This is a genomic window from Vibrio qinghaiensis, assembly GCF_002257545.1.
GTDB lineage: Bacteria > Pseudomonadota > Gammaproteobacteria > Enterobacterales > Vibrionaceae > Vibrio > Vibrio ordalii.
The window spans coordinates 1,671,693-1,729,363 of the sequence record NZ_CP022741.1; the positions used below are offsets into that span (position 1 = coordinate 1,671,693).

General features: G+C 44.4%; 54 protein-coding genes, 1 riboswitch and 2 other annotated features (2 of these 57 cut by a window edge). Of the genes, 35 read left to right on the forward strand and 19 right to left on the reverse strand.

Going from position 1 to position 57,671, the window contains the following annotated elements; genetic code table 11:
* The 7 genes from hisA to CCZ37_RS07680 all read right to left on the reverse strand — a co-directional run.
* Nucleotides 1–343 carry the start of a 1-(5-phosphoribosyl)-5-[(5-phosphoribosylamino)methylideneamino]imidazole-4-carboxamide isomerase gene (gene hisA, locus CCZ37_RS07650; RefSeq protein WP_017043907.1) on the reverse strand. 395 nt of this gene lie to the left of the window's left edge, so the window shows 343 of its 738 coding nt (coding positions 1–343); the start codon lies at nucleotides 341–343; its stop codon lies beyond the left edge, outside the window.
* 13 nt (nucleotides 344–356) lie between these two features.
* On the reverse strand, nucleotides 357–1,007 hold the full coding sequence (hisH, locus tag CCZ37_RS07655) for an imidazole glycerol phosphate synthase subunit HisH (RefSeq protein ID WP_010319250.1): 651 nt from the start codon (nucleotides 1,005–1,007) through the stop codon (nucleotides 357–359).
* Nucleotides 1,007–2,080 carry a bifunctional histidinol-phosphatase/imidazoleglycerol-phosphate dehydratase HisB gene (hisB, locus tag CCZ37_RS07660; RefSeq protein WP_094129376.1) on the reverse strand — a complete coding sequence of 358 codons (1,074 nt, stop codon included), beginning with the start codon at nucleotides 2,078–2,080 and terminating at the stop codon, nucleotides 1,007–1,009. Before hisB ends, hisH begins: the two co-directional genes overlap by 1 nt.
* Before the next feature lie 81 nt (nucleotides 2,081–2,161).
* Complete coding sequence (hisC, locus tag CCZ37_RS07665) at nucleotides 2,162–3,202, reverse strand: histidinol-phosphate transaminase (protein WP_094500217.1); 1,041 nt, start codon at nucleotides 3,200–3,202, stop codon at nucleotides 2,162–2,164.
* Entirely contained in the window at nucleotides 3,202–4,500 is a 1,299-nt protein-coding gene (gene hisD, locus CCZ37_RS07670) for a histidinol dehydrogenase (protein WP_094500218.1), read from the reverse strand. The genes hisC and hisD overlap by 1 nt, the downstream gene beginning before the upstream one ends.
* Nucleotides 4,501–4,505: 5 nt before the next feature.
* Nucleotides 4,506–5,402 (reverse strand): ATP phosphoribosyltransferase, encoded by an 897-nt coding sequence (gene hisG, locus CCZ37_RS07675; RefSeq protein ID WP_094500219.1) that lies wholly within the window; start codon nucleotides 5,400–5,402, stop codon nucleotides 4,506–4,508.
* A 53-nt stretch (nucleotides 5,403–5,455) separates the two neighbouring features.
* Nucleotides 5,456–5,592 (reverse strand) — a sequence feature (His leader region).
* Between the two features lie 190 nt (nucleotides 5,593–5,782).
* Complete coding sequence (locus CCZ37_RS07680) at nucleotides 5,783–7,384, reverse strand: Na+/H+ antiporter NhaC family protein (RefSeq protein WP_094500220.1); 1,602 nt, start codon at nucleotides 7,382–7,384, stop codon at nucleotides 5,783–5,785.
* Nucleotides 7,385–7,500: 116 nt separating this feature from the next.
* A riboswitch (Lysine riboswitch) is annotated at nucleotides 7,501–7,682 on the reverse strand.
* Between the two features lie 418 nt (nucleotides 7,683–8,100).
* Here CCZ37_RS07680 and CCZ37_RS07685 point away from each other — a divergent pair.
* Nucleotides 8,101–8,514 (forward strand): H-NS family histone-like protein, encoded by a 414-nt coding sequence (locus CCZ37_RS07685; RefSeq protein WP_010319256.1) that lies wholly within the window; start codon nucleotides 8,101–8,103, stop codon nucleotides 8,512–8,514.
* A 56-nt stretch (nucleotides 8,515–8,570) separates the two neighbouring features.
* Here the strand turns inward: CCZ37_RS07685 and CCZ37_RS07690 are convergent, their stop codons facing one another.
* The gene (locus CCZ37_RS07690) at nucleotides 8,571–9,875 is read right to left on the reverse strand and encodes an inosine/guanosine kinase (protein ID WP_094500221.1); all 1,305 of its coding nucleotides are present in this window, start codon (nucleotides 9,873–9,875) and stop codon (nucleotides 8,571–8,573) included.
* Nucleotides 9,876–9,977: 102 nt separating this feature from the next.
* On the reverse strand, nucleotides 9,978–10,247 hold the full coding sequence (locus CCZ37_RS07695; RefSeq protein WP_010319700.1) for a hypothetical protein: 270 nt from the start codon (nucleotides 10,245–10,247) through the stop codon (nucleotides 9,978–9,980).
* A 199-nt stretch (nucleotides 10,248–10,446) separates the two neighbouring features.
* On the opposite strand from CCZ37_RS07695, the gene mnmA reads away from it, so the two are divergent.
* The 3 genes from mnmA to purB are packed head-to-tail and all read left to right on the forward strand — an operon-like array spanning nucleotide 10,447 to nucleotide 13,631.
* Nucleotides 10,447–11,568, forward strand: a complete 1,122-nt coding sequence (mnmA, locus tag CCZ37_RS07700; RefSeq protein WP_094500222.1) for a tRNA 2-thiouridine(34) synthase MnmA — start codon at nucleotides 10,447–10,449, stop codon at nucleotides 11,566–11,568.
* Between the two features lie 20 nt (nucleotides 11,569–11,588).
* Nucleotides 11,589–12,206: a high frequency lysogenization protein HflD gene (gene hflD / locus CCZ37_RS07705; RefSeq protein ID WP_094500223.1), complete on the forward strand. Its 618-nt coding sequence runs from the start codon at nucleotides 11,589–11,591 to the stop codon at nucleotides 12,204–12,206.
* 54 nt (nucleotides 12,207–12,260) lie between these two features.
* On the forward strand, nucleotides 12,261–13,631 hold the full coding sequence (gene purB, locus CCZ37_RS07710; RefSeq protein WP_010319697.1) for an adenylosuccinate lyase: 1,371 nt from the start codon (nucleotides 12,261–12,263) through the stop codon (nucleotides 13,629–13,631).
* A gap of 102 nt (nucleotides 13,632–13,733) precedes the next feature.
* On the opposite strand, the gene serC is transcribed toward purB, so the two are convergent.
* Nucleotides 13,734–14,831 carry a 3-phosphoserine/phosphohydroxythreonine transaminase gene (serC, locus tag CCZ37_RS07715; protein ID WP_010319696.1) on the reverse strand — a complete coding sequence of 366 codons (1,098 nt, stop codon included), beginning with the start codon at nucleotides 14,829–14,831 and terminating at the stop codon, nucleotides 13,734–13,736.
* Nucleotides 14,832–14,974: 143 nt separating this feature from the next.
* The gene (locus tag CCZ37_RS07720) at nucleotides 14,975–16,234 is read right to left on the reverse strand and encodes a DUF945 family protein (RefSeq protein ID WP_094500225.1); all 1,260 of its coding nucleotides are present in this window, start codon (nucleotides 16,232–16,234) and stop codon (nucleotides 14,975–14,977) included.
* Between the two features lie 174 nt (nucleotides 16,235–16,408).
* Here CCZ37_RS07720 and CCZ37_RS07725 point away from each other — a divergent pair, with 174 nt between their 5' ends.
* The 3 genes from CCZ37_RS07725 (at nucleotide 16,409) to CCZ37_RS07735 (ending at nucleotide 19,599) form a co-directional block, all read left to right on the forward strand.
* On the forward strand, nucleotides 16,409–18,340 hold the full coding sequence (locus CCZ37_RS07725) for an ATP-binding protein (protein ID WP_010319694.1): 1,932 nt from the start codon (nucleotides 16,409–16,411) through the stop codon (nucleotides 18,338–18,340).
* Nucleotides 18,341–18,370: 30 nt separating this feature from the next.
* Nucleotides 18,371–18,868: a response regulator gene (locus CCZ37_RS07730; protein ID WP_010319693.1), complete on the forward strand. Its 498-nt coding sequence runs from the start codon at nucleotides 18,371–18,373 to the stop codon at nucleotides 18,866–18,868.
* Nucleotides 18,869–19,050: 182 nt separating this feature from the next.
* A complete protein-coding gene (locus tag CCZ37_RS07735; RefSeq protein ID WP_026027603.1) occupies nucleotides 19,051–19,599 on the forward strand; it encodes a hypothetical protein in 549 nt (182 codons plus the stop codon).
* Nucleotides 19,600–19,684: 85 nt separating this feature from the next.
* Here the strand turns inward: CCZ37_RS07735 and CCZ37_RS07740 are convergent, their stop codons facing one another.
* A complete protein-coding gene (locus tag CCZ37_RS07740; RefSeq protein WP_094500226.1) occupies nucleotides 19,685–20,278 on the reverse strand; it encodes a TfoX/Sxy family DNA transformation protein in 594 nt (197 codons plus the stop codon).
* A gap of 369 nt (nucleotides 20,279–20,647) precedes the next feature.
* On the opposite strand from CCZ37_RS07740, the gene CCZ37_RS07745 reads away from it, so the two are divergent.
* From CCZ37_RS07745 to CCZ37_RS07780, 8 genes are all read left to right on the forward strand, one after another.
* Entirely contained in the window at nucleotides 20,648–21,568 is a 921-nt protein-coding gene (locus CCZ37_RS07745) for an HDOD domain-containing protein (protein ID WP_094500227.1), read from the forward strand.
* A gap of 23 nt (nucleotides 21,569–21,591) precedes the next feature.
* Nucleotides 21,592–22,497 (forward strand): LysO family transporter, encoded by a 906-nt coding sequence (locus CCZ37_RS07750; protein WP_094500228.1) that lies wholly within the window; start codon nucleotides 21,592–21,594, stop codon nucleotides 22,495–22,497.
* Between the two features lie 86 nt (nucleotides 22,498–22,583).
* Nucleotides 22,584–23,096 (forward strand): hypothetical protein, encoded by a 513-nt coding sequence (locus CCZ37_RS07755; RefSeq protein ID WP_010320192.1) that lies wholly within the window; start codon nucleotides 22,584–22,586, stop codon nucleotides 23,094–23,096.
* A gap of 100 nt (nucleotides 23,097–23,196) precedes the next feature.
* On the forward strand, nucleotides 23,197–24,840 hold the full coding sequence (gene panP, locus CCZ37_RS07760; protein ID WP_094500229.1) for a pyridoxal-dependent aspartate 1-decarboxylase PanP: 1,644 nt from the start codon (nucleotides 23,197–23,199) through the stop codon (nucleotides 24,838–24,840).
* 312 nt (nucleotides 24,841–25,152) lie between these two features.
* A complete protein-coding gene (locus tag CCZ37_RS07765; RefSeq protein WP_010320194.1) occupies nucleotides 25,153–26,007 on the forward strand; it encodes a MurR/RpiR family transcriptional regulator in 855 nt (284 codons plus the stop codon).
* A gap of 395 nt (nucleotides 26,008–26,402) precedes the next feature.
* Nucleotides 26,403–26,669 (forward strand): GrxA family glutaredoxin, encoded by a 267-nt coding sequence (locus CCZ37_RS07770; protein ID WP_010320195.1) that lies wholly within the window; start codon nucleotides 26,403–26,405, stop codon nucleotides 26,667–26,669.
* Between the two features lie 183 nt (nucleotides 26,670–26,852).
* Nucleotides 26,853–28,535: an aspartate:alanine antiporter gene (locus tag CCZ37_RS07775; RefSeq protein WP_017042033.1), complete on the forward strand. Its 1,683-nt coding sequence runs from the start codon at nucleotides 26,853–26,855 to the stop codon at nucleotides 28,533–28,535.
* Nucleotides 28,536–28,836: 301 nt separating this feature from the next.
* The gene (locus tag CCZ37_RS07780) at nucleotides 28,837–29,940 is read left to right on the forward strand and encodes a phosphoribosylaminoimidazolesuccinocarboxamide synthase (RefSeq protein ID WP_094500230.1); all 1,104 of its coding nucleotides are present in this window, start codon (nucleotides 28,837–28,839) and stop codon (nucleotides 29,938–29,940) included.
* A 50-nt stretch (nucleotides 29,941–29,990) separates the two neighbouring features.
* Here CCZ37_RS07780 and CCZ37_RS07785 read toward each other — a convergent pair whose 3' ends face one another.
* Nucleotides 29,991–30,368 carry a transporter gene (locus CCZ37_RS07785; RefSeq protein ID WP_208613908.1) on the reverse strand — a complete coding sequence of 126 codons (378 nt, stop codon included), beginning with the start codon at nucleotides 30,366–30,368 and terminating at the stop codon, nucleotides 29,991–29,993.
* Between the two features lie 438 nt (nucleotides 30,369–30,806).
* Between CCZ37_RS07785 and CCZ37_RS07790 the strand changes: the two genes are divergently transcribed.
* The 3 genes from CCZ37_RS07790 (at nucleotide 30,807) to CCZ37_RS07800 (ending at nucleotide 33,603) form a co-directional block, all read left to right on the forward strand.
* Nucleotides 30,807–32,495: an NAD-dependent malic enzyme gene (locus CCZ37_RS07790; protein WP_094500232.1), complete on the forward strand. Its 1,689-nt coding sequence runs from the start codon at nucleotides 30,807–30,809 to the stop codon at nucleotides 32,493–32,495.
* A gap of 62 nt (nucleotides 32,496–32,557) precedes the next feature.
* On the forward strand, nucleotides 32,558–32,881 hold the full coding sequence (locus tag CCZ37_RS07795; RefSeq protein WP_029627192.1) for a DUF3392 domain-containing protein: 324 nt from the start codon (nucleotides 32,558–32,560) through the stop codon (nucleotides 32,879–32,881).
* Complete coding sequence (locus CCZ37_RS07800) at nucleotides 32,854–33,603, forward strand: SanA/YdcF family protein (protein WP_029627194.1); 750 nt, start codon at nucleotides 32,854–32,856, stop codon at nucleotides 33,601–33,603. Before CCZ37_RS07795 ends, CCZ37_RS07800 begins: the two co-directional genes overlap by 28 nt.
* A 95-nt stretch (nucleotides 33,604–33,698) precedes the next feature.
* Here the strand turns inward: CCZ37_RS07800 and CCZ37_RS07805 are convergent, their stop codons facing one another.
* Nucleotides 33,699–34,937, reverse strand: coding sequence for a cysteine desulfurase-like protein (locus CCZ37_RS07805; RefSeq protein WP_094500233.1), 1,239 nt, complete (start codon nucleotides 34,935–34,937; stop codon nucleotides 33,699–33,701).
* Nucleotides 34,912–35,568, reverse strand: a complete 657-nt coding sequence (locus tag CCZ37_RS07810; RefSeq protein WP_167372397.1) for a 2OG-Fe dioxygenase family protein — start codon at nucleotides 35,566–35,568, stop codon at nucleotides 34,912–34,914. Before CCZ37_RS07810 ends, CCZ37_RS07805 begins: the two co-directional genes overlap by 26 nt.
* 519 nt (nucleotides 35,569–36,087) lie before the next feature.
* On the opposite strand from CCZ37_RS07810, the gene CCZ37_RS07815 reads away from it, so the two are divergent.
* The 4 genes from CCZ37_RS07815 (at nucleotide 36,088) to cydC (ending at nucleotide 42,850) form a co-directional block, all read left to right on the forward strand.
* On the forward strand, nucleotides 36,088–38,118 hold the full coding sequence (locus CCZ37_RS07815) for a GGDEF domain-containing protein (protein ID WP_094500235.1): 2,031 nt from the start codon (nucleotides 36,088–36,090) through the stop codon (nucleotides 38,116–38,118).
* 133 nt (nucleotides 38,119–38,251) lie between these two features.
* Nucleotides 38,252–39,211 (forward strand): thioredoxin-disulfide reductase, encoded by a 960-nt coding sequence (gene trxB / locus CCZ37_RS07820; protein ID WP_010318239.1) that lies wholly within the window; start codon nucleotides 38,252–38,254, stop codon nucleotides 39,209–39,211.
* 137 nt (nucleotides 39,212–39,348) lie between these two features.
* The gene (gene cydD / locus CCZ37_RS07825; protein WP_094500236.1) at nucleotides 39,349–41,136 is read left to right on the forward strand and encodes a heme ABC transporter permease/ATP-binding protein CydD; all 1,788 of its coding nucleotides are present in this window, start codon (nucleotides 39,349–39,351) and stop codon (nucleotides 41,134–41,136) included.
* The gene (cydC, locus tag CCZ37_RS07830) at nucleotides 41,129–42,850 is read left to right on the forward strand and encodes a heme ABC transporter ATP-binding protein/permease CydC (RefSeq protein ID WP_094500237.1); all 1,722 of its coding nucleotides are present in this window, start codon (nucleotides 41,129–41,131) and stop codon (nucleotides 42,848–42,850) included. The genes cydD and cydC overlap by 8 nt, the downstream gene beginning before the upstream one ends.
* A 98-nt stretch (nucleotides 42,851–42,948) precedes the next feature.
* Here the strand turns inward: cydC and rluB are convergent, their stop codons facing one another.
* The 3 genes from rluB to rnm form a co-directional block, all read right to left on the reverse strand.
* Nucleotides 42,949–44,007, reverse strand: coding sequence for a 23S rRNA pseudouridine(2605) synthase RluB (gene rluB / locus CCZ37_RS07835; protein ID WP_094500238.1), 1,059 nt, complete (start codon nucleotides 44,005–44,007; stop codon nucleotides 42,949–42,951).
* 121 nt (nucleotides 44,008–44,128) lie between these two features.
* Nucleotides 44,129–44,749 carry an L-threonylcarbamoyladenylate synthase gene (locus tag CCZ37_RS07840; protein ID WP_010318235.1) on the reverse strand — a complete coding sequence of 207 codons (621 nt, stop codon included), beginning with the start codon at nucleotides 44,747–44,749 and terminating at the stop codon, nucleotides 44,129–44,131.
* A 2-nt stretch (nucleotides 44,750–44,751) separates the two neighbouring features.
* On the reverse strand, nucleotides 44,752–45,624 hold the full coding sequence (rnm, locus tag CCZ37_RS07845; RefSeq protein WP_094500239.1) for an RNase RNM: 873 nt from the start codon (nucleotides 45,622–45,624) through the stop codon (nucleotides 44,752–44,754).
* Between the two features lie 64 nt (nucleotides 45,625–45,688).
* Here rnm and trpL2 point away from each other — a divergent pair, with 64 nt between their 5' ends.
* The 13 genes from trpL2 to CCZ37_RS07910 all read left to right on the forward strand — a co-directional run bounded on the left by trpL2 (nucleotide 45,689) and on the right by CCZ37_RS07910 (nucleotide 56,760).
* Nucleotides 45,689–45,826 carry a tryptophan operon leader peptide gene (gene trpL2, locus CCZ37_RS07850; protein WP_094500240.1) on the forward strand — a complete coding sequence of 46 codons (138 nt, stop codon included), beginning with the start codon at nucleotides 45,689–45,691 and terminating at the stop codon, nucleotides 45,824–45,826.
* Nucleotides 45,773–45,875, forward strand: a sequence feature (Trp leader region). Its footprint overlaps the gene before it by 54 nt.
* A 124-nt stretch (nucleotides 45,876–45,999) precedes the next feature.
* Nucleotides 46,000–47,565, forward strand: coding sequence for an anthranilate synthase component 1 (locus CCZ37_RS07855; RefSeq protein ID WP_010318232.1), 1,566 nt, complete (start codon nucleotides 46,000–46,002; stop codon nucleotides 47,563–47,565).
* 5 nt (nucleotides 47,566–47,570) lie between these two features.
* Entirely contained in the window at nucleotides 47,571–48,161 is a 591-nt protein-coding gene (locus CCZ37_RS07860) for an aminodeoxychorismate/anthranilate synthase component II (RefSeq protein WP_094500241.1), read from the forward strand.
* 20 nt (nucleotides 48,162–48,181) lie between these two features.
* Nucleotides 48,182–49,180, forward strand: a complete 999-nt coding sequence (gene trpD / locus CCZ37_RS07865; protein WP_013857143.1) for an anthranilate phosphoribosyltransferase — start codon at nucleotides 48,182–48,184, stop codon at nucleotides 49,178–49,180.
* Between the two features lie 5 nt (nucleotides 49,181–49,185).
* On the forward strand, nucleotides 49,186–50,595 hold the full coding sequence (gene trpCF / locus CCZ37_RS07870) for a bifunctional indole-3-glycerol-phosphate synthase TrpC/phosphoribosylanthranilate isomerase TrpF (RefSeq protein ID WP_094500242.1): 1,410 nt from the start codon (nucleotides 49,186–49,188) through the stop codon (nucleotides 50,593–50,595).
* Between the two features lie 129 nt (nucleotides 50,596–50,724).
* Nucleotides 50,725–51,915 carry a tryptophan synthase subunit beta gene (gene trpB, locus CCZ37_RS07875; RefSeq protein ID WP_010318228.1) on the forward strand — a complete coding sequence of 397 codons (1,191 nt, stop codon included), beginning with the start codon at nucleotides 50,725–50,727 and terminating at the stop codon, nucleotides 51,913–51,915.
* Complete coding sequence (trpA, locus tag CCZ37_RS07880) at nucleotides 51,915–52,721, forward strand: tryptophan synthase subunit alpha (RefSeq protein WP_010318227.1); 807 nt, start codon at nucleotides 51,915–51,917, stop codon at nucleotides 52,719–52,721. Before trpB ends, trpA begins: the two co-directional genes overlap by 1 nt.
* Before the next feature lie 326 nt (nucleotides 52,722–53,047).
* Nucleotides 53,048–54,313 (forward strand): dicarboxylate/amino acid:cation symporter, encoded by a 1,266-nt coding sequence (locus CCZ37_RS07885; RefSeq protein WP_010318226.1) that lies wholly within the window; start codon nucleotides 53,048–53,050, stop codon nucleotides 54,311–54,313.
* A gap of 231 nt (nucleotides 54,314–54,544) precedes the next feature.
* On the forward strand, nucleotides 54,545–54,796 hold the full coding sequence (locus CCZ37_RS07890) for a hypothetical protein (protein ID WP_029626835.1): 252 nt from the start codon (nucleotides 54,545–54,547) through the stop codon (nucleotides 54,794–54,796).
* A 102-nt stretch (nucleotides 54,797–54,898) separates the two neighbouring features.
* Nucleotides 54,899–55,462, forward strand: coding sequence for a septation protein A (locus CCZ37_RS07895; RefSeq protein ID WP_010318224.1), 564 nt, complete (start codon nucleotides 54,899–54,901; stop codon nucleotides 55,460–55,462).
* A gap of 119 nt (nucleotides 55,463–55,581) precedes the next feature.
* A complete protein-coding gene (gene yciA, locus CCZ37_RS07900) occupies nucleotides 55,582–55,983 on the forward strand; it encodes an acyl-CoA thioester hydrolase YciA (protein ID WP_094500243.1) in 402 nt (133 codons plus the stop codon).
* A gap of 89 nt (nucleotides 55,984–56,072) precedes the next feature.
* Complete coding sequence (locus tag CCZ37_RS07905) at nucleotides 56,073–56,369, forward strand: YciI family protein (RefSeq protein ID WP_010316930.1); 297 nt, start codon at nucleotides 56,073–56,075, stop codon at nucleotides 56,367–56,369.
* Between the two features lies 1 nt (nucleotide 56,370).
* Nucleotides 56,371–56,760: a GspS/AspS pilotin family protein gene (locus tag CCZ37_RS07910; RefSeq protein WP_010316932.1), complete on the forward strand. Its 390-nt coding sequence runs from the start codon at nucleotides 56,371–56,373 to the stop codon at nucleotides 56,758–56,760.
* Between the two features lie 85 nt (nucleotides 56,761–56,845).
* On the opposite strand, the gene metE is transcribed toward CCZ37_RS07910, so the two are convergent.
* Nucleotides 56,846–57,671, reverse strand: the final stretch of a protein-coding gene (metE, locus tag CCZ37_RS07915) for a 5-methyltetrahydropteroyltriglutamate--homocysteine S-methyltransferase (protein ID WP_094500244.1). It continues 1,469 nt past the right edge of the window; only the last 826 of its 2,295 coding nucleotides appear in the window; the start codon falls outside the window, past its right edge — the gene reads right to left on this strand; its stop codon occupies nucleotides 56,846–56,848.

Here is a 57,671-nt window from a genome sequence, read left to right on the forward strand (position 1 = left end):
ATCCTTTGACTAATTCAGGCTGTTTTACGGCCGTAGAACCGACAACCACACGCTGCGCACCCGCATTTAATAAATCCACCACATCTTGCTCACTACGAACACCGCCACCAATTTGAATCTTGGCAGGGGTACTGGCAAGCAGTTTGGCAATCAGATCAAGCTGTCGGGCTGAGGTATCTTTTGCCCCCGTTAAATCAACAAGGTGCAGCCAGTTGGCTCCAGATTGGTGATAAAGGTTGAACTGCTCTGCAGGGTCAACTTTGTATTCGGTAACTTGACCATAATCGCCTTGAAATAAGCGAACCACTTGGCCATCAATTAAATCTAATGCTGGAATAATCATTGCTAATTCCCTTTTATAATTCCAAGAAGTTCTTGATCAGTGCTGAGCCAGCTTTGGATGAGCGCTCTGGGTGAAATTGGACACCATAGTAATTACCGCTTTGCAGCGCCGCGGTGAAAAGCTTGCCGTATTCACATTCAGCAATCGTGTATTCACCGACGGGCATGGCGTAGCTATGGACAAAATAGAAATATTCACCCTGCTCAATGCCTTTAAACAGAGGATGGCCGCTTTCGGCATTGACCGTGTTCCAACCCATATGTGGCAGTGGTAAATCGCCTGTATCCATCAGGCGAACCTCTCCATCACATAAGCCTAAACATTCAACAATGTCATTAGCTTGCTGTCCTTTTTCTTCTGACAGTTGACCTAACAGTTGCATGCCTAAGCAGATGCCGAGCAGTGGCTTTTCAACCTGTTTCACCAAGGTGATTAAATCGCGCTGTTGCAGATTTTTCATCGCCTCACTTGCCGTACCGACACCGGGTAAAAACAGCTTATCTGCCGTCAACACCACATCAGGATCTTTTGAAATAGTGACTGGGTAACCCAAGCGTTCGATGGCAAATTTCACGGAAGAAACATTAGCGCAGCCTGTATCAATGATGACGACCTTTTGCGGCTGGCGGCTGTTATCACTCATCGCTTCACGGACTGACGACATTACAGTACTCCTTTGCTGCTAGGTAGTTCATTGCCTTCCACTTTAATGGCTTGGCGCAATGTGCGGCCAAAAGCCTTAAACAAACTTTCAATAATATGGTGATCATTCTCGCCACTGGATGAGAGATGCAGCGTACAGGCCAAAGTGTCGGTTAATGAACGGAAGAAGTGATATACCATTTCAGTGGAGAGATCGCCGACTTGCTCACGTGTAAAGGTGGCCTCAAATTTCAGATAAGGGCGACCCGAGAGATCGAGCGCACATTGTGCTAAACACTCATCCATCGGCAACGAAAAACCAAAACGACCAATGCCGCGCTTATCGCCTAATGCCTCTTTTAAGGCTTGCCCAAGTGCTAATGCGGTATCTTCAATGGTGTGGTGATCATCAATGTGCAGATCCCCATTAACGCTCAACTTCAATTGAAAACCGCCATGGGTTGCGATTTGGTCAAGCATGTGGTCAAAAAAACCTAACCCAGTAGCAATTTGATTGCCGCCCGCTTCATCCAAATTGACCGCAACTTTAATGTCGGTCTCTTTAGTGGTTCTCACCACTTCGGCGCTGCGCGCTTTCACGGTCAAGTCTTTAACTATTTCACGCCATCCCATACTTTTCGGATGATACTGAATGCCACGGATCGCCATATTTTCAGCCAGTTGCAGGTCGGTCATTCGATCGCCAATCACCACTGATTGCTGAAAATCGACTTTGCCTCCTTGCAGATACTCTTTAACCATCCCCAGTTTGGGTTTGCGGCAAGAGCAATTATCTTTTTCAAAGTGCGGGCAAATCAACACATCATCAAAGAGCACTCCTTGGGACTGAAAAATATCCATCATCATCGCATGAGGGGCATCGAAATCGGCTTGAGGATAGCTATCCGTCCCCAGTCCATCTTGGTTGGTGACCATTACCAGCCGATAACCCGCAGCCTGCAAAGCCAGTAGGCTTGGGATCACATACGGCTCTAGTTTCAGTTTGTCTAAACGATCAACTTGGAAATCGACCGGAGGCTCAACAATTAAGGTGCCGTCACGATCAATAAAGAGAATTTTTTGCTGTTTGCTCACTGGAATATCCTTTTCTATTGGCCAGTAACGTTACTTAAACGACTGGCTCTTTATTCATTTTGGGCTATTTATGGTGCTCGATTACTGATAATAATTGCGAATAAAAGCGAGTGTTTTTTCACACTCTTCGCGATTACCGATACTGATCCTCACGCAATCTTCAATCGGAGAATTGCGTAAAATGATGCCGTGATCCCAAGCGGCTTTAAACAATGCATCGCCATCGGGAAATTTCACTAATAGGTAGTTTCCCCACCCTTCAAACACAGTTAAATTGGGCACCATATACAACCCTGCTTGTAAGTAAGCACGGTTTGCATTGAGATCCAACACTTGGAATTTGGTACGAGCCAGCCCAGCTTCCGATAACGCTTGCACGGCAATGTCTGCTACCGGAATTGGCACGGGATAAGGTGCAATTACCTTCTGCAGCACATCAATCAGCTCTTTATTGGCCAAGGTAAAACCGCAGCGCAAACCGGCAAGCGCAAACGCTTTAGATAAGGTGCGTAAAATCGCCAAATTCGGGTATTGCGCTAATAAATCAACGGTTGAGGCTTCTGGACAGAAATCAATGTAGGCTTCATCCATCACGACAATAGCGCGGTCTTTAGTCATTTCCAGCAAAGCAATAATATCTTGGCGCTTAACCAAATTACCGGTTGGATTATTAGGACTACAAACGAAGATCAACTTCACGCTGTCCAAATTGGCACGAATGGCTGGCAGGTCGAGCTGCCAATCCGCTGTCAATGGCACCACTTTACGCTCGACACCGAACGTTTCAGCGCTAATCGCGTACATACCATAAGTCGGCGGACAGTATAAAATAGCGTCTTGATTGGGCTCACAAAATGCGCGGATCAAAAGCTCAATCCCTTCATCAGCACCACGTGAGGTCAACACCTGCTCTGGCTGTACCTTGGCATAAGCCGCATACGCATCGATCATGGCTTTGGGTTGGCAATCACTGTAACGGTTCAAACGCACAAAATCGGTTTTGTACTCATTATTGAATGGCGATTCGTTGGCATTGAGCCACACATCACCACTGCCGCCAATACGGCGAGCCGATAAGTAAGGTTTTAGTGCTTGAATTTGCTTACGAGCCAGTTTTTCCATTATTTTTTCGCCTTTTGCAATTTTTCGACTCGAATGGTGACCGCACGTTTGTGTGCATCCAATCCTTCAGCTTCTGCCATTGTGACCACGGTTGGCGCTAACCCTTGTAAGCCCTCTGCGCTGAGTTCTTGCACCGTCATGCGCTTACTAAAATCAGCTAAACCAAGGCTAGAATAAGTACGGGTGTAACCGTATGTTGGCAAAACGTGGTTGGTACCCGAAGCGTAGTCACCGGCTGATTCTGGTGACCAATCACCTAAGAAAATTGAGCCGGCGTTATCAAGTAACGGCAACAGTTCACGAGGGTTCCGCGTTTGCACAATTAAGTGCTCTGGGCCGTAGTAGTTCGAGATAGAAACCGCTTGGGTCAAAGAGTCAGCGATAATGATCAAACTAGAAGCCAAGGCCTTTTCTGCAATGGCGGCGCGAGATAAGCTTTTTAGCTGCTTTTGCACTGCATCTGTTACTTGATCGGCAATCACCGCTGAAGGGGTCACTAACACAACTTGTGAATCAGGCCCGTGCTCAGCTTGGCTAAGCAGATCAGCCGCGATGAAATCGGCATCAGCCGTATCATCAGCAATCACCAACACTTCCGAAGGACCCGCTGGCATATCAATCGCTGCACCGCGAAAGTCATTGCTCACTTGACGTTTTGCTTCTGTCACGTAGGCATTACCGGGGCCGAAGATTTTGTCCACTTTAGCAACGGATTTAGTCCCATAAGCCATTGCTGCAATCGCTTGACCACCACCAATGTTATACACCTCATCAATGTTACACAGCTTGGCCACGTAGAGGATTTCGTCCGCAATCGGTGGCGGTGAGCAAAGCACCACTTTACGGCACCCTGCAATTTGTGCAGGAACACCCAACATTAATACGGTAGAAGGTAAAGGCGCACTGCCTCCGGGAATGTACAAGCCCACCGTATTAATTGGACGCGTCACTTGCTCACACACCACTCCCGGCTGCGTTTCCACTTTGATCGGTTGCAGCTTTTGTGCTTTATGGAACTTAGTAATGTTCTCATAAGCTTGTTGAAGTGCTTGTTTCATCTTGTCAGAAAGACGCTCGCACGCCGCATCAATCTCACCACTTGAGACGCGAATTGAATCCGGTTTCACGCGGTCAAATTTTTCAGTTAACTCAATTAACGCTTGGTCACCTTGCGCTTTCACCTGCGCAATCACGGCGCTCACGGCAGCAGTGACATTGGCTCCTTCAGTAATGGCCGGGCGTTCTAAAATTGAATCTTGCTGAGTTTCACTCAACGATTGCCAAACGACAGTTCTCATCGCCGTTACTCCATCATTTTATCGATAGGTAAAACCAAAATAGAACTCGCCCCTAATGCTTTTAGGCGCTCCATGGTTCCCCAAAATAGGTTCTCGGTACTGACCACATGTACTGCAACACGATTTTTCTCCGCCGATAAAGGCAGCACTGTTGGGTCTTCCGCCCCCGGGAGTAAGTCTTTAATCGCTTCTAATTGATCAACCGGAGCATGCAGCATGATGTATTTGGACTCTTTGGCTTGAATCACGCCTTGCATACGCGTCAATAAACGAGCAATCAATGCTTGCTTATCTTCACTGAATTCACCTTGACGCTGAATAAGTGTTGCTTTGGATTGGAAGATAACTTCAGCCTCTTTGAGGCCATTCGCTTCTAATGTTGCGCCGGTAGAAACAAGGTCAGCAATCGCATCAGCTAGGCCAGCTCGTGGTGCAACCTCAACAGAACCGGTGAGCACACAAGTGCTAAAATCAATGCCCTTTTCATCCATGTACGCTTTGAGTAGCTGCGGATAAGTCGTGGCGATGCGTTTACCCGCCAAATCTTGAGGACCGTTGTATTGCTGATCTTTATTGATCGCAATGGATAAGCGGCAGCCACCAAAATCAAGACGGCGCAGTGAAACAAACTCACTTTTCTTATTTTGCGACAAGCGTTCTAAACGTACCTCTTCCAGCTCATTCTCACCAATGAAACCGAGATCAACCACGCCGTCCATCACCAGCCCGGGTATGTCGTCATCACGTACTAGTAGTAGATCGATCGGCATATTGAGAGAGTGAACGACAAGACGCTCACCCATGATATTGAATTTCACGCCGCATTTTTTAAGTAAGTCTTGGCACTCTGAGCTCAAGCGGCCTTTCTTCTGGATGGCAATTCTTAGGCGTTGTGTTTGCATGACAATTTCCCTGTGCAATGTATTGAATGTATTTGGAATTAAGTTAAAGCAAAATGAAAAAACCCTCGGGAGATTTGCGTTCTCCCGAGGGTTTTAATCTAAATGCTTTGACTTAACCACCGGGAGTTTCCTGCCTCCCGGGTATGCGTACACCTCCCCGAAAGATTATTTAGGGCGATGGTGATGAATGTTCATTACAAAATTACGCATACTTATCAGCTCTTATTGGTTTGCTGTCTTGACTCCACACTAACCAAGCTGATGTTCTTTTTCAACTAAAAATTTTGCTTTTTTAAAATCTTTTTTCACCGTCGTGCACCAGTAATAAAAAAGGGAAACTTTCGCTTCCCTTTCATCAACTCTATTTAACCAAAATACGGCTACAACGTCTCGCAATGTGTCATTTTTGATTTCGCCATAGCGGCCATAATCATGCACACAATGATAAATGCGACAGAGGCACAAGCCAACGAGATCAGCACTGACGCTGTCATTCCTAAAACAACAAAACCAACACTCGAAACCAAGGCCGTAGCCAGTGCATACGGTAATTGTGTCGCAACGTGATCAATGTGGTTACAGCGCGCGCCTGTCGACGATAAAATGGTGGTGTCAGAAATAGGAGAACAGTGGTCACCAAAAACAGAACCCGCAAGTACGGCGCTTAACATTGGCAGAATGAGAGCGATATCTGTTGCCGCAGCCATGTCTCCAGCAATGGGCAGCATGATGCCAAACGTTCCCCAAGAAGTGCCGGTTGAAAACGCCATCACGCCCGATAGTAAGAATAAGATGACGGGTAGCCAATGCGGATCAATATTACCTTGAACCAAAGATGACATGTACGCACCGGTTTTCATGTCCCCAATAACAGAGCCAATTGTCCACGCAAAAATCAGGATCAAAATCGCACCAAACATCGACTTAGCACCGATCCACAATGTATGACTGATGTCATTCATTGGCAGCTTTTGCTTAAACACAGTAAACAGAGCCATCGCCAAGCCAACTAGTCCGCCGTAAATCAACGAAGCGCCAACATTGGTGTTTTCAAACGCACCCAGCAGATCAAATGCTTTACCGTCTGCGGCTAAAGATTGACCACCCGTAAATAACATGGCTGAAACCGTTGCAATGATCAGTAATACGATAGGCAGAACCAGATCCAACACTTTGCCATGTTCACTCTCTTTGATATCAAGCTCTTCATTTAACTCATGTGCGTCTTGGCTATCGTTTGCATTTACGTCGTCAAATCCACGGCCTTGGGAAGCATTAATTTCATGCTGGCGCATTTGACCAATATCTAACTGGAACCACACCACAGCAAAGACCATCAACAGAGCAAAAATGGCGTAAAAGTTCATCGGTACTAAACGGATATAAGCGCCTAATGCCGAATATTCGGTAATTCCGTGAGAAACGAGAATACCGCCAATAATCGTCATAATGTACGCGCCCCAACTAGAAGCAGGCATCACAACGCACATCGGTGCTGCAGTTGAATCAAGGATATAGGCAAGTTTAGCGCGAGATACATAAAAGCGGTCAGTCACAGGGCGAGAAATAGAACCTACGGCCAAACTATTAAAATAATCATCAACGAAAATAAACACACCCAAAAATGCCGCCAGCAGTTTTGAGCCACGTTTACTTTTTACGCGGATTTGTGCCCATTCAGCAAAAGCACGAGTCCCGCCAGACAAAGTTAACAGCGCGGTCATCATACCTAATAAAAGCAAAAATCCGACGATACTCATATTCCAAGTGTTAATGCCGCCATCAGCAACAAAGACGCTCGATACCTTAGTAACAACATAACTGAATGCGCTGCCAACAGAATAATCCGCGAGTAATACAGCGCCTAATACAATACCGACACCTAATGAAACAAGCACTCTGCGTGTAAGAACAGCCAAGCTTAATGCCACTAGAGGCGGTAACAGAGATAGAGGAGATGATGCAAAATCGATTAAATTCATGATCTTCAAAAACCAGTAAGTAAATGGTTAGAGATCTACTGCAGACAAATTACGAGCAAAAATAACAACGTAATTCATGTTGAACTAAGCGAAAGGGAAGCGAACACTTCACCCAACCCCACAGTAGCGCTCCATAGTTTAAAAAAAATAGACTATGGCAGTGTTGTTCCTATTCGAATACAACCCCAGCAAGCGGCTTTAATGTACGCACTTACTTCGGCGATAAAACCTTTCACTTTTGTTCATTGGCATTACCCCAACAGAAGTTACTATTTTCCACCGCACCTCTACGTCAAAGAAAGAACAATAAATCACCATTATTCAGCTATTTTAATAATGATAAATCTCTTACTTCGCTTTAGGTAAATGACATTGTACTTAACAACAAATGCATTGCAACCGATCATGTCATTAAAATGCATCAATTATCGATCACATTCATGAAGAAACGTTGAGACTTCTTTCATAATGTGGTGCAATGAATATCACGAGGATTATAATAAAAACATTAATTATAACTCTATCTAAAAAGCACTGATGATCTTCTTGATACTACTACTTATGTATGAAATCAGCTCATCATTAACAAGTTCATATTTTTTTTGATTTTTATTCAACTATAAAAATTTCATTAATATTTGAATCTAATATTGTAAGTACCAATTCTGCAGTTTATTATTGCTGAGTCGACTAAATTAAATCAAATAGGAATAGTCATGTCTGAATTAACAAAAACTCTACTTAATATTCGTAGCCTACGCGCTTTTTCCCGTGAACTCACTCTAGAGCAGCTTGAAGAAGCACTAGATAAATTAACGATCGTTGTTCAAGAACGCAGAGAAGTGGAAGAAGAAGAACGCTCTGTTCGCGCAGAGCAAGAAGCGAAGCTGGCAGCGATTGCAGAACAGATTGCTAAAGATGGTATCGATGTTAGTGCCCTAATATCGGCACTTTCTGGTGAAACTAAGAGCAAAGTTAAAGTTCAAGGCAAACGCGCACCTCGTCCAGCAAAATACAAATATCTTGATACCAATGGCCAAGAAAAAACATGGACAGGTCAAGGTCGTACACCTTCGGCAATTCAAGAGCAACTTGATGCAGGTAAATCTTTAGAAGAATTCGAGATTTAATAACTCTTTAGTAAATAAAAAGGCTCCTAACGGAGCCTTTTTATTATTTTAATCTTTTATCTTTCCCAATACGCTTCTTCTAAGCTGTCTTCACGTTCAGGTAAACCACGTGACAAACGAGGCGAATGCTGGGCTAGCACCTCATAACTGGCACGGTTAGAATATTTGCAAACTTGCGAGAAGGATGAATAGGTTAAAAAATTATTCTGATGCTTGCTCGAATTAGGAACGTTCTCTTTATGATATTTATTGGCTGCCATATCATGCAGCAATGCCGATAACGCCGCATCTCCCGCACCATTAGTATTTTTAATTTTTTCAGGCCCACCCATATAGGGTGAAATATGAGAATAAACACGTATTGGATTTTCACAGCTTATTTTCGATGCTGGGCGACTAAATTCATAACGATTGAATTCAGCAATAGAACCAGGTAATAGTGGCAACGATGTTTCACGTTTCGCTGCATCTTCAGTATATCCTGCCATAAATAAACCGACTGGTCCTGCGGTACATAATACAAGATCGACCCAATCTAAAGCTTTATTTGACGCTGCAAGAGGATCATTTTCTCCGGTTAATGCTTCGGCTTCATCTTCATTCATCGCAACAACGGTAACATGATCACGTAAAAAATCTTGCCAAAATTGAGGGTCGCCTTGAATCACAAATTTAGTGCCTAAGGTTAACACCACAGGCACATCATATTTCTTAGCATATTCAATCGCTCTCATTGTTGCCTCCGGCATTGGATCACCAGTTTTACAGCGAATTAAATAAGCGGTCAGTACTAAGGCAGAAGCACTTTTAAATATTTTTTCTGGAACACTTTCTGCGCGAAGTTGATTCATCTGCCCTTCACTGATCGCAAAGGTTCTCTCGCCATCTTCGGTGATCAAGGCAAAACAGCGACCAATCGCACCATCGACCGCTTGTAAATAATTCAGATCCATCCGACTGGATGTATTACACAAATAACGATAACCGTAGCTGCCGATTTTAATATCTTGGCTCATCACACCTAACAACGTTGAGCGATCATCAGCCAGTACCGAATAATTGTGTAATGTGTTGCCAATCGTTCCCCCCGCATATTCGTTAGTAATAAGGCCATTTTGTTTGAGCTCAGTGTACAAAGCTTCAGCCTTTTGGTCGTCAATCACTAATGAATGGCCTTTACTAAGCTCATATTTGTCAATGAGGTCAGTATTTACTTTCGCCTCTATATCCACCAATGTCTGGTCGATACCAATAATATGTGTGCGCGACATTTTTTTATTTTCTTGTGCTTGGATCACAAGTGGGTCACGAGCATGGACAGGAAAGTAGTGCTTTGATTTGCGTTGGCCAGGAAATTTCATAACATCAGTCTGAGTAGAGGGGAAAAAGATGCGCGATTCTACCGCGCACCCATTAGCGCGGCAACTAAGGCAATCATAGCAAACGTTTGCTCTTGGTTATTTTTATTCACCTTCCATAAAGCTGAGATCAGGTAACCTATCTAAATGCTCTGAATAGCGTTTTAGGTCAAATTGCCCTTCGTTTTTCATCACATCAAAAATCTCAATTGCAAGCGCACAAGCTATCGATGCTACGGCGTCTTCCCTTGAATGGCCTGTCATCATTAGGCGCATCAAGGTTTCTTTAACTTTTATCGGATTCCCATCCGCAAGCTGGTTCTCTACGGTTTCGATGAGAAACGCGTCATCCATAATCTGGTTGTCATCTTGCATTTTGCGACCTTTTATTACGCTTTAAAATTGCACGCACTATGCCATAAGCAAGAGTGGAATTCTAAAACTAATTATGGACAATATTGATGGAAACAAAGCCAATTAAACTCAATGGAAGTGTGATTACTGTCTCGGATCTGTTGCGACGAAAATCTTTCTGCTAGAATCTGCGACCAAGTCAATCGAGTGGTACTAAGTAATGTCAAACAACCGCAGCGCAAACAGCCAAAAGAAAGTCATCGTCGGCATGTCCGGTGGTGTTGACTCCTCCGTTTCGGCATATCTTCTCAAAGAGCAAGGTTATCAAGTAGAAGGCCTGTTCATGAAGAACTGGGAAGAAGATGATAACGAGGAATATTGTACAGCGGCGGAAGATTTAGCCGATGCACAAGCCGTGTGCGATAAGTTAGACATCCCTCTTCATACCATTAATTTTGCCGCCGAATATTGGGACAACGTATTTGAATATTTCCTTGAGGAATATAAAGCAGGGCGAACTCCCAACCCAGACATTCTTTGTAACAAAGAAATCAAGTTTAAGGCCTTTTTAGAGTTTGCAGATGAAGTGCTAGATGCCGATTATATCGCCATGGGCCACTATGTTCGACGCACCTTTCCTGACGGTAATGATAAACCACAAATGCTGCGCGGCTTGGACAACAACAAAGACCAAAGCTACTTCCTGTACACATTAAGCCATGAACAAGTGGCTCGTAGCTTATTCCCTGTAGGTGACTTAGAAAAACCCGAAGTTCGACGCATCGCTGAACAACAGGACTTAATCACAGCAAAGAAAAAAGATTCAACCGGTATCTGTTTCATCGGTGAGCGCAAATTTACTGACTTCTTATCTCGCTATTTACCTGCACAACCGGGTAAAATCCAGACACCAGAAGGTCTCGTAATTGGTGAGCATCAAGGCCTGATGTACCATACTTTAGGTCAACGCAAAGGGTTACACATTGGTGGCCAAAAAGGCGGTGGCGGTAACGAGGAACCATGGTATGTCGCTGATAAGGATCTCAAGCGCAACGTTTTGATTGCCGTCCAAGGCGCTGATCATCCATTATTGAAATCTCATGGCTTGATCGCTTCCCAATTACACTGGGTTGATCGTACACCAATCCAAGCAACGCTAAGCTGCACGGTAAAAACACGTTACCGTCAAACGGATATAGCGTGTACCATCATCCCTATTGATGATGAAAACATTAAAGTCATTTTTGATGAGCCACAAGTGGCCGTCACGCCTGGTCAATCCGCGGTTTTCTATCAAGGCGATGTGTGTCTTGGTGGTGGAATTATTGAGCAGCGAATTTAAACAACTTAGGAGTAATAAACGTGGCTAACACCCTTTATGACCATACCATCGCTTTTGCGGGTATCTGCCAAGCTGTCGCTTTAGTGCAACACGTAGCAAAAAATGGTCACTGTGATTCAGACGCGTTTGAAACTTCTCTAACGGCTATCTTAAGTACTAATCCAAATAATACACTTGATGTCTTCGGCTCTGAGGCGAACTTAAAAATTGGCCTCGAATGTTTGGTGAAAGGTATTGATAGCACGCCATCAGGGAGTGAGATCACTCGCTATATCATTAGCCTGATGGCATTAGAGCGTAAATTAAGCGCTCGTCGTGATGCGATGTCACAGTTGGGCGATCGTATTCAAACGATTGAACGTCAAATCAACCATTTTGACTTGCTTGATGAGCAGATGATCAGCAACCTTGCCAGTATCTACTTGGATGTTATCAGCCCTATTGGCCCGAGAATCCAAGTCACTGGGACCCCCACCATACTTCAGCAAACTTCAACCCAACACAAAGTGCGCGCCCTACTCCTTTCAGGAATTCGTTGCGCTGTCTTGTGGCGTCAGGTTGGAGGAAAGCGTCGCCATCTGATCTTCGGTCGTAAGAAAATGATCGAACAAGCTCAGATTTTGTTAGCTCGAATCTAACATTGACGCAAAGAATTCACTCTCAAACTTAACCTCAAAATTCAGGAGAAAAACATGGAACTGTCAGCCTTGACTGCTGTTTCACCGGTAGACGGCCGCTACGGAAGTAAAACGATTGCGTTACGCAGTATCTTTAGTGAGTTTGGTCTCCTCAAGTATCGGACCATTGTTGAAATTCGTTGGTTACAGAAGCTTTCAGCCACTGCTGGAATTGCCGAAGTTCCTGCATTCAGTGATGAAGCCAATCAATTTCTTAATGCGATAGCAGATAATTTTAGCGAAGAAGATGCCGCTCGTATTAAAGAAATTGAACGCACAACCAACCATGATGTTAAGGCTGTAGAGTATTTCTTAAAAGAAAAAGTAGCGGGTGTTCCTGAGCTGCACGCCGTTAATGAATTCATTCACTTTGCTTGTACTTCGGAAGACATCAACAACACATCTCACGCGCTCATGCTCAAAGAAGCTCGCGATAACGTGCTTCTTCCTGAAATGCGCAACATTATTGATGCGATTCGTCACTTAGCAGAAGAGTATCGGGATATTCCGTTATTGTCTCGTACCCACGGACAGCCAGCATCACCAAGTACTATGGGTAAAGAGATGGCTAATGTAGCGTACCGTATGGAACGCCAATATAAGCAGATTGCCAATATCGAGATTCTCGCCAAAGTAAACGGCGCAGTAGGTAACTACAACGCTCACCTTTCAGCCTATCCAGAACTAGACTGGCATACCTTTAGCGAAGAGTTTATTACCGAATCGCTAGGTGTGGCGTGGAACCCTTATACCACGCAAATTGAGCCGCATGATTATATTGCAGAGCTATTTGATGCCGTTGCCCGCTTTAATACTATTCTGATCGACTTCGATCGTGACATTTGGGGCTATATCGCTTTGGGTCACTTTAGACAAAGAACCATTGCGGGTGAAATTGGTTCATCGACGATGCCACATAAAGTCAATCCGATCGATTTTGAAAACTCAGAAGGTAACCTTGGCCTTGCTAATGCCGTGTTCAATCACCTAGCACAAAAGCTGCCTATCTCTCGCTGGCAACGTGACTTAACAGATTCAACCGTATTGCGTAACCTCGGTGTTGGTGTTGGCTATGCAATTATTGCCTATACTTCAACGCTAAAAGGGATCAGTAAACTGGAAGTGAACCGTGACGCGCTGCTTGCTGAACTCGATAAAAACTGGGAAGTTCTTGCGGAACCAGTGCAAACGGTTATGCGTCGCTACGGCATCGAAAAACCGTACGAGAAATTAAAAGAACTCACGCGCGGTAAGCGAGTCGATGGTGAAGCAATGCGCCACTTTATTGATGGCCTTGCGCTACCTGAAGCTGAAAAAGCACGCTTGAAAGAGATGACACCAGCCAACTACATTGGCCAAGCAATTGAGTTAACCGACAAATTGTAATGCTCTTCAATCTAGTCGATTAATGACAAAGCCCACTTCATCGTGGGCTTTGTTTTTTAAGGTCGTATTTGATGTTATATCGTTTTATACCATCAAAAAGCGTTAGGCGTACTGCTGCTCAAACTCTTGCATAAAATCAACTAAGGCTTGAACACCTTCCAGTGTCATTGCATTGTAAATAGAGGCACGCATACCACCTGCAACTCTGTGACCTTGTAGCGAAACTAAACCTCGAGCTTCGGCTAACTCTAAAAACGTGCTATCTAACTCTGGCTTCGCTAATTGGAAAGGCACGTTCATCAGTGAACGATTGTCTGGATGAATGTTATTACGATAAAAAGGTGATGCATCAATCGCGTTATAAAGCAGCGCGGCTTTCGCGCGGTTGATTTTCTCAATCGCCGCGACACCACCTTGCCCTTTTAGCCACTTGAATACGAGACCTGACAAATACCACGCAAATGTAGGTGGCGTGTTGAACATGGAATCTTGTTCAGCTTGCACTTTATAATTCAAGATAGCTGGCAGCACATCACTGGCTAAATCAAGTAAATCATCTCGAACAATCGCAATACAGATCCCCGCTGGCCCAATATTTTTCTGCGCTCCAGCATAAATAACACCGTACTTTGAGACGTCTATTTGGCGCGACAGAATCGTGGATGACATATCAGCTACAATCGGTTTATCTGTATCTGGTAAATCATTAATCTCAATACCATCGATCGTCTCATTCGGACAAAAATGCACGTAAGCCGACTCAGGATCAATTTTCCATTCGCTGGCCGGTAATATCGCTGTTTTGCCCTCTTTGGTCACTTTGGCATTGAAAACATCGGTTTCACAATATTTCTTCGCTTCTTTGACCGCACTTTCAGCCCAGTAACCCGCATCAATATAGGTCGCTTTAGTTGCATGACCCAATAGATTTAAAGGCACTGCTGCAAACTGAGCGCGCGCTCCACCTTGGCAAAATAACACTTTGTAATTACTCGGGATATTAAGCAAATCACGCAGATCTTGCTCCGCTTCTTGAGCAACATGAATAAAAGGTTTACTGCGATGACTGATTTCCATAACGGACGTGCCAAGCTCGTTCCAGTTAATAAACTCGGCTTGCGCTTTTTCCATCACCGCTTTCGGTAAGGCTGCTGGGCCTGCGCTGAAATTATAGACTGGGCCCGCTTGATTTGATTCCATGAGTTCCTTGCTCCTGCTATCGACAATTAATGTGATTAATACCACTTTTTGATGTGGATAAAAAGCGAGAAAAGAGCTTCTATCGGCTCTTTTCTCTTACTGATTGCTAAAACTCGCAAAATCGTTTGCTTGAGCGTCGTTCGCTATCGCATCAATGCTGGAAGTAATAGTGTCAATAGCGGCATTTGATTGCCATTTTCAAATTCCAAGTTGCCCTCTTTCAGTTCAGCTTGGAGTCGATATCCTTGATCGGTTTGCTGCATAATTTCCATCACAACAAGCTCATCAATACCTTGCTGGATAAAAGGAAAGTCCTCAACTAAGTGGTTAGAAATAAAAGAATCAATGTGACCAGTTAAGGAGGGTAAAATAATGCTAGGATCTTGCACCACGTTACTTGTTCCTTCAGGAACGGCAATCTTCCAGTTTGATTCAAATCCGCCTTGGCCAACTTTTAGCGCCATTTTATTCATCGATAGATAAAAACCTTTCTCGAATAATGATTGCACATAAGGCAACGCTTGTTGGATATCTTCATCAGACAGTTCAGGGCTATTTTGGTAAAGCGATGAGAGCTTCTCAAACGAGTCGCCATCTAAATCACCCAAGGTAAAGTCAAGATTGAGGTCCTTCACCTCGCCTTCGCTATAAGTTAATTTATCCATCTCAATCAAGTGATTGCTATCAAAACGAGAAGGCTCTCCTTTTAATACCGAATCAAAGGAATAACGCATGTTGTCCATACTCAGCGTATTTTCACCTAGCCCATCGACAAGATTAATTTTTGCCAACGCCAATGACTGTTGTCCTAGCCAGAAGCCTTTATCTTGTTTACCTATACCTTGACCAGTTAGCTGTGAAAGCATCATTTTTTCACCACTGGTAAAATCCAACTCAACAGAAGGAACATTCAGTTGATAAGTGATTTCACCTAGCACCGAAATATCACCGTTTAATGTAGCGGGCGTTGTCGAGAACGTCATCTCGCCATCTTCACTTTGGTAGTACCAACTGTCTAGCGCCACAGTGTATTGAGTATTGCCATTCAACTGCGTGATAGTGGTCATCGTCAATGGTAGGTTTTCTTGATCTGCAATAACGGAGGTAGCCGTTAAACCGAACAAGCCATGCTTAATCTCGCTATTGACTAAAACTTGGGTCGGTAAACCATCAGCAACAAACTGCTGCTTGAGGGTGTTATCTGCAATCTGATAACGTGTTTGCACAGTCGATGAGAGATAACCGCGATCATAACTGACAATTTCCGCCTCAATCGAGCCTGAAGAAAAATTGGCAATACCGTTAGTGACCAACTTTTCGCCAATTTGCCCGACAGCCAGCGGCCAACATAACGCTAACGCGATAGCACCACCAAGCGCGCCAATGATTTTTAACTGTTTCATAATATTCCATTCCTAAAGATTTCACTCAGTCTACCGTAAACAATTGAAAACCAAAACATGGAGTTAGGTCAGAGTATTGCTAAGATGTGATGAGAAATTCTAAAACCTAGCTCTCAAACCCACCGCGTAATACTTGCTACAGTAGTCAAAACAGCAAGAGCGGCAGAGGCTTGAGTGAACCATTACGCACTACTTTGTTTAGACAATAACCCAATCAGCACAGAACAATTGCGTGCTGAGTTAGCTCCGTTCGCCGCTAAATTTGATCTTCATACAGCGGACACCATAGATGAAGCTGAGCAAGCCCTAGAATATTTGCACGAACAGCAACAAACGATTGCATTGGTCATTGCCAGTCACCATGAGCAGTTTGATGGTGCGGATTTTTTGACTCAACTCGATAAATCAACCCACACGCGTTCAGCGCGGAAAGTGCTGATAAGCTGCGGACAAGATATTCAAGCCATTCTCACCGCCGTCAATGAGGGAAGATTAGATCACTGTCTCACTAAACCACTACAAGATAACGTGCTCTATAAAACCATCCAAAAAGAGCTCACGACCTACATCTTAGATAATGATCAAGACAACATTCTTAACTACAGCACCGTACTTGATCAACAGCGCATCTTACGCGCGCACATCGATAATAAAATGCGCAGCTATCGAGATGGTTTTATCTCCGATTACCACAAGCTTTCAGATACAGCACTAGCCGAACAGGTGATTGGTGCATTGCATCAATTTTTTGCAAATGAAGACGAAGATGAAACACACTCCTGCCTAACCTATTCCACCAACCACTTTCTCACTAAAGAAGGAGAGGAAAACCGCTTTCTTTGGTTCATTACTGAAGGTGAGGTCGCTTTGTATAAAAAAGATGATTTAGGCAACCAAATGGAAGTGGTTCGCCATAAAAAAGGCAACATTGTCGGTGGTATGTCTTTTGTTACTGGTGAAAAATCGTTTTCAACCGCCGTTACACTGACCAAAACGGATGTGATTAAGCTAGATCGAGATGTATTTGCCAAAGTCATGCATTCGGATACTCGGCTATTACCCCTGTTTACTAACTTGCTGCTTCGCCATTTTAATCGGCGCTTACAACGCAGTATCAACACTAAATTGCAGCTACAAAAAACGCTCGAATCACTTGAATCAGCGCATCGGCAATTAATCGAGCGCGAGAAAATGGCCATGCTCGGTCAGCTCGTTGCTGGTGTTGCTCATGAGCTCAATAACCCTGTCGCAGCCATTTTACGTGGAACTGAAACGCTGTCAGACAAAATCGAGCTCTTAGTCCAAGAGACCGAACATCAAAACCTTCAGTACAAAGGCAGCCAGTTATTAAGGAATGCACTTTCAGCCAAGCCTACTTCTACATCAGAAGAGCGGGCTCGTGCAAAAGCCATAGAAAATGACATTCATCACCGTTTGATCGCGAAAAAATTGGTCAAACTGAATCTGGATGATGACCTCGTGCTCAGACAATCAGCTAAGCACGCCCCTGAAAAGACCCTAGAGACACTGGAGCAATTAGAAAACTATTTTCTAACAGGTAGTACGCTTCGCTCTATTAATGTCTGTGCCCAACGTATCGCCGATATGGTACGAAGCCTTAAAGGCTATGCTCGCCCTGATGATGAAGCGCTGCACAAGGTCAATATTCATGAAGGTATTGAGGACACTCTGGTTATTTTCGAAAACCGTCTTAAACGACATAAAGTAGAAAAAGAGTATGCTGACTTGCCTTTAATCACTTGCCAGCCGATTGCTTTACAACAAGTGTGGACAAACCTTATTTCAAACGCCATCGATGCCTTTCCAGCTAATGGCGTACTGCACATTGTAACCGCATTAGTTAATCAGAGTAATCAACCCTTTATTACTATCAGTTTCACGGATAATGGTTGTGGGATCACCAATGACGACAAAGATCGTATCTTTACCTTAAATTACACCACTAAAAAAGAAGGTAACTTTGGGCTCGGTATTGGGCTTTCTGTCTGCCAACAAATAGTCCAGCAGCATCAAGGTTGGATCGATGTTCAATCTGAACAGGATAAATACACGACGATGACGGTATGGCTGCCAGTTAGTCGATAACTTGTCGTGCTAATGATTAAGGAGAATATCATGAACAAATTTTTGATCTTATGCGTGGACGATGAACGTGAAGTATTGGACAGCGTCGTGCAAGACCTCGACGAATTTGAAGAGTTTTTTATCTTAGAAGCCGCAGAATCTGTTGCAGAGGCAAAAGAAGTGATTGCCGATCACCAAGCTCAAAATATCAAGCTGGCTTTAATTTTGTGCGATCACATTATGCCCGAACAAACAGGTATTAGTTTCTTAATTGAATTAAGCCGCAATGAAGAGACGCAACATACACGCAAAGTGCTACTAACAGGCCAAGCAGGGCTAGAAGACACGGTAGAAGCGGTGAATAATGCCAGCCTACATTTTTATGTAGCCAAACCTTGGGATGGGAACAAACTCCGCGATGTTATCAAAGATCAATTAACACAATATATGATTGAAAATGAATCGGATTTAATGCCTTGGGCCAGAGTCTTGGATGCCGAGAAAATCTTCAATGCGATCGCACAAAACCGCATCAGTTTTGGTGAATAAAATATCCTAACGAAGAAATGGCACTCTCTTTGCTTATTTTTTGCGAAGACAACAAAAGAATGACACTTTTTAATGGCGACAATGTCAATCTATGCACTAAGATGTCTAAATTCTTTAATGTCACCGTGGGTATTCCGCGACTGACCATGGAAATGAACTAAAAATATAGGTTTATAGTGACTATGCGTAAAACAATCATTGCAGCCGCTTTGCTGCTAGCCTCAGGCCAAACACTGGCAGAAATAGACCGAAATAGCCCATCCGTCATGAGCAATTTTAGTTATGACTATATCGAAGCTCGTATTGGAGCAAGTCCAGTCACCTTTGGTGCTGCGATGAGCAAATCAATTCACCCAAATGCACATGTCATTGGTCGTATAGACTCTGAGTTTGAAGGTGATTTTGACGCAGCCGCAGGTTTTGGCTTTCATGCTCCTATTAACAACTGGGCTGACTTCACGGGTGAAATGCTATTACGCGTCGTAGATACCCGCGATAATAAAAGCGCCGATACAGGAATGGAATTAAACCTTGGCGTGCGCCAATGGCTTGGTCCACAGTTGGAAGTTGGTGGCAAAGGTGGCTTTGTTTCTATCGATGACAATGATGACTGGATTGCGTCTGTTTATGCCCGCTTTCATTCTACAGAACTTTTCTCTCTCGGTGCCGAGGCTCGCATCAATGATGCTTACGGCGATCAACTGATGTTTACGACTCGTTTTAAGTTCTAGGTGTAAGCTAAATACAATAAAAAGCCGAGACGTAAGACTCGGCTTTTTATTTGATAACTATTTATTTGATAACTGTTCCAAACTGTCAGCGTAATGAACAGCTTTCTAATAATTGACGCTTGCGAGGCTCTTGCAGCAATTTCCAATGAATGCCTTCGATCGCGCCAGCAAACTTCCACAGTAGCTTTACATCGACGTCACTGCCGTACGTTTTTTTCACTTTAGAAAATATCGTAGGAGCACCTAAGCGCATGAATGTTTCCACATCATTGATGCCCGCTTTTTTAACCATACGCTCTAACGTTAACTGCATGTTGGGTAAATCACGTAGTCGACGACTTGCAGAAGATTTTTGAAAGCTACGTTGCTCAACAGAATAGCGGATGGAACGTTCAATTATGGTATCTAGGCTCTCATGATTACTCACAAAAAGCTCTGTTATATCATAATAATTAACCGTCGCTGTGGTCTGCTTTTTAACGTGTTTGTATTTTTCGCAGCCTAATTTTGTCAGTACATCATCGAGCTCTTCACCACCACGAATAAAAACAGACTCTTCACTAATCAGTGAATACATCGCTTCTTTTTGGAAAAGCCCAACACCGCCAAACATTGAACGCTTTTGGAACGCGCCAAATTTAATAACGTAATTGAAAAATGCATGCTCAATCATATCCATTGATCCTTAATCAAGTTCCCCGATTAATAGTGATCACCAGATAGCAGCGTATTTTTGCGAATAAAAAGAGTAAGTTAGTAACAAGCTTTTAGTAGTTTAGTATTAGCTTGCTTAATATGGTTACTATCATAGTTAACGATACAAAATAAGTCTGGGCATGCATCACATCAATAGACATATCTCAGTAGAATTATGAGATTTAAATCACACAATTGTGTTTGTGAATAAATTTTTTTGACACATCCGCTGTCATTAACGTATCAAGGGAAAGCCATAAAGCAAACAAATTGATGTGTTTGACGGTGAATGGATTGCTTATTTAGGTTAGTAGACGGTAAAATACCTTCAGTACAGATTGAGCACAAATTTATGAATCATCTATCTTTTTACTGGCTTCCAGATCATCACCAAATGCTCATCCAAGGGTTAGAAAGCGAATTTTCTCAATTGGTTGAACACTCACTCAGCACAGGTAAAATTTCACTTCCTCCTATTCCTGATGTTGTTCTAAAAATACAGCGCTTATGCACATTAGAATCTACTGAAATTTCAGATGTCGCCGATTGTCTACTTGAAGATCCCGGACTGACTGCAATTGTAGTACGCGTAGCAAACTCTGTTGTCTTTAATCGTCGAAATATTACCTGTACGGATTTAGTCACGGCGGTATCACGCTTAGGCATACTACGAGTACGCGACATTGTAACAGCCCAAGCGATTGAGCAGTTAAAACACTCCGTAAACTTAAGCAAAGAATGCAATAAAATATTGGTTAATAGCGCCGCCATATCGCGAGAGCTTGGCGCAACCATGGTGATGGTTACTCACGCATTTAAACAACTTGAACCAAACCGATATCAACATTTAGAGCAGGAAAAAGCCTTACTTGTCGGTCTACTTGCGGATATCGGCTTGTTTTGTCTGGTACACGAATATCATTTATATCTTGAGAAAGGCAACTATCTCGATCAAAACATCGCCCTACAGATTTTTCAGTCGCGATGTTCAAAAACCAGTCAGCTTGTGTTAAGAAGTTGGGGGTTCGACTCAGATTTCCTTGAAGTAGCAGGAAATGAATCTTTAGTCGCATCTTCTCACGAAGTCAGTTACCTTGATGTGGCACGTATTGCTCACCATCTTTTACTGTTTCGTCGTCAAGATGAAGAGATTGAAGAGCATGACGTCGAAATTAATGCGACCGGAGCTGAGGTGCTATACAACTTAAGTAACCTTAGTGAGCTTGAATTCAAATCAAAACTCAATGATGTGATCAACGCAAGCGGCTTCTAAACCCAAAATAATCAGAGGATGAGATGTTCTCAGGGATGTTATTTATTTTTGCCCCACTAATAGTGGGGTATCTATTTTCTATTGCCAATCAACAGTGGCTAGCCGCATTAAATAAAGCCACGTCTTGGTTAGTTTACGTCATTCTGTTTCTGATGGGTTTAAGCTTGGCAGCCCTCGATAACTTGGGCAGTAACCTACAGTTGATACTCAAATTTACCACCGTATTTTTCTTGATGATCGGTGCTTGCAACTTGTTGGCCTTGCCCTTTATTGACCAATTTCTACCCATAAAAACCGATGCGAACCATTCAAAACTCCCCCTATCTAGCATGGCGTTAGAATCCGTAAAGCTGATTGTGGTTGTCGGTGGAGGATTGGCGCTTGGGGTTGTATTAGGATTCGATTTAAGTTGGGTCAGCACCGCCAGTGAATGGATCTTGTTCGTATTGCTTTTCTTTATTGGTATTCAGTTGAGAAATAGTGGTTTAACTCTACGACAAATTTTGCTCAATAAATACGGAATGGTCATCGCATTAGTCATTATATTGACCTCTTGGATTGGGGGGATCATTGCGGCCATGATTCTTGATATACCAATTTATCGAGGACTAGCCATGGCTTCCGGTTTTGGATGGTATTCACTTGCCGGGATTTTAATGGGTGATGCTTTCGGCCCAGTCTATGGTGGTGCCTCTTTCATGATAGAGCTACTGAGAGAACTGGTTGCTTTAGTGATGATCCCCATGCTAATCCGAACCAAACCTTGCTCTGCCATCGGCTATGCTGGCGCAACCGCGATGGATTTTACCTTGCCCGTGATCCAAACAACTGGCGGGGTTCGTTGCGTACCGATCGCGATTGTCAGTGGGTTTATTCTCAGCCTACTGGTGCCTATTCTTATGCTGTTCTTTGTATCACTTGCAGGCTAGATCTCAGGAATCACTTTAGCCTTCATTTAAACTAAAAAAAGGGAATAGAAAATTCCCACACAATAACAAAGCCCAAAGGAAGATTTATGAAACGTGTTATCGTTGCCCTACTGCTCTCAACTTCAGCGAATGTTGCTCTCGCTGCTGATAACCAATGCTTATCCGAAAAATATGACGCTTATATCGACGCGTCACTCCATTGGTATAGTGATCTCGCCGACTTAACGACCGCGCAATATCCTGAACTGACCGAAGTCAGCCAATGGTTTCTGCAAGGACGCCAGCACCACTTTGACTTAAACCGTGCAGCAGTCCACTATTACCTCAGCAATGATCCTTCCAAAGTCGCTACCTCGCAACCTGTAGAAGCTTGGCTAAAGCTAGAACAACACGAGATCAAGGTATTGGCCTCACGCAGTGATGAACTCGGTCACATTGCTAAAATTACCTATGAAGATCGCCAAGCGAAGCCTAACGAAAAAAACTATGAATTACGTTCAGCCTTAGCCGAATTGCTCAGTCATCCGAAGCAGATCGAAGCTGCGTTGAATAAATATAACGATGCCATCGCCTTGATCGAAAAGAAAGTCTGTAACTAGTCGCCGCCTCTACTCTAGCCGAATTAAGACGGGACAACTGTCCCGTTTTCGTTTAGATTGTGCCGCCCGCATTCCATAAAAATCAAAATAACGAAGCTATATGGTATCAGAACAAAAAACTGCAAATGTGAGTTTCGAGAGCTTGTTACGGATCTTCACTGTGCCCGAAGGCCCCGATTCAACACTGACAAAAATAGACCAAGAGCTATCACGCAATTTGAACCTCTTCTTGCGTGAACATATTGTCGCTGAAGAAAAACCACTCAAAGAGATCGAAAAAGATTTCTCTAATCCGCAAATTCCAGAGTCACCGGCGTTCGTTTCAGAACATACTCAACATTTGTTGGATAATTTAGTCGCTCATTCGGTACATACCTCGGCTCCCAGCTTTATTGGTCATATGACATCTGCACTGCCATATTTCTTGATGCCGTTATCAAAGATCATGATTGCGCTGAATCAAAACTTAGTCAAAATTGAAACGTCGAAAGCGTTTACACCGCTAGAGCGACAGGTTTTGGGTATGTTGCATCGTTTGATCTATCAAGAAAACGACGCCTTTTACAGCCAATGGATGCACAGTGCCAATCATTCGCTTGGTGCATTCTGCTCTGGCGGAACGATTGCCAATATCACGGCATTGTGGGTGGCTCGCAATAATGCTTTGAAAGCCGATGGTGATTTCCAAGGCGTCGAAAAAGAGGGGCTTTTTAAAGCCATGCGTCATTATGGTTACCATGGTTTAGCGATTTTAGTGTCTGATCGCGGCCATTATTCCTTAAAGAAAGCCGCTGATGTATTGGGTATCGGCCAAGAAGGCTTAGTTTGTGTAAAAACCGACCACAACAACCGCTTATGCCCGCAAGATTTGAAAGCTAAAATGGCACACCTAAAAAGCCAGAAAATTAAACCTTTTGCAGTTGTTGGCGTCGCCGGAACCACAGAAACAGGCAACATTGATCCCTTAAGAGATATCGCCAATATTTGCCAGCAAGAAGGTTGTCATTTTCACGTAGACGCCGCTTGGGGCGGTGCCACGTTAATGTCGAACAATTACCGCTACTTACTCAATGGTATTGAGTTGGCTGACTCCGTAACGATTGATGCACATAAGCAGCTCTACGTGCCGATGGGGGCAGGCATGGTACTATTCAAAAAACCTGATGCAATGCATTCAATTGAGCATCATGCGCAATACATTTTACGCAAGGGGTCAAAAGATCTCGGCAGTCATACATTGGAAGGTTCTCGTTCAGGTATGGCTATGTTGGTGTATGCTAGCATGCACATTATTAGTCGCCCAGGCTACGAATTATTGATTGACCAGAGTATTGCTAAAGCTCGCTATTTCGCTGACTTGATTAAAGCACAAGACGATTTTGAGCTAGTTTCTGAACCCGAACTATGCCTTTTAACCTACCGTTATATTCCAGCATTAGTTCGCCAAGCTCTACAGCAAGCCTTACCAAACCAAAAGGCAGAATTGAACGAGTTGCTGAACGAAATAACCCAGTTTGTGCAGAAAAAACAAAGGGAAACGGGGCATTCATTTGTCTCTCGAACCCGTTTAAACCCAGAACGCTGGGACAAGCTTGATACCATCGTATTTCGCGTGGTATTGGCCAACCCGCTAACGACACATGCTATCTTGCACTCGATATTAGATGAGCAGCGACATATTGCCACTTTAGCCCCTAATTTGATGGCTAAAATTGTGCAGCTTGCACAAAGAATTACCAGCTAGAATCCCTGTAAATTACAGCAAATTGAAAATTTATTTCTTTTTGCTGTAACTAATACATCATTTATGAGCCGTAAATTTTCATTAATCATCGATTTAAATCTAAATTCTGTAGTTTTGATGAAATTTTGTTTGAGGTTTGTCATGTTCTCATCAATTGATAACTTGAATTGTTACGGAAATCCACATCCTAGGTTTATACTCATTGCATGGCGTTGGTTTAACGTACCTTTTTGGAAATGTATTATTTCCAATCCCCCTAAAAGGGCAATAGGGTAAAACCAACGAGTTGTTCTCTTCGCCCGCGTGAACACTATGAATACATTAGAAAAAATTCAAAAAAATCTGGAAAACTTTAGCAAGTCGGAACGTAAAGTTGCCGAAGTGATTATGGCTTCGCCACAAACCGCGATTCACTCAAGTATTGCGACACTCGCCAAAATGGCCGATGTCAGTGAACCAACGGTAAACCGCTTTTGTCGACGACTCGACACCAAAGGCTTTCCCGACTTTAAACTTCATTTAGCGCAAAGCCTTGCTAACGGAACTCCGTACGTAAACCGCAATGTTGAAGAAGATGATGGCCCAGACGCCTATACCCATAAGATTTTCGAATCGACTATGGCGTGTCTGGATGTAGCTAAAAATAGCTTGGATCCAATGCAAATTAACCGTGCAGTTGACTTACTCACACAAGCAAAACGGATCTCTTTCTTCGGTTTAGGAGCCTCTTCTGCTGTGGCAAAAGATGCCCAAAACAAATTTATTCGCTTTAATATTCCGATCACTTGCTTTGAAGATATCGTGATGCAACGCATGAGTTGCATCAACTGTACCGATAATGACGTAATTGTCTTGATTTCGCATACAGGTCGTACGAAAAGCCAAGTGGAAATCGCCAATCTTGCGCGCGAAAATGGTGCGACTGTCATTGCGATTACAGCAAAAGATTCACCGCTGGATAAAGCAAGCTCGTTGTCGATCTCTCTTGACGTGCCTGAAGATACTGATGTCTATATGCCCATGGCAAGCCGTGTGGTGCAAATGACGGTAATTGATGTACTGGCTACTGGTTTCACCCTGCGTCGTGGCTCTGGTTTTCGTGAAAATCTTAAACGCGTCAAGGATGTACTAAAAGACTCGCGCTACGATAAACTGTCACAGTTCTAAGATAATCGCGATCCTAAAATAATCGTTAAAACGGAGCTCAATTGCTCCGTTTTTTATCTAGCCCTGCTTATGTCTTTAGAACGCAACTGGTTTCAACGCCAGCTATAATGCTATCACTCTCTTTTCTTTCATCTCGATTGCCTCCTAGAATCAACCATCTTAAAAAAATTTGATGCCGTTCAACATGAAGAGAATAACCACGTAAAATACAAAATTATTCGACATGTAATATGACGTACCATATTCGATATCTTTCTTGATGTTTTTAAAGATAAGCTTACGTTGATTATGAAATAAACAATAGCTTTTACCTATTGAAGCAACTGGTGATTGCCACTTTATTTCCGACCTCGGATCGGGCATAGTTGCACGCAACAAGAATTAAGGAGAAAGTTATGTTCGTTGTTATTTTTGGCCGCCCGGGTTGCCCTTACTGTGTTCGCGCAAAAGAACACGCTGAAACATTGAAATTGAAACGCGACGATTTTAACTACCGTTATGTTGATATTCACGCTGAAGGTATCAGTAAAGCTGATCTAGAAAAGACCGTGGGTAAGCCAGTTGAGACTGTTCCACAAATCTTTATCGATCAAGAACACATCGGTGGCTGCACTGATTTTGAAGCTTATGCGAAAGAGCATTTAGGCTTATTCGACGAATAATGCCAAGAAATATAAAAACCCGCTAATAATCAGCGGGTTTTTGCCCTGTACAGTTAGATAGTCCTTTCTCAAATTAAGTCAGTGAAATGTCAATTGTCACAAATTTCACTTATCTTTTTGCAATATTAAGATACAATTCCCACACTTTACCTACCCCACTTGGCACACATAACGAGTTGAGCCGTGAATATCGACGTCGTACTTTTGCTTGATCAGAACCCTATTCTTCTTATTTTTGTTGTCTTAGCGATTGGCCTTGGTTTTGGCAAAATTCGTTTTGGCAGCTTACAACTAGGTAACTCTATTGGGGTGTTAATTACATCACTCATCATGGGGCACCTTGGTTTTTCCTTCAATGCTGAAGCGTTGACCATAGGTTTCATGCTATTCATCTATTGTGTCGGCATTGAAGCTGGCCCTAATTTTTTTGGCATATTTTTCCGTGATGGAAAACACTATCTCATCTTAAGTTTAGTGGTGCTTATTACCGCCACTTGGATTACCTATTTTGGCAGTTATTATCTCGGCCTCGATTTTGGCTTAGCCGCTGGCATGATGGCAGGTGCATTAACCTCCACCCCCGTGTTAGTTGGTGCGCAAGATGCGTTAAACTCAGGTTTAGCGACGCTTCCAAGGAATATGGATTTATCCCTTATTTTGGATAACGTTTCGGTCGGTTATGCGATGGCTTATTTAATTGGTCTTATCAGCATGATCATGTTTGCTAAATTGCTGCCTAAGTTGCAAAAACAAAACCTCTCAGATTCTGCTCAGCAGATTGCTCAAGAACGTGGGCTTGGGGGGAGTGGTCAGCGCAAAGTCTATTTACCTATCATCCGTGCCTATCGGGTCGGCCAAGAGCTGATCAACTGGATTGATGGACGTAATTTACGTGAGCTTGGTATTTATCGCCAGACTGGTTGCTATATTGAGCGTATCCGACGTAATGGTATTCTTGCCCATCCTGACGGTGATGCCATCTTGCAAGAAGGGGACGAAATTGCATTGGTCGGCTTCCCTGACAGTCATGCAAGGCTAGACCCTAGCTTTCGAAATGGTAAAGAGGTGTTTGATCGCAACCTACTGGATTTACGCATCTCTGAAGAGGAAATCGTCGTAAAAAGTGACAGTATTGCCGGTAAACGCCTATCGGATCTCAATTTATCCGAATATGGTTGTTTCCTGAACCGAGTGATACGCGCACAAATTGAAATGCCAATGGACTTAGACATTGTGCTTGCCAAAGGCGATGTATTGCAAGTCAGTGGTGAAAAAAGCCGTGTTCAAGGCTTGGCCGATAAGATAGGTTTCATCTCTATCCATAGTCAAATGGCGGATTTGCTCGCCTTTTGTAGCTTCTTTATCCTCGGTATTTTGTTTGGTTTAATCACCATGACCTTTGGGCAAGTCTCCTTCGGTTTAGGTAACGCAGTTGGGTTACTACTTTCTGGCATCATGCTCGGGTTTTTACGAGCTAATCACCCCACTTTCGGCTATGTACCGCAAGGGGCATTAAATATGGTGAAAGACCTAGGTTTGATGTTCTTTATGGTAGGCATTGGCTTAAGTGCTGGCGGGAAAATGTTCCAGCACCTCTCAGAAGTGGGCGTACAAGTGATCGGCCTTGCATTTTTAGTCAGCGTGGTGCCAGTCGTCTTTGCCTATTTGGTCGGTGCGTACATTTTGAAAATGAACCGCGCGCTTCTATTTGGTGCGATTATCGGGGCACGAACTTGCGCACCAGCGATGGATATCGTTAACGACTACGCAAAATCGACCATTCCCGCATTGGGTTATGCTGGCACCTACGCTATCGCCAATATACTGATGACACTGACAGGAACTATTTTAATTTTACTCAGCTAAACCTAATAATCCTCAGTGCTACTCGCCAAAGTCACATGTGTGGCTTTTGGCGAGCCATCGCCCCTCTATTTACTTCGCTTTTATCTCAATGTTTGCCGCTTTATCGGCTCAGAACTGCATCTTTTCTCCTGAATTCAACTCACCACTGCTTAATTTTCCAAACGAAAGGCAATCGTTTGCTTTTTATCTGGCAGCAGAAAATAGTTCTGGTATGATGCGCACAGTTTATCGATATCTTTACTAGCGTTGAGCTGAGCGATATCTTCTCTGTATGACGTTTGAAAAAAATAGGAATGTCTAAATGAGCCTTGCTGATCAAATCCTTGCCGTCAATGACGACCTCCCAATTCGCACTCACCAACCAGTTCATAGCGGCAAAGTTCGCTCTGTTTATTGGCTAACTCCCGAAGATAGCCAACGTTTGATCAAAGAAAAAGGCTACAACGTTGCTCCTGATGCACCTTTAGCCATTATGGTAATCAGTGACCGTATTTCCGCTTTTGATTGTATCTGGCATGCCGAAGGTGGCATCAAAGGTGTACCGGGTAAGGGCGCGGCATTAAACGCGATTTCAAACCACTGGTTTAAGCTATTTCAAGAGAACGGGTTAGCCGATAGCCATATTTTAGATATTCCCCATCCTTTTGTATGGATTGTGCAAAAAGCCAAGCCAATCAAAATTGAAGCGATTTGTCGCCAGTATATTACTGGTTCAATGTGGCGTGCTTACGAAAAAGGTGAACGAGATTTTTGTGGTATTCAATTACCAGAAAGCTTGCAGAAAGATAAAAAACTGCCAGAGCTGCTCATTACCCCATCAACCAAAGGCATCTTAAAAGGCATTCCCGGTGTTCCAGAAGCCGATGATGTCAATATCTCACGTCATAATATTGAAGAGAATTTTGCCGCTTTTAACTTCAGTCGTGTCGAAGATATTGCCTTGTACGAACAGCTATTAAAAGAAGGCTTCAACGTCATTAGCCAAGCACTCCGTCAAGTAGAGCAAATCTTCGTCGATACCAAGTTTGAATTTGGTTATGTCACCGATGCTAACGGCGTTGAGAAGCTCATTTATATGGATGAAGTGGGTACGCCGGACTCGTCTCGCATCTGGGAGAGTGCTTCCTATCAGCAAGGACGTATTGTGGAAAATTCGAAAGAGGGTTTTCGTCAATTCTTGCTCAACTACTTCCCAGACCCTGATATTTTACTCAACAAAGAACGGATGGCTGAGCGAGAAGCGCTTGCTCGTGAAAATGCACTGCCTTTGGCTGCATTAATGGATATTTCCAACACCTATCTTGCGATTGCAGAGAAAATTGTTGGCCAACCGATCGCATTAAGCCAAAACCCAAAGCAAGAGATCATTACTATCCTGCGTTCTCAATATGGCTTGATTGACTAGCACTCAACAATAACGGGGCATTAAATATGCCCCGTTACCTGCTTATCCCCTTACAGGGTGATAATAAATTCGTCTGGTTTTGTATTTTTTATCAAGGCTTGGCTCTTATTCTGAATCACTTTGATTTGCTCAGAATCCAACGCATACGGCATCACTAACTTTATCTCTTCAATTCCTTCTAATTTCGCCAATCTTACCAGTGAAATTAAATTCGCCTCATCACTACAACGGGTTGATAACGACTTCAACGCCATTTCCCACAAGCGATCTTCGGGGGTTGATAATTCTTTAATGCTGTCTTTCCAAACCGTACCAAAAATCGGTGCAAATGACGTCATAGCTTCGAGAAATGTCCATTTTTTATTGCATGACGCACCGAGGAATGTGGTGTAGTCAAATACGGCTCGAGTCCTTTCAGGTGTATTCATTTTGTCCCCCGACAAATTGCCAGTACACTATACCCAATATCATCCATGAAGGTTTATATAGCAATAGGATATAAAAAAATGGTCTTTTATACCTTAAAATCGAATGGATTAGCTATATCAAAACCAAATCCTTAACAAAGCATAAACAGACTTGCCGACATATGTGTCTGATTGATTAATATTTCAAACCGTGAACAAAAAGTCGCTTTATCACTTAAAGTGATCATCGCTCAACGCTACTTTTGAAATCTCTGCTAAAGGAGACCAGTAGACAAAAATGTGTACATTGATGCCCTCAGCAATTAACACGGAGAATTCTACCGTTTTTATCGGCATTCTTCAGTATTCTGTGCCATGTGTCGCCGCTCGTCTATTTACAATCTCATGAGTAAACCGTTATCATTTTTGAGTTCCCTTCTACCCTAAAATAGGCCGACAATGAATAATGATAAACGCCCTCTTTATATTCCCTATGCGGGCCCCGCTCTACTCAGCACGCCTTTGCTCAATAAAGGCAGTGCATTTTGTGCTGAAGAGCGCAGTTCCTTCAACTTAGAAGGCCTGCTTCCTGAAACGACGGAAACGATACAAGAACAAGTTGTTCGTGCATACCAACAATATTGCAGCTTTGAAAATGATATGGATAAGCACATTTATCTGCGCAATATTCAAGATACTAATGAGACCCTATTCTACCGTTTAGTGCAAAACCACATTACCGAAATGATGCCGATCATCTACACACCAACAGTCGGTGCGGCATGTGAAAATTTTTCAAATATTTATCGTCGCGGGCGTGGTTTATTTATCTCCTTTCCAAATCGCGACCACATCGATGATTTACTTAATAATGCAGCGAACCATAACGTAAAAGTTATCGTAGTGACCGATGGTGAACGCATTCTCGGCTTGGGCGACCAAGGAATTGGTGGCATGGGTATTCCTATCGGCAAACTGGCACTTTATACCGCATGTGGTGGTATTAGCCCTGCTTATACTTTACCGGTCGTGCTCGATGTTGGAACCAATAACCCACAGCGCTTGGCTGACCCGATGTACATGGGCTGGCGTCACCCTCGCATTACTGGGGCTGAATACGAGGCGTTTGTGGAAGAGTTCATTCAAGCGGTGCAACGTCGCTGGCCTGATGCATTGATCCAATTTGAAGATTTTGCACAAAAGAATGCAATGCCACTATTAGAGCGTTATAAAAACCGTATTTGTTGTTTTAACGATGACATTCAAGGCACTGCGGCGGTGACTGTAGGTTCGCTATTGGCCGCATGCAAAGCCGCGGGCAGTCAACTCTCCGAGCAGCGTATCGCGTTTCTTGGTGCGGGCTCTGCGGGCTGTGGCATTGCCGAAGCAATCATCGCGCAAATGGTCTCAGAAGGCATTTCCGATGCACAAGCACGTTCTCAGGTCTATATGGTTGACCGCTGGGGTCTGCTGCAAGAAGGCATGCCTAACCTACTTGATTTCCAACAGCGCCTCGTACAAAAAAACAAAGACACGCATGATTGGAACACAGAAGGCAATGGTTTTTCATTACTGGAAGTAATGAAAAATGGCAAACCAACGGTGTTGGTCGGTGTTTCTGGTGCTCCGGGATTATTCAGTGAAGAGATTATCACTGAGATGCACAAACACTGCCCACGCCCGATTATTTTCCCGCTGTCGAACCCAACCAGCCGTGTTGAAGCAACGCCTGATGACATTCTCCGTTGGACTAACGGTGAAGCACTCGTCGCCACAGGCAGCCCGTTCGCTCCCGTGTTGCATAACGGTAAAACCTACCCAATTGCACAATGTAACAATAGCTATATTTTCCCAGGTATCGGCTTAGGCGTACTGGCGGTTAATGCGCGCCGAGTCACTGATGAGATGCTGATGGAATCAAGCCGCGCACTCGCCAACTGTTCACCTCTGGCGCTTAATGGGCATGGTGCGTTACTTCCACCACTGGAAGCCATTCACTCCGTTTCCAAGAAAATTGCGTTTGCGGTAGCGAAAAAAGCGATTGAGCAAGGCGTTGCACTGGAGATCCCAGATGATGTGTTAGAAACCGCTATTGAGCAGCATTTTTGGCAGCCAGTATACCGTCGCTATAAACGCACTGCTTTCTAAACTCCTACTCTGCTGCCCCCTAAGCTTCGGCTGATGTTTAGGGGCTTTTTCTGTGAGTTAATATGATGAACTTTTTAGCGCCCGCAGGGCATTACTTATCACCGTATTTAACGGAGATATCAACCGCCTTGATCGCTTGTTTGCTCGTGATGCTCGGTGGAGAGATTAACGCCGCGATGCGCAAGCTAATGCGCAACCAACACTTTGTCATTCGCACATTTACGTTTATATTGATTAACGCTTTCGGCTACGGTTTGGTGATCATCAAAGCGAGCCCTTACCTTGCTCGGACACTTTCGCAGTTAGAATCAGGCATGATGTTTAGCATTATTATGCTCTGCTTTATTGCTATCGGGATCTGGGCACAAAGGAACCGTCAAATTTAGTGTTAAAATTTTCATCCTCAAATCACTCTCGCCCTGTTTGGAAAAAGCGGGTTTACACGCTGCTTCGCTACGTGTCTGTACTGTTGTTCATTTCAAGCCTTTTTGTGCTTGGCATTGATCGCTGGGTCAGTTGGCAGGCCGAAAAACAAATCGTCACCGAGCAAAACCAAGTCGGTCAATTCCAAGTCGCTGTTGTACTTGGAACCAGTAAGTACTTGGGTAAGACGCTCAATGACTATTATGCCCATCGAATTGAAGCCGCGATCGCTTTGTATGAACAAGGCAAGGTAAAAGGGTTTTTACTCAGTGGTGATAATGCTCACCGTTCGTACAATGAACCGTGGACGATGAAGCGCGATTTACTACGCGCAGGGATCCCGAGTGAACACATTTACTTAGATTATGCAGGATTTCGTACTTTAGACTCCATTGTTCGCGCAAAACGTATCTTCGAAACCGATAATTTTTTGATTATTTCTCAACAATTTCATTGTGAGCGTGCACTCTTTATTGCCAACTATCACAACATGAATACTCAGTGTTTAGCGGTTGCAGGGCCAACGACTCATTCTGGTTTTAAAGTGAGGCTGCGTGAGGTCTTTGCTCGTACGAAAGCATTTTTAGATCTCTATATCACGAATACTCAACCTAAATTTTTAGGTCCTAAAGAGCCCATTGTGATCGAAGAGTTACCCTTAGAGCCAATCGAAGATGAAAGCTAAAAGAGGTACTGACGCTCATCATTAAGTGATCTCAGTAGCGAAACTAGACTGCGTCCCAGAAACCTTTCCTGCGACAGATTTCCGGGCCACTTTGGTTACGCTAACGTGGATAAGACATCAAACAAAGCGTCAATTTCACTGCGCGTGTTGTAGTGCATAAAACCGATACGGACAACTCCACCGCTGTTTTCAAGATCTAACTGACGCACTAAACCCAGCGCATAGAAATGCCCATTCCACACACAAATATTATGCTCGCCCAATGTTTTGGCCACAAACTCTGGGTGGTGATTAGATAAACGAATGGCAAAGGTCGGTGTACGTAGCTCACTGTTAGCCTTGGTCAGGCCATAGAGCTTAGCCGAACTCAATCCTTTAAGTTTATACAGAAAATACTCACTCAATTGGCGTTCATGCTGGTTGTATTGAATGAAACTATCGATCAAACGCTCTCTTAACGAGCCACTCGCGTCTCCCCATTGCGCCAAATATTCCACTGCAGCAATCACGCCTGCCAAACCTTCAAAACTCTGCGTACCCGTTTCAAAACGCCCCGGACCAATATTGGTTGCAGGTTCAACTTTGTAGGGTTTAAGTGCATGTAACCACTGCGAAGCGATATAAATGATACCAACGTGTGGACCAAAAAACTTATATGCCGAACAGGTTAAAAAATCACAGCCTAATTCTTGTACATCAATCAAATGGTGCGGAGCATAGTGAACGGCATCCACATACACCATCGCGCCGACTTGATGCGCTGCATCCACAATGCGTTTAACATCGACAATAGATCCTGTGGTATTCGAGGCATAAGTGACCGCGACCAGCTTTGTTTTAGGATTGAGCAATGACAGTAAGTGTTCAATATCCAAAGTACAATATTGTTGGTTCACCTGTACCTGGTGCACTGTAACGTGCTTATCCTGCGCCGCTTGCTGCCAACTCGATACATTGGAATAATGGTCAAGCGCGGTAACAATCACTTCATCGCCCGCTTGCCAATCTCGGCTAATGGCTCGACTTAGCTGAAAAGTCAACGAGGTCATATTCGCGCCAAATACAATATTTCCTGATGACTCAGCGTTCAGAAGCGCTTGCACCGACTCACGAGCTTGCTGCATTAAATCAGTGGTGATTTGGCTTGAAAAATAGTGTCCGCCCAAATTAGAGTTAAAATGGCCCAGATATTCACTCATTTTTTCTATTACCGACTTAGGTACTTGCGAGCCACCTGGACCATCTAAGAAACTCACTGACTTGCCATGATATTTTTGCGACAAAGCACTAAACTGCGTACGCACTTTTTCAGGAGTGAAGATCATTTCGACCATCCTTAGCGGTTAACACAAAAACATCCATATGACCTTCTTGCCCATGCTCAATCGAGCGGATAGGACAAGCGTTATGCCATAACTTACTGTCCGCGAGTATCGCAATCTCACCATTTTCTAACACTTTCCGAAAGAAAGGGGCTTCATGACAGTCTTGATACAGCATAATTTCACCGCCGACGATATTGTGGCGATTCACCCCCACCAACGCAATGTGATCAAAGCCATCTTGATGGACACCTTCTGGAGCGACTTGCGTCTCATCAAACACAGCAGCAATTCGGATCTGATGGATTTCAATCTCTTGACCATTGGGCAGCCCATTCGTACTCACAAACACCTCGCACACTTCTCTCATCCCTTCACTTTGTAACGTAGAGGATAAAATAGGATCGAAATGACGCTTAATGTTGCCTTGAAAATGATTGATTTGATCGGTTTGCATAAAGTCATGCTTGTCCAACGCCTCGACTTTCCCTTTGCTAAATTGAACCACAGAGTAGCGCCGTAAACGATACTGACCATCCGCATGATCCGTATGTGGTAATTGCGCAAAGGAGGGAGCAAGTTGTTGAATCGCTTTTTGACTTAATTGCGTAATCTGTAAAGTGTTTTCGTGTACAGCTAACATCACCAGCTCCTTAATTAAATTATTGGACACATTAAATTAACAATTAATTTACACTAAGGATACGCACTAATATTGCACATTCAAGTAAAAATGAATGTTATATCTGTATGTGACTAGCAATATAAAATTTAATACTTAAATAATCACAAAAATAAGAATTAAAATCCAATAACAAGCATGACACATAGCGATTTTTAGACAAGCTCACTACTTCAAGGTTAATAATCTTTTAAAAACAATGAATACCAACATTAGGATGATGTAGAAATGGTATGTAGACCATGGGCGGGTTTAAAGGAAATATCAGTAACTAATTTATCAGCTCGATTCGACTCAATTTAGCAAGTATTAATCCATGAGTCGTATGGCGGCTCATTAATTCGAAATTGGCACCATTTAAGTGGCAAGTCACACCAAAAATTAGACTAAAGTTAATACTAGTTCATAAAACTAATTGATATATTTGACCATTAAAACTTAGTTGAAACATCGCTCAACTGATAAGGAGATCCTCAACCCGTGAACTCTAGTATTAAAGTCACACTGTGGACTTTCATCGCATTAGGTTTCAGTGTAATCAGTGCCTATGCGGCTATGGATCCTAAAGATAAATTTCTCCAAGCATTGGAGGGCATTGAGCAGATCACCTACTCACTACCGATCAAGGCAAAGGCACAAATTAGTGAACTAGAAGAAGACTACATCATATTGTCACAGCCTTCAGCTCTCGTCGTACGTTACTATTTGGCCAAAGCAACTGTGTATGGGCTACTGGAGGAATATGATAGGAGCTTAGAAGCGGCACAATTAGGATTAAAGCGAACAGAGCATACCAACGTTGAAACGCTGACTCTCAAACTAAGAGAGATTCAAGCTTTACGGCACCAAAAAGTCGACGTGTTGCCGAAACTTGACGCACTGTTAGTCGAAGCAGGAAACGATCACAATGCACAAATCGAATCAGAAGTATTACTAGCTAAAAGTCTCTATTACCAAGAGCAAGGCGAGTTTAAAAAATCGTACGCCGCAATAATGACCTCAATTGATACAGCAAAATCCATTGATAACAAAGAGTTAATGGAGAGAATATCTCACGGTCTAGGTCAAATACTGGTTCAGCTACAAGATTTTGATCGTTCACAGCTGTTACTTGAAAATTCCTACAGTTACTTCAAGCAACGTAAAATGTCTTATAGCCAGTTGGTTAGCTTACTCGACATCTCTAAATTGCAAGAGTCACGCCATCAAATCACGGCAGCGATCGAAACCTATAAAACCGCACTCAAGCTGGCACAAATACTGGGTGACGGGCGACATCGCTTTCGTATTAACATTGAACTTGCACGGCTTTATCGAGATACCAACAACCGAGATCAAATGCGCTTTTTCTTGAAAAAAGCGGAGGAACTGCAGTACCGAGAAAGCCAACCAGGCTACGTTGCCACTTTTCAGCTATTACAAACACAAGATCTATTGGAACAAAAACGCTACGGTGAAGTGATTGAATTTGTAGAACCACTCATTGCGCATATCAAACAAAGATCAAATCTACTTATTCAACAGATAGAGTTGTTAAAAGTAGCAGCACAGGCTTATGCTGGGCAAAACAACTACAAACAAGCCTATGAAACTTATGATTTTTATCATTTACGATCGCTCACACTTCGCAATGTTGAACAAGTAGAGAACTTACAGCGACAGCAAATGTTGTTTGATCTTGAGCGTCTACAATATGAAAATCAGGATCTAAACTGGAACAACGTACTTCAAAAACTAGAAATTGAAAACCATCAGAAAACGTTTTATCTATTAGGTGAAATTGTCCTTTTCTTGGCTCTTGCATTAATAGGGTTATTGATCATATTTATCTGGGCCAACCGCTCTCGCATCAAAATGGGTATGCTTGCCAAAACGGACACCTTAACTGGCTTGTATAATCGACGCTACATGGAGGAACGATTTGCAAAACATCAATCCAAATCTTACCAAAACAGTAGCGAAGCGCTTATTAAACTCGTGCAACGGATTGTGATGTGGCAACAGACTTGGTTCAAAGGTCAACCTTCACTTAAAAAAAACAGCGAACCATTCGATTCAGCGCAATTAGACGAACAGATCCAACATAATGAAGATGCAAAACCGATTAGCCTTATTTTGACCGATGTTGATTATTTTAAAGTCATTAATGACACTTATGGTCACGCTTTCGGTGATCAAGTATTAGTGGAAATCGCCGCTATCTTTAAATCCTCGGTGCGCTCTTCTGATGTTGTCGCCCGCTACGGTGGAGAAGAGTTTCTCATCTTACTACCCGATACTGACTTAGGCATTGCCAGCGAAATTGCCGAAACATTACGCCGGAAAATTGAAGCTCACCATTTTGTAACCGAATCACGAGAATCAGTATCCGTCACTTCGAGTTTTGGCGTGTTGAGCGCAACGAATACGGATTTAGATCTCCAAGCATTGTGTGAAGAAGTCGACCAACTGCTTTATATGGCGAAAGCCAGCGGCCGAAATTGCTTAAAAACACGTTGGCTGACTTATTAGCCAAGTCCCATCATTGCTCAATTTGGCCATATAACGATTATTTCTAAGCTAGCCCTTGTAATCGCTTTAATTGACCCGAGATATTCCCTACAATCGTATAAATTTTTCGAGCATTTTCGATACTGGAGTCCCCATGAGCAACGTGAAACATTGCAAACTTCTTATTCTTGGTTCAGGCCCGGCTGGTTATACGGCAGCCGTTTACGCAGCTCGCGCTAACCTTAATCCAGTTCTCGTTACCGGTATGCAGCAAGGTGGTCAGTTAACGACCACCACAGAAGTAGAAAACTGGCCAGGAGACGCCGAAGGCCTCACGGGCCCTGCTTTAATGGAACGAATGAAAGAGCATGCCGAGCGCTTTGAAACTGAGATTGTGTTTGATCATATTAATGAAGTTGATTTTTCACAGCGTCCATTCCGCCTTAAAGGTGATAGTGCAGAATATAGCTGCGATGCCCTGATCATTTCAACAGGTGCATCCGCACGTTACCTAGGTTTGGATTCAGAAGAAGCCTTTAAAGGGCGCGGCGTTTCGGCTTGTGCCACTTGCGATGGCTTTTTCTATCGTAACCAAAAAGTTGCAGTCGTCGGCGGTGGCAATACCGCTGTGGAAGAAGCGCTTTATCTATCCAATATCGCGGCACAAGTTCACCTAATCCACCGCCGTGATTCGTTCCGCGCGGAAAAAATTCTGATTAATCGTCTGATGGATAAAGTCGCAAGCGGCAATATAGTGCTACACACTGACCGCACTTTACAGGAAGTGTTAGGCGATGAAACCGGCGTGACGGGTGTTCGTATGCAACACACCCAATCAGAAACTACAGAAGATCTGGATGTGATGGGCGTCTTTATCGCGATTGGTCACAAACCGAATACCGACATGTTTGCTGGCAAGCTAGAGATGAAAGAGGGCTATATCGTGGTCAGATCTGGCCTTGATGGTAATGCAACTCAAACGAGTATTGAAGGTGTGTTTGCTGCTGGTGATGTGATGGATCACAACTATCGCCAAGCGATCACCTCGGCAGGAACGGGTTGTATGGCGGCATTAGATGCAGAGCGCTACCTAGACAGCTTGAACGACAAGTAGACATGAGCGACAAGTAAGCAAAAGGTTGTTTTCCAGTTTTATAACAAAACCCTACAGCCCGGTGGTATATCCATCGGGCTTTATTTTGTATACTAGCGTCCTTCCGTTTACATAATAATTCTCATTAAGCCTTCGAAATGGATAAGAAAAAGCAACGTAGCTTGAATAATTGGCTCAAACAGCAAAGTAAACTGGCAAAACGCTGGTTAATGATTGCTGTTGGCCTTGGCGTATTATCAAGTGTGTTTTTGCTGGCTCAGGCCGCACTCCTCGCCTCCATTCTGCATCAATTGATTATTGAACAAGTTGATAAAACAGAGCTCATTCCCTATTTTCTTGGTTTAGTGGTAACGATTGCCGCACGTGCCGCGTGTGCATGGGGGCGTGAAATTGCGGGTTTTCGCTGCGGAGAGCAGATCCGTATTTATATCCGTCAGTTAATACTGGATAAAGTTCGCGAGTTAGGCCCTGCTTACATTAAAGGTAAGCCTGCCGGTGCATGGGCGACATTGCTGCTTGAGCAAGTTGAAAACATGCAGGATTTTTTTGCGCGCTATTTACCGCAGATGTCATTATCTGTGTTGATCCCATTTATGATTTTGATTGTGGTCTTTCCCGTCAACTGGGCGGCGGGTTTGATCTTCTTAATCACCGCACCCTTAGTACCGCTGTTTATGGCCTTAGTCGGTATGAAAGCAGCTGATGCTAACCGTAAAAATTTCAAAGCACTGCAACGATTATCTGGTCACTTTTATGATCGCCTGCAGTCGATGACTACAATACGTCTATTCAACCGCACACAAGCCGAAGCCAATCAGCTTAAAGGCGCTTCTGAAGTCTTTCGTACTCGCACAATGGATGTATTGAAAATCGCCTTTCTATCATCAGCGGTGTTGGAATTTTTCACCTCGATCTCGATTGCCATCACCGCCGTTTACTTTGGTTTTAGCTTTATTGGCGAGTTGAATTTCGGCTACTACGGTACAGCCGTGACTCTATTTTCCGGCCTATTTATCTTGATCCTTGCGCCTGAGTTTTATCAACCATTACGTGATTTGGGCACCTTTTATCACGCCAAACAACAAGCTGTTGGCGCGGCTGAAAGCATTGTCGAGTTTTTGGAAACCGACATCAGCAAGGTGAAATCAGGATCTATCTCGCTCGACGGTGCACAGCAGATTGACATTGTAGCGCAAGATCTCGAAGTGTTTAGCCCAGAAGGAAAACGCTTGGTCGGCCCAATTTCATTTACGTTAGATAACCATTCAACCACTGCACTTGTCGGGCCAAGCGGTGCAGGTAAAACCAGCTTAGTCAACGCCATTTTAGGCTTCATGCCTTACCAAGGCAGTTTGAAAATCAATGGTATTGAGCTGAGCGATCTTGAGCATACCAGCTGGCGTAAGCAGATCAGTTGGGTTGGGCAAAACCCACTATTGGTGCACGGAACCATCGTTGAGAATATCAGCCTCGGCAAGCAGGACATCAGTGACGAAGCGCTTCATTCGGCTTTAGATAATGCCTATGCGGCTGAATTTGTCGACAAACATGGTTTGGATTACACCATCACCGATCGATCTGGTGGATTATCTGTCGGACAAGCTCAGCGAATTGCACTTGCTCGCGCGCTGCTACAAAACGGCAATTTTTGGCTACTTGATGAACCAACCGCCAGCTTAGATGCCCGCAGCGAACAGTTAGTGATGCAAGGTTTGAACCGCCAAATTCAACATCACACCGCTTTAATCGTGACGCACCAATTAGCACCATTAAAATCGGTGCAACAGATTTTGGTGATGCAAAATGGGGCGATAGTTCAAACAGGCGATTACAATACACTCAGCCAGCAAAAGGGGCTGTTTTCCGATATGTTACAAGCTAATCAAGCGCTTGATGAAGCCAATAAGGGGAACCTTGATGCGTGATCTCATCCCTTACCTTAAATTGTATAAAAAGCACTGGTTTGGTTTATCTCTCGGTATACTGCTGGCCTTTTTAACCCTGTTTGCCTCGATTGGTCTACTGACCTTATCCGGCTGGTTTTTATCCGCAGCGGCCATTGCTGGCTTAACCATTGCTCGTGAAACATTCAACTACATGCTACCGGGCGCCTTTGTACGTGGCTTTGCCATGGGACGCACTGCAGGACGTTGGGGTGAGCGTGTTGTCAGCCATAATGCTACATTCAAGCTGCTGACGGATCTGCGTATTTTCTTCTTCCAAAAACTCGCGCCACTGATCCCAGGTCGTGTGTCAAACCTCAGAGACGCTGATTTACTCAACCGTCTAGTGGCAGATATCGATGCTATGGATCACGTCTATTTACGCTTAATCAGCCCAGTAACCGTGGGTGTACTGGGCATTAGTGCGTTAACGGCATTCTTATGTTGGTTCGACCCTGCCATTGGCTTAACCCTTGGTGCAATTCTTCTGACGCTACTGCTCGTGTGGCCAGTCCTCTTTTATAAACTGGGTCAGCGTAATGGTGCCGAGCTCACCCAGCACAAGGCGGATTTGCGTATTACAACGCTTGACTGGTTGCAAGGCTACAGTGAACTGACCCTGTTTGGTGCAGAAAACCGTTACCGTGAAGCGATTCTTAGCGCGCAGCAAAAATTGCTGGTCAATCAATTGGCTAACGCTCATTTTTCTGGCCTTGCACAAGCACTGCTCATGCTCGCTAATGGCTGGACGCTTGTGTTAGTGATCTGGCTCGCCGCCGATGGTGTGGCAGGTAATCAACCCGACCCGATGATTGCACTGGTGGCTTTTGCAACTATGGCAAGTTTTGAACTGCTGATGCCGATTGCTGGTGCATTTCAACATTTAGGGCAAACACTCACTTCTGCTCGCCGCCTCAACGATATTATTTTGGCTGAGCCTGAAGTCCAATTTCCTACCGCTTCAACTCAGCACTCAGGTCAATTCGATATTGAATTTTCAGACGTAACCTTTCACTATCCTGACAGCAGCCAAGATGTGCTACGCGGTGTCAACCTCCATATTCCCGCAGGGCATCGCGTTGCGATAGTGGGGCAAACAGGCTCTGGCAAATCAACCTTAATGCAATTGCTGTCACGCTATTGGGATCCACAGCAAGGCAGCGTCTCCATTGCAGGTACCCACTTAACAGCGTGGAATGAGAGCGAACTTCGCCAAACCATCAGTGTGGTTAGCCAACGTGTAGATGTACTCAATGGCACGCTGCGAGACAACCTCGCGATGGCCAATCCAAGCGCAAACGATCAACAGTTAGCTCACGCCTTAACGCAAGTCGGTTTACATACTCTATTGGATGATCTAGGTTTGGACGCATGGCTGGGTGACGGCGGCCGTCAGCTCTCTGGTGGAGAGAAACGCCGCATCGGTATCGCGCGCGCGCTGCTCCACAACGGTTCAATCTTATTACTCGATGAACCCACGGAAGGCTTGGATAAACAAACCGAGCAGCAAATTCTGGCTCTATTTAAGCAGCATTTTGCGCATAAAACGGTCCTCTTTATTACGCACCGCTTGGTCGAGTTAGAAACAATGGATGCTATTTGCCTGATTGAACAAGGTGAAATCGTGGAATACGGTAGCCACCAAGCGTTATTGGCCAAACAAGGCCGCTATTTCCAACTACAGCAAACCTTGTAATGCCGCATCTATTAGTGCGAACGATAATCTACAAAAGAAAAATCCCGAGCTTGGCTCGGGATTTTAATATCAATTAACGGGCAACGAAGAAGTTTCGCTTATCGACGTGGTGCTTTCGATTTGCCAGTTTGAGGCCGACCAGTGCCGCGGCTACCATCTGCACCACTGTTACGGGTACTTGAAGCAGGCTTGCGACGACCAGTGGTTGTGCCATTGGTTGTCGTACCGTTAGTTTTTTTACCATTGGTCGTTGTACCATTGGTCGTTGTACCATTGGTCGTACGACTTTTGGGTTTGCCCGTCGTCGTTACGCGCTCTTCATGGCGTTTAACGGCGCGGCGAATTTTTTGGCTACGTGCACGCTCACGAGTACGTGAAGTGTTGTCTTTGCTCAAATCTAGCATCGTCTCTTTTTCAGGACGCAGTTCAACCAATTCACGTAAATAGTTTACATCTTTAAGATCCAGTTCCATCCAACCGCCGCGTGGCAGTTTTTTGTCCAAATAGATCTCGCCATAACGAACCCGTTTCAAACGACTCACGGTAGTATCTTGAGATTCCCAAAGACGACGAACTTCACGGTTACGGCCTTCGTTAATCGCGACGTAGAAAGTATGGTTCATACCTTCACCACCAGCGTAAACGATATCTTCAAAGCGTGCCAAGCCATCTTCTAGCTCAACCCCTTTAACGAGGTTACGCACTTTCTGTTCGTTCACTTCGCCAAAAACACGCACTAAATATTCGCGCTCTACTTGACGACTTGGGTGCATAAGTCGATTGGCCAATTCACCATCGGTAGTAAAGAGAAGTAAGCCTGAGGTGTTGGCATCTAAGCGGCCAACTGAAATCCAACGCGAACCACGAATTTTAGGTAGACGATCAAATACCGTCCGACGGCCTTCGGGATCATGACGGGTACAAAGCTCACCTTCCGGTTTGTAGTAAGCAAGCACTCGACAAATAACTTCTTCTGGCGCTTTAACGGAAACAGCATGTCCATCAATACGCACAACCGCGTTATCATCTTCTAGGCGCTCGCCTAACATAGCTACCTTGCCATTAACACTGACACGTCCTGTTCTAATCAAAGCTTCTAACTCACGACGAGAACCATGACCAGCTCGTGCTAAAACTTTTTGTAACTTTTCGCTCATTTATCTACCTATGTGTCGTCTTCACAGACGTCGAATGAAAAAATGCGACCCCAAAATCGCGGCCGAATAGTATCTCAAATTCTACGCCAAAAAGCACTCGTTTTGATGGCCTACTCAAAAGCTATTCAAAAGGTGTTGGATCGCCCGCTCCCACGCGAGCAATCACCATCTCATCTTCACTAAAATCAATCACTGTCGTCGGCTGCTCACCTAAATAACCACCATTCAAAATCACATCCACTGTATGCTCAAGGCGATCCCGAATCTCTTCAGGATCCGATTCTGTATGGGTGTTGCCGGGCAAAATAAGTGAGGTGGACATCAACGGTTCACCTAACGCTTCAAGTAAATCAAGTGCAATACGGTTATTAGGCACGCGGATACCGATCGTCTTACGCTTCGCATTCATCAAACGTCGTGGTACTTCTTTAGTCCCTTTGAAAATAAACGTATAAGGGCCAGGTGTATTATTCTTTAGCAAGCGAAAAGCGGTATTATCCACACGCGCATAAAAAGAGAGCTCTGACAAATCACGGCACAGCAAGGTAAAATTATGCTTATCATCAAGACGGCGGATTTGGCAAATACGCTCTAACGCTTGTTTATTTTCTAACTGGCAACCTAGCGCATAACCAGAATCCGTTGGGTACACAACAACCCCGCCATTGCGGATAATGGCAACCGCTTGTGTGATCAAGCGAGTCTGCGGGTTTTCTGGATGAACGTAAAAAAACTGACTCATTGTCATTCCTCATTGTCGAGTCTCTCGACTCTATCTATGGATCTTAAGCTCCAATCTTTCCAGACAGGATCGATGCCGGAAGGCAACCAAAGATTTCGCCCCAGTTCCATCCAAGGTGAGGGGTAATGAAAGTCACTGCCTTGAGAAGCTAACAGTTTGTATTGTATAGCATAATCGGCCAAGATGCGTCTTTCTTGTGGTGCTTGTTGTGGTTGCGCCACTTCCATTGCATCACCACCCGCTTCCACAAACGCCGTTATTAAGCGCTTGAGCCACTTAGCCGTCAAGTCATATCGTCCAGGATGCGCTAATACCGCTTGGCCACCAGCGGCGTGTATTGCTTCAACGGCATCGGCCATCGAGCACCAACTTGGTGGTACATACCCGGGATTATCGCGGGTGAGAAACTTTTTGAACACCTGCTGCATGTTCTTCGCAAAACCCTGTTCAACCAGCCATTTTGCGAAATGCGCACGAGTAATCGGTGCGTCGCCAGCGATCGCTTGCACCTCTTCTAACACCCCTTCACGTGTCACTTTTTGCAATCGTTGTGCAATCAATTGTGCGCGCTGCACACGATGTGCCTTTTGCTGCTCAATGAGCTGTTGTAAAGCTTGCGCATTAGGGTCGATGTTGAGCCCAACAATATGGATATCTTTGTTCTGCCAAACCGTCGAAATCTCAATGCCATCAATCAAGGTGATCGGCAATTGCTGCTGATTGATATAGTCATGGGCGATAGATAGCGCATCAACCGTGTCGTGATCAGTGATTGCCAATACCTCAATTTCAAAGCCTAAAGCTCTATCAATTAAGGCTTGTGGCGACAAACGACCATCTGACGAGGTGGTGTGGCTATGTAGATCAATTCTCATAATTTTATTTTGGCCATCTTTTAGGCTTGACTTTTTACTCTTGCACTAGTTAACTAGTACACAAATGCAAGGCACGTATTTGAGGTTGACCATGTTACAAGAATTTAACCAAAACCATAATCACAATTTAAGCACAGCTTCAACTGAACTCAATTGGTGGCACACTTGGACGCGTTCTTGGTGGGCAACCGTGTACTTTTAAAATAAAACACGAATTCACAAAGCCCGCCTCAATGAGCGGGCTTTTTATTTTGTCGAATAGCTCACATTACATTGCACAATAAAACAGCGAAACCCCCAAAGTGAAGATTGGGTCTCTAAGAGGATTATGCGAGTATGGACGACAGGAACATTAAAATTCATCAAGGAGGTCTTGTGAATAAGACCATTGAAATTAAAAACTTAGGCCAAATTGACGTAATCAATATGTCCGTGCCTTATACCCAAGATCCAACTCGTCTATTTCATACCCTATGTGAGTCAAAAACAGATTGTTTGCTATTAGAGTCAGCTGAGATCGACTCAAAACAGGATCTCAAAAGTCTATTATTGATTGATGCTGCCGTGCGTATCATCTGTTTTGGTCACGGTGTCGCTTTCCATGCCTTGACAGACAATGGTCAGCAACTCATCAAACATCTACAGCGTAATATTAAAGCGGATATTGAACATCAGTTACAACAAAATACCTTAACGCTTCAATTTCAAGCACCATGCGACACGCTAGACGAAGATTCTCGCCTACGCGAAGCCTCTTCTTTTGATGCACTACGTCTCGTGCAGCACAGTTTCGACCTTAGTCACCACGATAAGTATGCTCTTTTCCTTGGCGGCTTATTTGCCTACGATCTGGTGGCCAACTTCGAACCACTAGGCGATGCCAGCACAACTAACCAGTGCCCGGACTACGTTTTTTATATCGCGGAAACCTTGTTGGTGATTGACCATAAAACTGAGCATTGTCAGTTGCAAGCCAGTGTTTTTAACCCCACGCCAACAATGCGTGAAACATTAATTACTCGTTTACAAGAGATCGCGCAGCAATGTGCCGCACCCAAATTACTACCGCCAGCCAAAACCGTAGCTAACGTAAGCGTGACAACGAATATTTCTGACCAAGAGTTTTGCAAGACCGTTCAAGCGTTAAAAGAATTTGTCGTGAAAGGCGATGTTTTTCAGGTGGTCCCTTCTCGCCGATTTACTCTACCTTGCCCTTCACCACTTGCTGCTTATAAAAAACTGAAAGAGAGCAACCCAAGCCCTTACATGTTTTATATGCAAGACGAACGCTTTACTCTGTTTGGCGCATCTCCTGAAAGTGCATTGAAATACGCCACCGAGACCAACCAGATTGAGATTTACCCTATCGCAGGGACTCGCCGTCGTGGTAAACGCGCCGATGGTTCAATTGATTTTGATTTAGATAGCCGCATTGAACTAGAGCTGCGTTGCGACAAAAAAGAGAACGCGGAACACATGATGTTGGTCGACCTTGCGCGTAACGATGTCGCACGTATTGCACAAGCAGGAACGCGCCACGTCGCTGATTTATTGAAAGTGGATCGCTACAGTCACGTTATGCATTTGGTTTCTCGCGTGGTGGGTCAACTGCGAAGCGATCTCGATGCACTGCACGCTTACCAAGCCTGCATGAATATGGGCACACTCACTGGTGCGCCGAAAATTCGCGCCATGCAGCTTATCCGTAACGTGGAAAAAGCCCGCCGTGGCAGTTACGGTGGCGCGGTAGGCTACCTTACCGGAGAAGGCGATTTAGATACTTGCATCGTAATCCGCTCGGCTTATGTCGAACAGGGTATTGCGCAAGTTCAAGCAGGCGCTGGGGTCGTTTATGATTCAGACCCTCAATCGGAAGCCGACGAGACACGCGGTAAAGCACAAGCCGTGATCTCTGCAATTCAAGCCGCGCATCAGGAGTAGCAGACATGGCCAACATTATTTTTATCGATAACTTTGATTCCTTTACCTACAACCTTGTGGATCAATTCCGCTCACTCGGCCATACGGTGACAGTTTATCGCAACCACATCGCCGCACAGAGCATTGAACAAGCGGTCTTTCAATTGGATGAACCGCTGCTGCTACTCTCCCCCGGACCGGGCGCGCCCGCAGACGCGGGATGCATGCCACAATTAATCCAACGCCTTAAGGGCAAAGTGCCGATCATTGGCATCTGTTTAGGTCACCAAGCGATTGTTGAAGCTTACGGCGGCACTGTCGTGGGTGCTGGCGAAATCATCCATGGCAAAATATCGATGATGGAACACCAAGATCACCGTATTTACCAACAGCTACCGTCACCACTAGCCATTGCTCGTTATCATTCCCTAGTGGCTACTGAAGTTCCGGATAGTTTAACCATCACGGCAGAGGTCGATGGGCTCGTGATGTCCGTGGTGCAAGAGCAAGATAAAGTGTGCGGCTTTCAATTTCATCCAGAGTCCATCATGACTACTCATGGCGCAGCATTGCTTGCCAATGCGATCGATTGGGCTTTAGAAAAAAGCACCCACTAACGGATTTATAGGGATATTTTATGGAAAACATCATTAATAAACTTTACGCGCAGCAGTCGCTCTCGCAAGCAGAAAGCCAGCAACTGTTTGATGTCATCATCCGTGGTGAACTCGACTCTATTTTGATGGCAGCGGTATTGACGGCACTGAAAATCAAAGGTGAAACACCCGATGAAATTGCTGGCGCAGCCAAAGCATTATTGGCTAACGCGGCCCCGTTTCCAAGGCCAGACTACGATTTTGCAGACATAGTCGGCACCGGTGGTGATGGCTCAAATACTTTTAATATTTCAACCACCGCAGCATTTGTTGCTGCTGCCTGTGGCGTAAAAATTGCCAAACATGGTAATCGTGGAGTATCGAGCAAATCGGGCTCTTCTGATCTACTGGATTCATTTGGTATTAACCTTGCGATGAGCGCTGAAAATACTCGCCAAGCCATCGATGACTTGGGCGTCGCTTTCCTATTTGCGCCGCAATATCACGGTGGCGTGCGTCATGCGATGCCCGTGCGCCAAACCATGAAAACGCGCACTATCTTCAATATATTAGGACCGCTGATTAACCCCGCTCGCCCCAACATTGAACTGATGGGTGTTTACAGTAAAGAACTGGTTCTGCCTATTGCCCAAACCATGTTACAAATGGGATTGAAACGTGCAGCGGTCGTTCATGGCAGTGGTTTAGATGAAGTGGCAATTCATGGTGAAACCTTAGTGGCTGAAATTCGTGATGGACACATCATCGAATACACCTTAACACCTAAAGATTTTGGTGTTGAAAGCTACCCACTCGAAGCCATTCAAGGTGGTGAGCCTGCGGAGAATCGCGCCATTATTACCAACCTGCTGACAGGGAAAGGCACGCCAGCGCAACTGGCTGCCGTCGCTGTCAATGTGGCGCTGCTGCTGCGTCTTTTTGGCCAAGAAGATCTCAAAGCCAATACACAACAGGCCATTAGTGTAATGAACTCGGGTAAAGCCTATCAGCTTGTCCAACAACTGGCACAAAGAGGTTAAGCCCCATGCCTGAGCAACTTTCTGACCACATTTCAACCCAACATACTCAAATGGCTGAAGTGTTGGCCAAAATCGTCAATGACAAATATGAATGGGTCGAGCAGCGTAAAGCGCAGCAACCATTGGGCAGCTTCGAACATTTATTAAACGCATCAGATCGCTCGTTTTATGATGCGTTAAATACGGGTAAAACCGCTTTTATTTTGGAGTGTAAAAAAGCGTCACCTTCCAAAGGGCTCATTCGCCAAGATTTTGATTTGGATTATATCGCCTCGGTTTACCATCAATATGCAGACGCCATTTCAGTTTTGACTGATGAAAAATATTTCCAAGGCAACCTCGAATTTCTGCCACGCGTTCGCGCGCAAGTGAGCCAACCAGTGATTTGCAAAGACTTCATGGTTGATGTTTATCAGGTTTATTTGGCTCGTCACTACAACGCAGATGCCATTTTATTGATGCTGTCCGTCCTTGATGATCAGCACTATCAAATGCTAGCCAATGTGGCTCACCAACTGGGTATGGGTATTTTAACCGAAGTGAGCAATGAGGAAGAGCTGCACCGGGCAGTCGCCCTGCAAGCCAAAGTTATTGGCATTAATAACCGCAACTTGCGCGATCTCTCAACCGATCTCAATCGCACTAAACAGCTGGCACCTTTACTCCCAGAAGGAACCATGATCATCTCGGAGTCTGGCATTTATACTCACCAACAAGTACGTGAACTTTCGCAATACGCCAACGGATTTTTAATCGGCAGCTCGTTAATGGCCGAACAAAATTTAGAGCTAGCGGTACGCAAAGTGACGCTTGGCGAAAACAAAGTGTGCGGCTTAACTCATGCTGACGATGCGGCCAAAGCCTATCAAGCTGGAGCCGTGTTTGGTGGCTTAATTTTTGTGCCGCAATCCAAACGTTATATTGATTTAGACAATGCACGTTTGACCATGAGCGGCGCGCCGCTGCGCTACGTGGGCGTGTTTCAAAATCACACCATTGAAGCTATTACGCAGATTGCTACGACGTTAAAACTCTTCGCGGTGCAACTGCATGGCGAAGAAGATCAAGCTTATATTGACCAATTGAGAGCTCACTTACCTAGCCAGATTGAAATCTGGAAAGCTTATGGCGTGAGCGACTGCCTGCCGACCAAACTTGAGCGCCACATTGACCGTCATTTATTCGATGCCAAAGTAGGAACGCAATCTGGCGGCACTGGCCAACGTTTTGACTGGCAATTACTAACCGAGGTAAACGATGTCATGTTGGCGGGTGGCTTATCCCCTGAAAATGCTCAGCAAGCAGCAAACATCGGTTGTTTAGGGCTCGATCTCAATTCAGGTGTTGAAAGCGAACCGGGGAAAAAAGACTTACACAAGCTGACCCTAGCGTTCGACGCTATTCGGCAGTACTAACACTAAATCGATTCCCATTGACTTGAAAAGCGAGTGACTCCCAGCCGCAAGGTCAAGTAGCAAGGGATAACAACAGATTCATTACCGCTGAATCACTCAGCAGTAACACAGAGACTAAGGATACGAATTATGGCAAAACTCGATGCCTATTTTGGCGAATACGGTGGTCAATACGTGCCACAAATTTTGGTACCAGCGCTTGACCAATTGGAACAAGCTTTTATTGATGCGCAGGAAGATCCTGAATTTCGTGCTGAATTCATGACGTTACTACAAGAATACGCTGGCCGCCCAACGGCGCTAACTTTGACACGAAACCTCACGAAAGGCACAAAAACCAAATTGTACTTAAAGCGTGAAGATTTATTGCACGGCGGCGCGCACAAAACTAACCAAGTACTTGGTCAGGCACTGCTTGCTAAGCGTATGGGTAAACATGAAATTATTGCCGAAACAGGCGCAGGGCAACATGGTGTTGCAACCGCGTTGGCCTGCGCACTACTGGGGCTAAAATGTCGCGTTTATATGGGCGCAAAAGATGTTGAACGCCAAAGCCCCAACGTGTTTCGTATGAAGCTGATGGGCGCAGAAGTGATCCCCGTTCATTCAGGATCAGCAACACTTAAAGATGCGTGCAATGAAGCGCTACGTGACTGGTCTGCCACCTATGAAACCACCCACTATTTATTAGGTACAGCAGCGGGCCCTCACCCATTTCCAACCATAGTCCGTGAATTTCAACGCATGATTGGCGAAGAAACGAAACTGCAAATTTTGGCTCGCGAAGGTCGTTTACCAGATGCGGTGCTTGCTTGTGTCGGCGGCGGTTCGAACGCGATTGGTATGTTTGCTGACTTTATTGAAGAAAAGAGTGTCCGTTTGATTGGCATTGAGCCAGCAGGAAAAGGCATTCATACCCACCAGCATGGCGCGCCATTAAAGCACGGCAAGACAGGTATTTTCTTCGGTATGAAATCACCTTTGATGCAAGATGAAAACGGGCAAGTGGAAGAGTCTTACTCGGTGTCCGCTGGGCTTGATTTCCCTTCTGTTGGCCCTCAGCACGCTCATCTTTATGCGACAGGCCGCGCTGAGTACGAAAGCATTACCGATGACGAAGCACTCGATGCTTTCCAATCGATCGCACGTAACGAAGGCATTATTCCCGCGCTGGAATCATCACATGCGGTTGCTTACGCCGTGAAGATGGCGTATGCCGAGCCAGAAAAAGAGCAGTTATTGGTCGTGAATCTATCCGGTCGCGGCGATAAAGATATCTTCACCGTCCATAAACTATTAGAAGAGAAAGGAGCGCTGTAATGGATCGCTATCAAACCCTATTTCAGCGTTTAGCTGACAACAATCAAGGTGCGTTTGTTCCATTTGTGACCATCGGGGACCCAGATCCAGAGCAATCTCTGCGCATCATGCAAACGCTAGTGGAAGCAGGAGCAGACGCATTAGAACTCGGTATCCCTTTCTCTGATCCGCTCGCTGATGGCCCAACCATCCAAGGGGCGAATATTCGTGCACTGGATGCCGGGACGACTCCAGATATCTGCTTTGAGTTGATCACAAAAATTCGCGCGCAATATCCCGACCTGCCTATCGGACTACTCATGTATGCCAACCTCGTTTACTCACGCGGCATCGAAAACTTCTACCAACGCTGTAAAAATGCAGGTGTGGATTCAGTATTGATCGCCGATGTTCCGACTAATGAAAGCCGTGAATTTGTCGCGGCGGCAGACAAATACGGGATTCAACCTATTTTCATCGCACCACCCACCGCCAGTGATGAGACCCTAACAGCGGTCGCCAAACTTGGCCGTGGCTATACTTATCTACTGTCCCGATCCGGTGTGACAGGAGCAGAAACAAAAGCCAACATGCCAGTACATGCCTTGTTGGAAAGACTGAACCAATTTAATGCCCCACCCGCATTGCTTGGGTTTGGCATATCAGAACCTGAGCAAGTCAAACAGGCCATCGCTGCAGGTGCCGCTGGTGCAATATCGGGCTCCGCAGTGGTGAAAATTATTGAGCAGCAGCTTAATCAGCCAGATGAAATGTTAACGACTCTCAGCCATTTCGTATCCAGCATGAAAGCAGCGACGTTGAAATAAATGGGCTAACACCAAACACTAACAAGGTCTATTTCTCAGTCAAAACAAGAAATCGACCTTTTCTTTAACATTTACACTACACCAAATTCATTCACCGAGCGCAAAAAAACCATCGGTTAAATTGACAAAACAAATAGCAAACGTTTTCTTTTTGCAAAAACCACGTTTCATGTCAATAAACTATCAATAATGTTATCAGTTAGCCTTAATCTCATATTGATAAATGTAAAATATCCGTGTAAAAAGCTAATCGAAATATTTATCCACCGATTGATATTTATGGAGTGGGTAACACTAGGAATTTACAATTAATTAGCACAGAGGTTATGGAAGTGTTAAACAAAAAGAGTTTGTTAAGCAACATTGGCGTGCAAGTCGTCATTGCAATGATCATTGGTACTGCCGTTGGTGCCATGATGGGACACGATGCGGCCGTCTTTTCGCCACTGGGTGTCATTTTTATCAACCTAATTAAGATGCTGGTTATCCCACTGGTGGCCGTTGCACTTATTTCCGGTGCTGCGGGCCTTGGTAATAGCCACGCGGCGGGTAAAGTCGGTTTTATCACGCTCAGCTTTTTTGCGGTCACATCAGCCTTAGCCGTAGCCTTGGCACTGGTTATGGGCGAAATTTTCCAACCCGGTATCGGCATCGATATTTCGGGTGTTGAAAGTATGTTTTCTGCCGAATATGCAGCAAAAGGTGAACTACCTACTTTTTGGGCAACCATTACTGGTATGATCCCAACCAACGTTTTCCAGTCACTGAATAATGCTAACATTCTGCAAATCCTTGTTTTTTGCTTATTCTTTGGCATCGCTATTTCTAAACAGAGTAAAGAAAAACGTGACCCGATCATCAATGGCGTCAATACCATTGTTGATGCCATGGTGTGGATGATCAACAAAGTCATGATCATCGCGCCTATCGGTGTATTCGGTTTGATGGCTGAAGCTGTCGGCACGTTTGGTTTCGACGCATTAATGGTGGTGTTTAAGCTGTTTGTGGTTTATGTCGCGGCCATTTTAATTTTCGGCTTTATTGCTTATCCATTAATGATCCAGCTATTCACTAAGACATCGGCTAAGAAGTTTATCCTTGCGATGAAAAAGCCTCAAGCCGTAGCCCTTTCAACCGCGTCATCAATGGCGACACTCCCTGTCACTATGGATACCGTCGAACACGACCTTGGCGTACGCAACTCAACGGCCGCCTTTGTTCTGCCGTTAGGTGCTACCATCAACATGTCTGGCAACGCCATCTATTATGGTTTAGTTGCAATTTTCTTCGCCCAACTATTCAATATCGATCTCTCGATGGGCGCTTACATTGCCATCATCGTAACAGCGACACTCGGCGCAGTAGGTCAGGCTGGTGTTCCTGGCCCTTCTTTTCTTGTAGTCGCGGTTTTACTGGCTGCTGGAATTCCAATTGAAGGTTTGCCACTACTGTTCGCTCTTGACCGTATCTTCGACATGATCCGTACCGCGCTCAACATCACAGGTGACGCCGCATGTGCCGTTATTGTTGATGCTTTGATTGAAGAAGAAGAAGAAGCCACTGAGGCCTCATTGAAGCAGCAAAAAGCCTAACTCATCACAGAGCATCATTGATCCAATACAAGCCGCATCCTATGCGGCTTGTATTTTTTTGCATCGCAATTTGCAAAAAAAACAGTTTTCATACTAAAGTTAATCATTAAAGCACCCTATGACTGACGATAAAGTTGGCATTGCGATTGCTTTAATAAACAACACCTCTTTCGTGCACATAATGGCAGCGATCTTTATGTCATTGACGCGAATCGACTTGGAGTATGAGCAATGGATATTCATCGCGACACTTATTACAGTTTGATTCACTATGGGATCCGTGAGTTAGTTATCGATCGCATCGGTCATTTCAATGAATTCGAATACCACCAGTATCTCGACCTCATAACAGGTAAAGACTCATGCTTTTCTATGACCGATGAAGAGCTACAGACAGCGGTCGCTAATTTGAAAAGTGAAGGTTATCTAGAAGATATCAAACAAGCGATACCACAACTTGAAACCAGCGGTTGGGAACGTTGAGCCTTGCCCAGTTAATTTGTTGCGTATTACCTCTTTCTATTTAGCTATGGCGCGCTTTTCGTTAGACTGTGCACAACATTTAAATCGGAAGCATCAACAATAATGAAACAACTCATTGATTTTATACCACTGATTATCTTCTTTGCCCTCTTCAAAATGTACGACATCTATGTCGCCACAGGAGCACTTATCGTAGCCAGTGCAATACAAATTGCCCTAACCTACACACTGTATAAGAAAGTTGAAAAAATGCAGATCATCACGTTTTTGATGGTGACCATCTTCGGTGGTATGACGATTTTCTTTCACGATGATAATTTCATTAAATGGAAGGTCACTATTGTTTACGTTGCTTTTGCATTGGGCTTGACCATCAGCCACATCATGGGTAAATCAGCCATTAAAGGAATGCTTGGCAAGGAGCTAACCTTACCTGAACACGTATGGACAAAAATCAACTGGGCGTGGGTTTTCTTTTTCAGCGTTTGTGCTGTACTAAACATCTACATTGCATATCAACTGCCATTGGATGTTTGGGTCAACTTCAAAGTATTTGGCTTATTAGCCGCGACTTTTGTTTATACCTTATTAACGGGCGTTTTTATTTACAAACATCTACCAAAAGAGAAACCCGTTTCCGATAGCTCCCCCTCACAAGATCATTGAGCATATTGACCTTATTACAAGGACTCTTATGAGTGCAAAAAGGTCAGTTTTCGCTATAATACGCCTCTATTTTTCAGCGACCACTTTGGTCGCTGTTTTGTTGTTATGGATGTCGAAAAATGAATCAGGAAAATAGCGCCCCAAGAGGCCAATTATTGCTACGCACTTTAGCCATGCCAGCAGATACTAACGCCAACGGTGACATTTTCGGCGGTTGGATCATGTCTCAACTCGACTTGGCTGGCGCAATTTTAGCCAAAGAGATCTCATTTGGCCGCGTTGTCACTGTGTCTGTTTCTAGCATTACGTTTAAAAAACCCGTCAAAGTTGGCGATGTAGTGTGTTGTTATGGTGAATGTACTAAGATTGGCCGCACTTCAATGTCCGTTAATCTTGAAGTATGGGTAAAACCCATCAAATACGACAGCGTGGGGGCTCGTTTCCAAGTATGTGAAGCCACCTTCAATTATGTCGCCATTGATACCGATGGCCGCCCTCGACCGATTAAGCCTAGCAACTGATCACAGAAATTCAGTTTGATTGCTTTCAATACGCGCCAGTTTCAGTACAGTAAGGCTTCGACTTCATACCAAACAATAAGGATATCAATATGTGGTACGTTATTTTCTCTCAAGACGTAGAAAACTCGTTGGAAAAACGCATGAGTGTCCGGCCACAACATTTAGAGCGCTTACAAACCTTGCAAGATGAAGGTCGTCTATTAACCGCAGGGCCAATGCCAGCCATTGATTCGGAGAATCCAGCAGAAGCCGGGTTTACAGGGTCAACAGTCATCGCTGAGTTTGATTCGTTAAGACAAGCTCAAGCATGGGCGGATGCCGATCCTTATATTGCTGCCGGTGTTTATCAGCATGTTATTGTTAAACCCTTTAAGAAAGTGTTTTAAGATGAAAGTCATTCTCTGTGCCGTATTCGCGACCCTTCTTGCTGTAGGCTGTAGTTCGAACGGTGATCAGCAAAAATATTTAGAAGCCCTTGCCAGTAACCGCGCCAAAGTTATCAGTGCTGAATTACCCCTAGAATTCGGGCCTCTTTCAGTCATGCGTGCAAGTTCAAAGGGAAGTACCGTTGAAATTATGATGATTTACAATGTGGATCAAAAAGGAGCAAAACCGATTGATCAAGTATTAAAAACCAGCATTAATTCCTACTGTTCTGATGACATCACTCGCGCCAACATCGATTTTGGGCTGACTTATCGTATCAAAATGCGTAATACTCGCGGCCAATTAGTCGTGGACCAGTTGATCAACAAAGAAACCTGTACTGTGCAATAGCCACCCGCTCATCACCAGATCACCAACTATTTGCCTGGCAAAAAATAGAGGCCTCAAATGAGGCCTCTATAGCGATTTATTTTTCTTACACTCTTTGTGGTTTAAGCTCTTTGCGCAGCGTTTTAGCTGCTGACACCAAGTTGGTCAGTGCTGCCTCCACTTCATTCCAATTGCGCGTTTTTAAGCCGCAATCAGGATTAACCCATAATCTCTCGGCTGGAATTTTTTCCGCCGCTTTACGCAACAAACCTTCAATCCACTCTTGAGAGGGAATGTTGGGCGAGTGAATATCGTACACACCTGGGCCAATTTCATTCGGGTAGTTAAACTCTTCAAACGCTTTGAGCAGTTCCATATTCGAGCGAGAAGTTTCAATCGTAATCACATCGGCATCCAGTGCCGCTACTGAGTCAATGATTTCATTAAATTCGCTATAACACATGTGAGTGTGGATCTGCGTTTCGGGTTTCGCACTCGCCGCCGCAATTTTAAATGCCTCAACCGCCCACGCCAGATATGCTTGATGGTCACGCTTCTTCAATGGCAATCCTTCACGAATCGCAGGTTCATCAATTTGGATGATGTTAATGCCCGCTTGCTGCAGGTCTGCCACTTCATCACGCAAAGCGAAAGCCAATTGCTGAGTGATGGTTTGACGAGAAATATCTTCACGGGGAAACGTCCAACATAAAATCGTTACAGGCCCAGTCAACATTCCTTTCATTTGCTTCGCAGTCAATGATTGAGCATAAGTAGACCACTCCACCGTAATCGGTTTTTCACGTTCAATATCGGCCACCACGATAGCCGGTTTTACGCAGCGTGAGCCGTAACTTTGCACCCAGCCAAATTGCGTAGTCTGGAAACCGGCTAAGTTTTCAGCAAAGTACTCCACCATGTCATTACGCTCA

Coding starts and splice junctions, on each gene's coding strand:
- trpL2 (WP_094500240.1), top strand. CDS start 45,689: ATGCAAGGCACGTATTTGAGGTTGACCATGTTACAAGAATTTAACCAA.
- CCZ37_RS07795 (WP_029627192.1), top strand. CDS start 32,558: ATGATGAACTTTTTAGCGCCCGCAGGGCATTACTTATCACCGTATTTA.
- CCZ37_RS07680 (WP_094500220.1), bottom strand. CDS start 7,384: ATGAATTTAATCGATTTTGCATCATCTCCTCTATCTCTGTTACCGCCT.
- rnm (WP_094500239.1), bottom strand. CDS start 45,624: ATGAGAATTGATCTACATAGCCACACCACCTCGTCAGATGGTCGTTTG.
- trpD (WP_013857143.1), top strand. CDS start 48,182: ATGGAAAACATCATTAATAAACTTTACGCGCAGCAGTCGCTCTCGCAA.
- CCZ37_RS07685 (WP_010319256.1), top strand. CDS start 8,101: ATGTCTGAATTAACAAAAACTCTACTTAATATTCGTAGCCTACGCGCT.
- CCZ37_RS07885 (WP_010318226.1), top strand. CDS start 53,048: ATGGAAGTGTTAAACAAAAAGAGTTTGTTAAGCAACATTGGCGTGCAA.
- hisH (WP_010319250.1), bottom strand. CDS start 1,007: ATGTCGTCAGTCCGTGAAGCGATGAGTGATAACAGCCGCCAGCCGCAA.
- yciA (WP_094500243.1), top strand. CDS start 55,582: ATGAATCAGGAAAATAGCGCCCCAAGAGGCCAATTATTGCTACGCACT.
- CCZ37_RS07765 (WP_010320194.1), top strand. CDS start 25,153: ATGAATACATTAGAAAAAATTCAAAAAAATCTGGAAAACTTTAGCAAG.
- CCZ37_RS07805 (WP_094500233.1), bottom strand. CDS start 34,937: ATGGTCGAAATGATCTTCACTCCTGAAAAAGTGCGTACGCAGTTTAGT.
- CCZ37_RS07780 (WP_094500230.1), top strand. CDS start 28,837: ATGAGCCTTGCTGATCAAATCCTTGCCGTCAATGACGACCTCCCAATT.
- CCZ37_RS07745 (WP_094500227.1), top strand. CDS start 20,648: ATGAATCATCTATCTTTTTACTGGCTTCCAGATCATCACCAAATGCTC.
- serC (WP_010319696.1), bottom strand. CDS start 14,831: ATGGAATCAAATCAAGCGGGCCCAGTCTATAATTTCAGCGCAGGCCCA.
- CCZ37_RS07695 (WP_010319700.1), bottom strand. CDS start 10,247: ATGCAAGATGACAACCAGATTATGGATGACGCGTTTCTCATCGAAACC.
- trpCF (WP_094500242.1), top strand. CDS start 49,186: ATGCCTGAGCAACTTTCTGACCACATTTCAACCCAACATACTCAAATG.
- CCZ37_RS07755 (WP_010320192.1), top strand. CDS start 22,584: ATGAAACGTGTTATCGTTGCCCTACTGCTCTCAACTTCAGCGAATGTT.
- CCZ37_RS07810 (WP_167372397.1), bottom strand. CDS start 35,568: ATGTTAGCTGTACACGAAAACACTTTACAGATTACGCAATTAAGTCAA.
- trpA (WP_010318227.1), top strand. CDS start 51,915: ATGGATCGCTATCAAACCCTATTTCAGCGTTTAGCTGACAACAATCAA.
- CCZ37_RS07785 (WP_208613908.1), bottom strand. CDS start 30,368: ATGAATACACCTGAAAGGACTCGAGCCGTATTTGACTACACCACATTC.
- CCZ37_RS07860 (WP_094500241.1), top strand. CDS start 47,571: ATGGCCAACATTATTTTTATCGATAACTTTGATTCCTTTACCTACAAC.
- CCZ37_RS07720 (WP_094500225.1), bottom strand. CDS start 16,234: ATGAAACAGTTAAAAATCATTGGCGCGCTTGGTGGTGCTATCGCGTTA.
- hisC (WP_094500217.1), bottom strand. CDS start 3,202: ATGGAAAAACTGGCTCGTAAGCAAATTCAAGCACTAAAACCTTACTTA.
- CCZ37_RS07735 (WP_026027603.1), top strand. CDS start 19,051: ATGCGTAAAACAATCATTGCAGCCGCTTTGCTGCTAGCCTCAGGCCAA.
- CCZ37_RS07730 (WP_010319693.1), top strand. CDS start 18,371: ATGAACAAATTTTTGATCTTATGCGTGGACGATGAACGTGAAGTATTG.
- CCZ37_RS07790 (WP_094500232.1), top strand. CDS start 30,807: ATGAATAATGATAAACGCCCTCTTTATATTCCCTATGCGGGCCCCGCT.
- rluB (WP_094500238.1), bottom strand. CDS start 44,007: ATGAGCGAAAAGTTACAAAAAGTTTTAGCACGAGCTGGTCATGGTTCT.
- CCZ37_RS07890 (WP_029626835.1), top strand. CDS start 54,545: ATGGATATTCATCGCGACACTTATTACAGTTTGATTCACTATGGGATC.
- trpB (WP_010318228.1), top strand. CDS start 50,725: ATGGCAAAACTCGATGCCTATTTTGGCGAATACGGTGGTCAATACGTG.
- mnmA (WP_094500222.1), top strand. CDS start 10,447: ATGTCAAACAACCGCAGCGCAAACAGCCAAAAGAAAGTCATCGTCGGC.
- CCZ37_RS07770 (WP_010320195.1), top strand. CDS start 26,403: ATGTTCGTTGTTATTTTTGGCCGCCCGGGTTGCCCTTACTGTGTTCGC.
- panP (WP_094500229.1), top strand. CDS start 23,197: ATGGTATCAGAACAAAAAACTGCAAATGTGAGTTTCGAGAGCTTGTTA.
- CCZ37_RS07910 (WP_010316932.1), top strand. CDS start 56,371: ATGAAAGTCATTCTCTGTGCCGTATTCGCGACCCTTCTTGCTGTAGGC.
- cydD (WP_094500236.1), top strand. CDS start 39,349: ATGGATAAGAAAAAGCAACGTAGCTTGAATAATTGGCTCAAACAGCAA.
- CCZ37_RS07905 (WP_010316930.1), top strand. CDS start 56,073: ATGTGGTACGTTATTTTCTCTCAAGACGTAGAAAACTCGTTGGAAAAA.
- hisG (WP_094500219.1), bottom strand. CDS start 5,402: ATGCAAACACAACGCCTAAGAATTGCCATCCAGAAGAAAGGCCGCTTG.
- trxB (WP_010318239.1), top strand. CDS start 38,252: ATGAGCAACGTGAAACATTGCAAACTTCTTATTCTTGGTTCAGGCCCG.
- CCZ37_RS07895 (WP_010318224.1), top strand. CDS start 54,899: ATGAAACAACTCATTGATTTTATACCACTGATTATCTTCTTTGCCCTC.
- CCZ37_RS07840 (WP_010318235.1), bottom strand. CDS start 44,749: ATGAGTCAGTTTTTTTACGTTCATCCAGAAAACCCGCAGACTCGCTTG.
- CCZ37_RS07740 (WP_094500226.1), bottom strand. CDS start 20,278: ATGGATATGATTGAGCATGCATTTTTCAATTACGTTATTAAATTTGGC.
- CCZ37_RS07750 (WP_094500228.1), top strand. CDS start 21,592: ATGTTCTCAGGGATGTTATTTATTTTTGCCCCACTAATAGTGGGGTAT.
- cydC (WP_094500237.1), top strand. CDS start 41,129: ATGCGTGATCTCATCCCTTACCTTAAATTGTATAAAAAGCACTGGTTT.
- CCZ37_RS07690 (WP_094500221.1), bottom strand. CDS start 9,875: ATGAAATTTCCTGGCCAACGCAAATCAAAGCACTACTTTCCTGTCCAT.
- hisD (WP_094500218.1), bottom strand. CDS start 4,500: ATGAGAACTGTCGTTTGGCAATCGTTGAGTGAAACTCAGCAAGATTCA.
- purB (WP_010319697.1), top strand. CDS start 12,261: ATGGAACTGTCAGCCTTGACTGCTGTTTCACCGGTAGACGGCCGCTAC.